The following is a 52,775-nucleotide window of genomic DNA, read 5'->3' as shown; positions in this document are numbered from 1 at the left end:
CAGAAGACGATGAGTTGCTTCGTGCCGTCAGCGACCGTGTGACGTTCATGCACATTCCCTCACAGTGCAGAGATATGCAAATCGATGACGTGTGGGGCATCGACTGCGAGTTCCTGATGTTTGCAATGCCGCATCCGCAAGAAGAGGGGGCAACGGCTTGGCTGCTCATCCCGGGACCAGACAACCGAGCCATCTCTTCCAGGCAGACGGTGCAGGACTACCAGTTCGCAGAATTAAAGAGAGCGGCGGAAGACTTGGGCCTGCAAGACGAATAAGAGCCAAAGCCGCACTGATTCATGTGGTTGAGGTCCTTCATAATCCAGCCCCTACTGTTCGAGACATCTACCTTTCATCATGGATAAATTGTTGCTGCAGCAGCAGGTGCTGGAACGGCTTGCCGAGGACCTTCTGCAAGCCGATCAAGCAGCGCGGGCGGCTCATGAAACAGCGACTCACGAAGAAAACATCGCCGAAAACAAATACGACACCTTGGGTCTAGAAGCCGCCTACCTGGCCACTGGCCAAGCGCGTCGCGCCGAAGCCATCCGCCAGGCGATAGCCCATTGGCAACAGTTTCGTCCACGCCCCTACAACGCCAGTGAAGGTATACAGCTCGGCGCGCTGGTCTGTTTGGTGGATGCCGGCAACAAGCCACAACAGCTCTTTCTCGGCCCGGATGGAGGAAGCATGAAGCTGGTCTGCGGCTCTGAGCTCGTTCAGGTCATCAGCAGCAAAGCCCCCTTGGGCAGAGCCATGCTGGGCAAGTGCGAGGGTGATGAGGTATCGATACCGGTCCAGCAGTTTGAGGTGCTGTGGGTTCATTAAACCGCAAGCCCGTTCATGCGGAAGTGAGCAGAAACTGTTTCTCCCAACCTCTTGAGAGGACTCGCGGCCGATACAGAGTCATAGCAGGGCGGTCTGCGCTGAAGATCTCAGCAGGCAGGGCGGCAAGTCCGGCCAAGCCGCAGCATCCTGCTGTGCCAATGCCCGCAGAGCCTTGTGAATTTTCATTCGATGCGGGGCTTAGACTGCTGCTTCATGTTGACGCTCACGCAATTTCACTCCCAGTTAGCCGAGGGATCGCTGGCCGGTGCCCGCCATATCCGCATCAGCGACGCACTGACGGAGTTTCCGCAGGCGCTGTATGCCCTGGCCGACTCGCTGGAGATTCTGGACCTGTCGGGCAACCAGCTCAGCCAGCTCCCCACCGACCTGCCCCGTTTCAAAAAGCTGCGCATTCTGTTCGCCTCGAACAATCCGTTCACCGAGCTGCCCGCCGTGCTGGGCCAGATGCCCGAGCTGGAGATGGTGGGCTTCAAGGCCTGCCAGATTGCCCATGTGCCCGGGCAAAGCCTGCCGCTACGCCTGCGCTGGCTGATCCTGACGGACAACCGATTGCAGGAACTGCCCGAATCCATAGGCCAGTGCGCGCGCTTGCAAAAGCTCATGCTGTCTTGCAACCCGTTGCAGCAACTGCCCAAGGGTCTGGTGCGATGCCAAAAGCTCGAGCTGCTGCGCATTGCCAGCAACCGTTTTGAGCAACTTTCAGAGCTGATCTTTGCACTGCCGCAACTGGCCTGGTTGGCCATGGCAGGCAACCCTATCACTCAAAAAAGTGAGCTACTAGCGCTTGATGAACATGGGGCAGAGGCCATTTCTTATCAAAACTTGCAGTTGGGTGAAAAACTAGGCGAAGGCGCCAGCGGCCACATCTACCGCGCCAGCCATGCAGGCCACGATCTGGCACTGAAGGTTTTCAAAGCCGCCCACACCAGCGACGGCACGCCGCAATCTGAACTGGCAGCGGGGCTTGCGGCAGGCAGCCACCCCAATCTGCTGACGCCACTAGGCCCGGTCAGCGACCTGCCCGAGCAGCAACTGGCCATGGCTATGCCGCTGTTGCCAGCCGCCATGCAGGCACTGGCGCAGCCCCCCAGTTTTGATAGCTGCACACGTGATGTCTACGCCGCTGACCAGCGTTTTTCGCCGCAGGCTGCCCAGCACCTGCTGCAAGGCGTGCAAAGCGCTGTCGCCCACCTGCATGCGCGCGGCGTGCTGCATGGCGATCTGTATGCGCACAACATCCTCTGGAATGCGGCAACGGGCGAAGCCATGCTCAGCGACTTTGGTGCCGCCGCCCTGCTGCAATCACTGCCCCCAAAGCAAATAGCGCAGCTGCAGCAGATAGAACTGCGTGCACTGCGCCATTTGACAGCGGAAGTTCAGGCCCGTATGGCCTGATCCAGCGCCTTATTGCAGAAAACCGGGCTTGGCGTAGCCGGCAAACTTGCTGTCCACCACGGCCTTGAACTCGGCAGACTTGTAGGCCTCGGCCAGATCCTTGGCCCAAGTTGCGTTCTTGTCCTTGGTCTTGACGGCCACGATGTTCAAATACTGCTCGGGCGTCTTCTCCAGCAGCACGGAATCCGAGAGTTTCAGGCCCGAGGAGATCGCAAAATTACCGTTGATGATGGCGTACTGCGCATCGTCGAGGGCACGCGGCAGATGGGCGGCGTCCAGCGGCACCAGCTTGATCTTCTTGGGGTTGGCAGCCAGATCCAGCTCCGAGACGCGCAAAGGGTTCACGCCCTCCTTGAGTTTGACCAGGCCAGCCTGCTGCAACAACAAAATGCCGCGCGCCAGATTGCTGGCGTCATTGGGCAAGGCCACGCGGTCGCCTTCCCTGAGATCGACCAGGCTTTTGCGCTGCTTGCTGTAGACGCCCATGGGGGCAATCGGGCCCTGCACCAGAGCCGTCAAGTCCAGTTTGCGGTCGCCTTTGAACTGGTTGAAATACACCTCGTGCTGGAAGAAGTTGGCATCCAGCGAACCATCAGCCAGCGCCAGATTGGGCTGCACATAATCGTTGAATTCCACCAGTTTGACCTTGTAGCCCTTCTTTTGCAGGATGGGGACGATGCCCGCCTGCAGCTGGTCGATGTTCGAGCCCGCCGTGCCGCCAATCACCAGCTGCTTTTTGCTGGCATCCTGGGCCGCCGCCGGCAGAGCCGTCACAAGCGCTGCGCTGCCGGCCACGGCCAGTGCCGCAACTGCCAGAAAACCACGACGTGCCCGCACAGCGGAGAAGGGAAAGTTCATGAAATGCTCCTGTTGTTTCTTGACTGAAATCTCTTGAGGCCTGGGCCTTGAAAACGACGGCGAAAAGCACCGGCTCAGTACAGTATCAAGACAATAGAAACAATCTCAAAACAATAAGAATCTATCTCTTTATCTTCAAAAGAATATAAAGACTAAGCTTCAGCATTGCACCTGGACTTTCTGAGCGAGCGCACATCCTTCATGCCGCGAAGTTCGGTCTTGGATTCCTAATTGAGGGCCCTTCCCGCTCCATCAGCAGGTCCACAAAAGCCTTCACCTTAGCCGGTCGAAACCGTGCTGCCGGAAACACCGCATGAATGCCGCCCGACGGCAAGCTCCACGGAGCCAGTACCCGAAGCAACCGTCCAGCCTCCAGATCTTCGGCAATCGCATAGTCGGGCAAGACCGACAGCCCCGCACCTTGGCGCACCGCTTCTCGAACAGCAAGCGTTGCATCCAGCGAGATCACAGGATGGACGAGCACACTCTGGGCACCCTGAGTCTGATGGGAAAAATGCCAATGCACGGGATCACGCAGCGCGGTATTGGCAACGAAAGGCAGCGTCGCTATCTCACCGGGTTGCTTCAGGCTCTGAACCTCAGCGCCCCAGGAAGGCGCAGCCACCAGCAATTGATGGAAGCTGCCGATTTGCCTGGCCTGCAGATTCAGCTCCGTCAGCCACCCCACGCGAATTGCCAACTCCACCTGCCCAGACAGCAGATCCAGTGACTGATCGCTGAACACCGCATCCACCTTGCATTGCGGATAGCGACGGGTGAACTCCGCGATGGCAGGAACCACCGCCGTGATGCCATAGTCCAGCGCCGCCGTCAGCCGCAGCGTGCCCGAAGGCTCGGCCGCCACTTCAGCCAATTCGTCGAAGGCCTCGCCCGCCTCTTTGAGGATCAGCGCACAGCGCTGGTAAAACGCCCGACCAGCGTCTGTGGGCGCGACCTTGCGCGTCGTCCGTGTGAGCAGGGTCGCCCTGAACTCACGCTCCAGCCGCGCCACCTGCTGGCTGACCACGGCCTTGGTGATGCCCAGGCGATCGGCTGCAGCCGTAAAGCTGCCCGTCTCCACCACGGCCGCGAAATACGCCAGCCGCTTGAGGTTGGCGAAGTTGCCCGAGCTGGCCTCCTTGGTATTGTTTGCTATTTGCATACAGACTATCTATTTCATCGCTATTTATTTGTCAATGACTTGTTCCTACCATCACTGCATCGCCTGAAACCAAGCCTGGCATCTGCAAAACCTGCATGGCCGGCTCTGGAATCAGTCCTCTTCTGAGCTTTGACAGGAAACCGCCATGCTGACTCGTCGCCACTTCGTTCTCTCCGCCACCGCCGCTGGCGCGGCCACCGCTCTGGCGGGCTGCGCCACCCCATCGAGCAAGGCCGATGCGCCCTTGCAATGGATGCATCTACCGGCCGGTGAAAAAGGCTTCTTCCGCGCTCCGGTGCTTCTGAGCGGCGAGCGGGAAGCCATGCTGATCGACGGGGGCTTCTCTCTGCCCGATGGCCGCGCCGCCGTGGAAGCCATCAAGGCTTCCGGCAAGACGTTGACCACTATCTACATTAGCCAGAGCGACCCCGACTATTACTTCAGCCTGGGGCCCGTCAAGGCAGCGTTTCCCCAGGCCAGAGTGATTGCCGCATCTGACACGCTGGCCGCCATACGCGCCAATGTGCAAAAGAAGATTGACACCTGGGGCCCTCAGCTCAAGGAAAACGGTCCACAGAAGCTGGCCGACATTGTCTTGCCCGAGGCCTTCGATGCTCCATCGCTGACGCTGGAAGGCAAGACCATCGAGATCGTGAAAGCCCAGAACATGGACAACCGCCGCTATCTGTGGGTGCCGTCACTGAATGCCGTGTTCGGCGGGGTTCTGATCTTCTCGGGCCTGCATGTCTGGACAGCCGATACGCCGACCCCAGCGGCTCGCGCCGCATGGATCAAAAACCTGGAAGCCATCGCCGCGCGCCAGCCCGCCGTGGTGGTGCCCGGTCATATGTCCGCCCAAGCGGCGCTGGATATCTCTGCGGTCCATTACACCCGCGACTATCTTCTGGCCTTCGAGCAGGAGCTGACCCAGGCTGCCAACAGCGAGGCACTGATTGCAGCCATGCAGCGCCGCTACCCTGATGCGGGCTTGGCTGCAGCGCTGCAGATCGGCGCAAAGGTTGCCAAGGGCGAAATGAAATGGGGCTAATTCCCCCAAGGATACGAATATGACAAGCAACCTGGATCTCATCCGCGCGACCTATGAAGGCGCGCCGCAGGACAACGGCAGGAATCTACTGGCCTTGCTGACCCCGGATACCCGCTGGACGGAAGCTGCTGGCTTCCCCTACGCCGGCTGCTATATCGGCCCCGAGCAGATCCTGGGCGGAGTGTTTCAACGCCTGGCAACGGAATGGGAAAACTACCAGGCCCGGGCTCACACCTATCTAGCCGATGGAGACCAGGTGGCGGCCTTTGGCGTCTACTCGGGCATTTATCGCGCCACCGGTGTAGCCATGACCGCGAGCTTTGCCCACCTCTACCGCCTTGACAATGGAAAAATCGTGAGCATGGAGCAGGTCGTGGATAGCCATACCGTGCGGCAAGCACTGCTACCAGCCTGAACATTCGCTCTTGCCGCCCCATCTGCCATGAACCCAAACACCGACGAGCTGCGCCGCATCCTTGACCTGCTGCGGCAAGGACAGTGGAATGCCGCACATGACCGCGTGCAACAGGTCGAAGGCCTGCTTGCAGCCTGGCTTCACGGCATTCTGCATTGGCAGGAAGGTGATCTGGAGGATGCCGAAAACTGGTATGAGCGTGCAGGAAGGCGCTTTAGACAGCGCGGCACGCTGGATCAGGAGTTGACCGAATTCGAGGCTGCACTGCACAGGCCGGGCGCCTGAGTCAGGCGAAGGCCCATGAAAAAGGGACCGGTAGAGCCGGTCCCTTTTTGCAAGCCAACGGCTTGTTCCGTTTCGCTTATTTCAGGAAAGCAGGCTTGGAGTAGCCGGGGAACTGTGTATCTACCACAGCCTTGAATTCAGGCGAGCGATAGGCTGCAGCCAGATCCTGCGCCCATTGCGACTTTTCATTGCCAGTCTTCACGGCCACCACGTTCAAATACAGATCGGGGGTCTTTTCCAGCACCACGGCTTCGCTCAGCTTTAGGCCGGACGAAACGGCAAAATTACCGTTAACCACCACGTAGTCAGCATCTTCCAGCACGCGGGGCAGTTGGGCGGCTTCCAGCGCCACGAACTTCAGCTTGTGAGGGTTGGCGGCCAAGTCCAGCTCGGAGATACGGGCTGGGTTCACGCCCTCCTTGATCTTAACCAGGCCGGCCTGCTGCAGCACCAGCAGTGCACGCGCCAGATTGCTGGGGTCATTGGGCAAAGCCACCTTGGCGCCGCTCTTGATGTCAGCTAGGCCCTTGTGCTTTTTGCTGTAAACGCCCATGGGGGCCACGGGGCCCTGAGCAATCGCGGTCAGCGCCAGCTTGCGGTCGGCGGTGAACTGGTCAAAGTAAGCACGGTGCTGGAAAAAATTGGCGTCGAGCGAGCCGTCCGACAGGGCGAGATTGGGCTGCACATAGTCGTTGAACTCGATCAGCTTGATCTGGTAGCCCTTTTTATGCAGCTGAGGCAGGATGCCTTTTTGCAACAGGTCAAAGTTGGAGCCAGCGGTGGCGCCAATCAGCAGGTTTTTCTTGGCTGCGTCTTGCGCCATGGCAGGAGCGCCCAGAGTGACGGCAAAGGCCAGAGCAGCAGTCGCCAGCACGGTACGGCGGTTAGCGGCAAAAGAGAAATGGGCAGACATGAATCACTCCTTGAATTGAATGCGCTTTCGCAGCACAGTCCTCATTTATTTACCGCGCTGCAACAATGTGAGTAAGTATGAACCTTCTTAGAGCACACTCTTAAGAATAAAAAACCATCTGTTTATCTTTAAAAGCATATAAAAAATCTCCGGGAGCCTGCACATGACCTCTTTCTCTTCCGTTCAAGACCTGCTGGACCACCAAGGCCATATCGCCCGCGTCAAAGGCATTCGCGTGGGGCAGTTCACCAATGCGCGCCGCCCCACAGGCTGCACGGCAGTGCTTTGCGCTGAAGGGGCTGTCGGCGGCGTGGATGTACGTGGTTCAGCACCGGGCACGCGTGAGACGGATTTGCTGCATCCAAGCAATCTGGTCCAGGAGGTGCACGGCATCATGCTGGCAGGTGGCAGCGCCTGGGGGCTGGACGCCGCCACGGGGGCCGTGCGCTGGCTGGAAGAGCAAGGGGCAGGCCTGAACATTGGCGTGGGCCGCATTCCACTGGTGCCGGCCGCCGTGTTGTTTGATGTGATGCTGGGCGATATGCGCATACGCCCCGATGCAACCGCGGGCTTCGTCGCCTGCCAAAGCTCCCACACCAACCGCCCCGCCGAAGGCAGCGTAGGCGCAGGTGCCGGAGCTGTGGTGGGAAAAATTTTTGGCCATGAGCGCGCCATGAAGGGCGGCATTGGCACAGCCAGTTTTACCGTGGATGGCGTGACCGTAGGTGCCATCATTGCCTGCAATGCGCTGGGCGATGTGTTCAACCCCTTCAATGGCGAACTAATGGCGGGAGCACGTAGCGCTGACGGTCAACAGTTGCGCAGCACGCGCGATGCTTTGCTGGCAGGCGAAGAGCCCCGCCCCATTTTGGCTGGCAGCAACACCACGATTGGTGTAGTCGCCACCGATGCCATCATCACCAAGGCGCAGGCCCATCGATTGGCCGTCGTGGCCCATGACGGACTGGCCCGTTCCATTAACCCCGTGCACACCATGAGTGATGGCGACAGCCTGTTTGCACTAGGCACAGGTCAGAGTAGTAAAAGCCTGGGAATGATGACGCTGAGCACGCTGGCAGCAGAAGCTGTTGCCGTGGCAACGGCCCGCGCTATTTTGCTGGCTCAGTCGGTGCAGATCGCGGGACAGGCAACGCTGCCTAGCTATCAAGATTTCAATGCAAAAAACTAGGTCATTGTCTCAAGACGACGTAGCTGCCCCTGCGTCAGCAACTTGTCGCGCATCCGCCGCGTCATAGACTGGGTGCTGCCATCCTCTGCGGTAAAGAGAAACAGGCTTTGTTGCGGGCTGACCCAGGTCAGCTTGGTGCGTAGCTGCTGGCGCTCGTTGCGCAGCTCTACCCAGGTGCCCAGCGGCCATTCGGAAGGATCAGCGCCACTGGGCTGCGGGACGTGAGCTGGCGCAGGAGTAATCACCGGTGCAACCATGACAGCAGGCTCTCGCCTTACGGGCTCAGGCTTGAGCGCGAACTTCACTGCTGGCTTGAACTTGTTCACGGGCTTGGCTTCAGGCTCAGAGGCGAAATCAAACACCACATCCATCATCTCAGTCAAAACCGGTGGTGACGAGTCCAAACCCGCATGCACGGTTTGCGTCACCCCATCGAGCCCAACCAGCATGCTCGGCAACTCATCCAGCACCCCCGTCGGGAAAAAGCTCTCTGAGCGCGAAGATGCGGTTTCGGCAGCATCCAGAACACGCTGCTGCAAGCTACCCAGACGAGCTGCCAGCGCCGCAATCTCAACATCCGTACGGCCCACGCCACGCAGACCCCGCGCCAAACGTCGCTGCAGCTTGGGGGCAATGGTCACCAGCCGCTCGACATCCCGAGCAGCCTGAGGCGACACGCTCCAGAGCAAACTGGGCACCAAGGCCAGATACCCCCCAGGATCACGCTCCTGAGCAGCACCACCCTTTAGCAAAGCCTGTTGCTGCGCCTGTGCAATGACACCAGCCCAAGGGCCGGTCACAAAATCCAGAATATCTTCAGGCACGCCTTTGGCACTGGGCAGGCTACGAATCATCTGCGCCAGTTGCGCTGCATCGGGCTGCGCCTGCTCCATCGCTGCACCCACCATCTGGCGGTCTACCAGCCCCAAGGCCGAGCTCATCAACCCTTGCTGGGTAGATTGCTCGCCATCTGCCTGCGAGCCCAGTGCTGCAATACGGCTCATCCGCCCTTCCGGCGGCCACTGCTCACGCACATATTGCAGTGCCTGCGAAAACATGGCTGCATTTACCTGAGCAAGGCTAGCGAGCTTTTTCGCGGCCGTTTCGGCCACGTCGATAAAGTGCGCAAAGCCCAACGCAGATTCGCTGGAAAACCACAGGCTGCGCGCCGTCAGCTCATCGAGCAATTGCCGCGCCGGATGCATGCGATCGTCAAAAAAGCTACGGTCATGCACCACCAGGTGATGCAGCACAGGCTCCAGCTGTTGCAGCACTTTTTGCACTGCGGGCAGCAAACGTCCGTCGCTGGTCATATGGCTCATCATGCGCTGCAGCGTACGCATATGAATCAAAGAGATGGGGGCTTGGCTGGGCTGCGCCGGTCGCAACCCACCCAAAGAACTGGATACCCAGGGCTGATGCGTGGTCTGCAATGCAGAAGCGGAGTACGAAGTCCAGCCCGGCTGCAGGCCTTGCCCACGATCTGGCATCGCGATGGGCGCAGTCTCAGTCGCCGGCCAGCCCGCCAGCATGGAATCGGTCAACGACTGCGGCACGGTGTAGCGCATGTCGTCAATCCAGCGCAGATCTGATGCCATTTCCTGCAGCAAACGCAGGGTCAGCAGGCACCGAGGTTGGGCATCAACGTCTGCGCCATAGCGCGCAGGCTGCACGCCTTGCTGACGCAACAGATTAGCGGCGCGGGAATATTCGCTAACAAGTAACGCGCCCAGTTGCTGTTCCATGAACTCACGCCAGCAATCGGCCACTTCTGTAGTGGGCTGCAATGCCGTCAATGACTGGCTCAGGGCACGTACATAGTTTTCCAGTCGCAGCGGGTTGCACTCCGGCTGGGCTGATTCCAGACCCTGAGCGCCACTCATCAATGCATCCAGATCGGCCAGTGCCAGCTCGACCTGCGGGGAAACCAGTTGCACCAGCTTGTGCTCAGCCTTAAGCTGACGACTTGCTGACTCTGCCATGGAAGCCAGCGGCAAAAGAGGCCCGTTGACAGTGTCCAGGGTCTGGACACTAAAGGAAAAAGGTTGGCGCGCTGACAGAATCAATGCTTCAAGCAAATTCTGCGGGAAGCTGTTGATGATCGATGTCCGGTGCTGCTGCAGATTGTGCAACGCCGCACTGAGCACATCGCGCCTGACAGAGGAGAAATTCGTTGAGAGCGTCTGCTCCAACGCATATTCGGTGCGCTGCAATAAACGCAGCGCGAATGCATCAGCGCTACGTACTGCCTGGACTAGGCATGTACGCAGCACGGAGACAGATGCATGTGCGAGGCTCATAGCCCCTAAGAATACCCGCTCCAGCCGAGGCTGGAAGCATTTTGTCGTTACTTCAACGCTTTGTAACGCATGCGCTTGGGTGCAGCACCCTCAACGCCCAGGCGCTTCTTCTTGTCGGCTTCGTACTCTTGGTAGTTACCGTCAAAGAACACCCACTGCGAATCGCCTTCAGCGGCCAGGATGTGGGTAGCAATACGGTCCAGGAACCAGCGATCGTGAGAAATCACCATCACGGTGCCGGCGTATTCCAGCAGCGCATCTTCCAGCGCACGCAGGGTTTCCACGTCCAAGTCGTTCGACGGCTCGTCCAACATTAGCACGTTGCCGCCCTGAATCAGGGTCTTGGCCAGGTGAAGACGACCACGCTCACCACCGGAGAGGTTACCGACCTTCTTTTGCTGGTCTTGCCCATTGAAGTTGAAGCGACCGGCGTAGGCACGCGAAGCCATCTGGAACTTGCCCACGGTGATGATGTCCAGACCACCGGAGATGTCCTCCCACACGGTCTTTTCGTTGGCCAGCGCATCGCGGTGCTGGTCCACAAAGGCCATCTTCACGGTCTGACCAATGTCCACGGTACCGGAATCAGGCTGCTCGACGCCAGCGATGAGCTTGAACAGTGTCGACTTACCAGCGCCGTTAGGGCCAATGATGCCGACGATGGCGCCGGCTGGAATGTTCATCGACAAGTTATCGATCAGCATGCGGTCGCCAAACGACTTCGACACGTTGTTGAACTCGATAACCTTGGAGCCCAGACGCTCTGCCACAGGAATAAAGATTTCCTGTGTTTCGTTGCGCTGCTGGTATTCGTAATCGCTCAGTTCCTCGAAGCGTGCAATACGCGCCTTGGACTTGGCCTGACGGCCCTTGGCGTTCTGGCGCACCCACTCCAGCTCCTTCTTCAAAGCCTTGGCGCGGGCTTCTTCACCCTTTTGTTCAGCTTCCAGGCGGTTGCCCTTCTGGACCAGCCAGTCAGAATAGTTGCCCTTGTAAGGAATGCCGTGACCACGGTCCAGTTCCAGAATCCACTCAGCAGCGTTATCCAGGAAGTAGCGATCGTGGGTAATCGCCACCACAGTGCCGGTAAAGCGGTGCAGGAACTGCTCAAGCCAGTCAACAGACTCAGCGTCCAAGTGGTTGGTAGGTTCGTCAAGCAGCAGCATATCGGGCTTAGACAGCAGCAGCTTGCACAGTGCTACGCGGCGCTTTTCACCACCAGACAACTGACCCACGATGGCATCCCAAGCGGGCAGGCGCAGCGCATCAGCAGCGATTTCCAGCTGGTGCTCGGAGTCTGTACCCGCGGCAGCAATCACCGCCTCCAGCTCGCCCTGCTCTGCGGCCAGCGCATCAAAGTCAGCGTCTTCTTCAGCGTAGGCTGCGTAGACTTCTTCCAGACGAGCCTTAGCGTTGTTCACCTCGGCCATGGCTTCTTCGACGGCCTGTCGCACGGTGTGCTCGGGGTTGAGCTGAGGCTCCTGTGGCAGATAGCCGATGGACAGGCCCTGCATGGGGATAGCTTCGCCTTCGAACTCCTTATCCACGCCAGCCATAATCTTCAGCAGCGAAGACTTGCCCGAACCATTCAGGCCCAGCACGCCAATCTTGGCGCCAGGGAAGAAGCTCAGCGAAATACCTTTCAAGATCTGGCGCTTTGGCGGCACCGTCTTGGTCAGCTGATTCATCGAAAAAACGTATTGAGCCATGTTCGAATTGCTTTGAGTTGCTTGGATTTATGCAAAAAAGTGTGCCGCATTTCACGGCAAACAAACCATGATTATCGGCGCATGCGACAATACCCCTCGCAATAGGCGTCCAGTTGCCTTCTGCAGCAGCACTTCAGCTGGGGACAAAGGAAGCGTTTCCAAGCTCCCAACACGCAACTTTATCTGCCTACAACTGGCCAGGCAGCCCAACGGGCTGCCATGACAGGCTGATACCCCGCGCCCAGGATTGGCGCAATTGATCACAATGACATTTGAAGAACTGAATCTGGCTCCGGCCATTCTCAAGGCCGTACAAGAGCAGGGTTACGAAAAACCCACCCCCATTCAGGCGCAAGCCATTCCGCTGGTTCTCGCAGGTCACGACCTGCTGGCAGGTGCCCAGACAGGTACCGGCAAGACGGCAGCTTTTACGCTACCCATGCTGCAGCGCCTGGCAACTGGCACAGCGCCCAAGAATCGATTTGGCGGCAAGGGCATTCGCACGCTGGTGCTGACTCCCACCCGCGAGCTGGCCGCTCAGGTTGAAGAAAACTTGCGCAGCTACGCCAAATACATGGATATCAATTCCACAGTCATCTTCGGTGGCGTTGGCATGAAGCCACAGATTGCCCGTATCGAAAAAGGCGTGGACGTTCTGGTCGCCACTCCCGGCCGTCTGCTGGATCTGGCAGGCCAGGGTTTCATGGACCTGTCTACTGTCGAGATGCTGATTCTGGACGAAGCCGACCGCATGCTGGACATGGGCTTTATCCACGACGTCAAGAAGGTGCTGGCACTGGTGCCCAAGGACAAGCAAAGCCTGCTGTTCTCTGCCACTTTCAGCGATGAAATCCGTGATCTGGCCAACGGTCTGCTGCGCAACCCGAAGTCCATTCAGGTAACACCCAGCAACACGACAGTGCAGCGCATCAAGCAGGTGATCCACCCCGTGGGTCGCGGCAAGAAGAAGCAGGTTCTGCTGCACATCATTCAGGAAAACAACTGGAGCCAGGTGCTGGTTTTCACCCGCACCAAGTTTGGCGCCAACAACGTTGCCGAGTACCTGACCAAGAATGGCGTCTCTGCCATGGCCCTGCACGGCAACAAGAGCCAAAGCGCCCGTACTCAAGCCCTCGAAGGCTTCAAGACCGGCGAACTGCGTGCGCTGGTAGCTACTGATATTGCAGCACGTGGCATCGACATCGACGAATTGCCCAACGTGGTCAACTACGAGATTCCTAACATCTCGGAAGACTACGTGCACCGCATCGGCCGTACTGGCCGCGCCGGTCGCGAAGGCAATGCCGTGAGCCTTGTCTGCATGGACGAAGAAGGCTTCATGATGGACATCGAACGCTTTACCAAGCAAGAGATTCCAGTGGCGCTGGTTGAAGGCTTTGGCCCCGAAGAAGGCGAAGTGGCTGAACCCATCGCCATGGGTCGCCAAACTCTGTGGGGCGGTGCAGGCAAGCCGCCTAGCCGCGATGTCATGCAGGCTGCTGCCAAGGCTGCTCGCCAAGAAATGATGGATCGCATCCGCACCAACAAGGCCCCCAACGGTGGCCGTGGTGGTGCTCGCCGTCCCTCAGCGGACGGCCAGGGCGAGGCCGAAGGCGAAGCCCAGCAACGCCCTGCACGCCAGAACAAACCGCGCAGCAACAGCCGCTTCGGCAGCCCACGCCCTCAAGGCCAGCAAGGCGCAGAACGCAGCAATGGCCGCAATTCGGACCGCGGTTTTGACCGCCACTCCGAGCGTGGTGCTGAGCGCGGCTCTGATCGTAACCAGCAACAAGGCCAGCCACAATTTGGCCAAGGCGAGCGCGCACCCCGCCCTTACAACAACGACCAGCCGCGCGCACCCAAGCGCAACGACTCTCGCCAGTTTGGTGACCGCGAACGCGGCGGCCGGTATGACGACCAGCCCCCACGCGCTGATGCACACCTCGGCACTCAGCAAGGTCATGCTCGCAACAATAGCTCGCGCGGCAGCAATGGCGGCCAGCCTGATCCTATGCGCACCAGCGTAGACAGCATGGCCGACCGCGGTCGCCGTGGTGGCTTTGGCGGTGGTAACCGTGGTGGCTTCGGCGGCGGCAACGGCGGTGGCGGCAATCGCGGCGGTAACCGCGGTGGCTTTGGCGGCGGTTACGGCCGCTAACCCACCGACGCAGCTGAAGGCGTGAAGACGCCGTCAAAGCAATTCACCCCTCACCAAGGGCTGCAATAGCAAATATTGCAGCCCTTTTGTTTTTTCTGGGCTCGGCAGCGCTACGCGCTGACAGCAGATCGCAAGCCAGTCGGCCTAACATCCAATCTGGATGTGCGAAGCTTGAGGTTTCGCGCTTGGCGTGCTCTTTTTTATTGGCGTTGAACTTATGACATTTCTAACCAAGCCCGTTTTCTCCGAAGCCAAGCGACTTCAGCCTGTCTGGACTCATCGCATGCTCAAGCTTACGACCGTGGGCTCGGCAATGTTGCTGACGGCCTGCGCCAATGTGCAGTTACCTCCGTGGGCGGGCACGTCAAACAGTTCACCGACAAAAACAAGCCAGCCAAGCACCAGCGCGGCCTCAACACCTGCAGCGCAACCGGCCGTTAGTCGCCCCATCGCATCTGCTCCACAACTCGCAGCGCTCCCCTACAACCCCGCAATCGAGTCTCTCTTTCCAGATCCAACAGCCCTCTACGCCACGCCGGGCCTGGGTTCAAATCGGCAACAGTTCAGCACACATACAGAAATCGCCACTTTGCTGCAATCGCTGGGCGGCAAAGCTGGCAGCGGTTACCAACTTGGCGCGGCAGCCATCGGCACATCTCAGCGCGGACTGCCAATTCAGGCTCTGATTGCAACGCAAGGCCAAAGCACGCAAGCCATGACCATTAACAACAATGGCAAGCCCACTGTGCTACTTGTCGGAGGTCAGCGTGGAGATGAGCCTGCCAGTACTGAGGCCTTGCTCGCTATCGCAAGCGAACTAGGCCAAGGCGGCCTGCTCGCACCCTTGCTGCAGCAAATCAACATCATCATCGTGCCGCGCGCCAATCCTGATGCAGCAGACACGGCCAGCCCCGTGACAGCGGACGGCACCGATCTCACGCACGACCACCTGCTTTTAAACACCCCTGAAGCACAGGCACTCGCCCGCCTGATGCGCAACTACCGGCCAGCAGCCGTCATCGACCTACAGGAATTTGCTGCTGGCGGTGCTTTTCTGCAGAAATTTCAGGCCGTACAGCGGTATGACGTACTGCTGCAACCCGCCGCCACCGCCAATACGCACGAGTTCATCAACAAAGCTGCACGCGAGTGGTTCAGCCAGCCTGTACGCTCAGCCCTCAATCAGGCAGAGCTCAGCAATGAATGGTTCTTTCAGCCCAGTGCTCAACCGGGTGACAAATCGCTCTCCATGGCCGGCCTTGGCGCAGACACGTTAATCAACGCCAGCAGCCTCAAAAATTCGGCCGCTCTGCTTATCGCCAGCCGCGGCTCCGACTTAGGCCGCATGCATATCCAGCGTCGCGTGCACAGCCTTGTGATCGCCGCCACTGCCTCGCTGAGAGCAACTGCTGAAAAATCGCAGAACTTGAAACAGGTTGAATCCTTTGTGTCCCGCGACATATCGGCTCTGGCTTGCCGAAACACGCTCGCTATTCAGTCCATCCAAACGCCTGAGCAACACAGCATTCGCATGTTGCAAGCAGACTCGGGGCAAGAGGTCGAAGCGCGCGTGGACTGGAATTCATCCCTGCGCATCAAGCCTGAACAAACACGTCCACGCCCCTGCGGCTACTGGCTGTCCTCAGACTCAGGCAGAGCGGTAGATCGCCTTCGTCTGCAAGGCGTGCAAGTCATGCAAATTGCAGAACCTGGCCAAATGCTCGCCGACAGCTACAACGCAGCTCGCAGCGGCAGCAGCTCGCTGGTACTGACACGCGGAGCCATCGACACCCCAGTGGGCAGCTACTACATTACCCTCAACCAAGCAAAAGCCCATCTGGCCACCGCCGCACTGGAGCCAGACACACCGTTCAGCTATGTCAGCAAGAGCTTGATCACATCGCCAGCAGACATAGGCCGAGTCGTCGCGCCGCCTTCGGTCGTATTTGAAGAAGAAATGGAATAAAAACAGCAGTCAAGTCGAAGAATTTACTCGCAACAGCATCGAACTCTGCAAAACCACTGCTCCAAAACACAAAAGCCGCTCATGCAAAGCATGAGCGGCTTTTTCAGTGGTCTGCCCGACAGGGATCGAACCTGTGACCCACAGCTTAGAAGGCTGTTGCTCTATCCAACTGAGCTACGGGCAGTCTGATTGTGAAACAACCCAGCGTGCGCTGGGTTGTTTGTAGGTGGACTGGCGGGAATTGAATCTCCCTTTGAAACCCGCATAAATCAAAGACTTTGCGAATTTTTTTGCCTTTGTGTTCCCCATGTTGTTCCCCCGCTGGCCCATATTTAAGGCTGGATTGGGTTGGAACACATAGGACATGTACGTGCTGGTGGATTATTGCACATGCACAGCACAAAACGGCAAAAAAAGAGGGCGCAACACGGATTTGAAATCCATGACCGAGCCTGTGATGTCGCGGTCAAAATTTCCGGTATCAATCCAACGTTGATGCCAATGGAGCCAGATAGTAACGCCTTGGCCTTGAGGGCGTGGATTCGACGATTTAGTAACGCGCGTATTAGGCAAACCTTTCAGGTTCGGTCGCCTTTAGTCACTAATTGGAAAATTTTGCACTATCCTGTCGTGCTTTACCAATCATCCAACTGATCCCATTCCATGCCCCAAAATAGCAGCGAAAGCGGAATCCTGACGATCAAGGAAGTCGCCGAGTACTTGAAGGTCACTGAGCGGACGATCTACAGACTCGCGGCTGCCAAGAAAATACCGGCCTTCAAGGTCGGCGGGACATGGCGCTTTCGGGCAACGGACATCGACGGCTGGATAGCCGACCAGTCGAAGAAGGCGGAGGGAACCGATTGATCTCCGCCTACCACGCCAAGTACTACGCCCACGAGCTGACGCGGCGACACGCCGCCGATGGCGTTGATCGCCTCTCCCAATCGCTGTTCGATGCCAGCGTCGATTTGAACCCGCATCAAATCGAGGCGGCGCTGTTCGCCCTTCGGAACCCATTGCAGGAAGGCGTACTGCTGGCTGACGAGGTGGGGCTGGGCAAGACCATCGAAGCAGCGCTGGTGGTTTGCCAGTACTGGGCTGAGCGCCGCCGTCGGCTCTTGGTCATCTGCCCGGCGAGCCTGCGCAAGCAATGGGCGCAGGAGCTGCACGACAAGTTCGCCGTGCCCACCACCGTGGTGGATGCCGTTTCTCTGCGCAAGCAGTCCGCTGGCGACATGCTCGCCACCCTGCAGCGGCAGGTTGGCAAGGCGGTCGTCATCATGTCCTATCAGTTTGCCGCCAAGCTGGAAGCCGAGCTGCGTGCAGTTCCTTGGGATGTAGTGGTCATCGACGAAGCGCACAAGCTGCGCAACGCGCACCGCGCCAGCAACCGCACCGGGCAGGCGCTCAAGCGCGCACTGCAGGGCCGCAAGAAGCTGCTACTCACCGCCACGCCCCTGCAGAACTCGCTGATGGAGCTGTACGGACTGTCGACGCTGATTGACGAGCACATGTTCGGCGACGAAACCGCCTTCCGCAAGCAATTCATGAACAGCGGGACGGGCCTGGACGAGCTGCGTGAGCGTCTTGCCAGTTTCGCCAAACGCACACTGCGCCGCGACGTGCTGGAGTACATCAAGTACACCGAGCGCAAGGCCCTCACCCAGCCGTTCAACCCCACCGACGACGAGCAGGCGCTGTACGAGCGCATCTCGGCCTTTCTGCAAAAGGAAGACTCCTACGCCCTACCCAAGCAGCAGCGCCACCTCACAGCACTGATCTTGCGCAAGCTGCTGGCCTCCAGTTCGCACGCCGTCGCTGCCACGTTGGTCAACATCCGCGAGCGCCTGCAGCACCTGCTCACGGCAGACCAGAGCGAAAACATCGCGGAAGATGACGGCAGCCGACTAGTCGAACAGCTCATTGTCGAGGACGACCTGGAACAGGACTATCTCGAAGAGGAAGCTAGCGAGGCTGACGAAGACGTCGAAGCCCATACGCCCGCGCCAGTCGAAGAAGGTAAGCCGGGCGCTGCAAAAGATGCCCAGGCCGTCCGAGCCGCGATCACCGCCGAGATCGAGGAACTGACTGCATTCGTCGATGCCGCCCAAGCGCTGCAAACCGACACCAAAGCGCAGGCGCTACTGAAGGCGCTCGGCTTGGGCTTTGGCAAGATGGCCGAGCTACGTGCGCCACGCAAAGCCATCATCTTTACCGAATCCAAACGCACGCAGGAATACCTGCACCGCTTTCTCTCGGCCAACGGCCACGCGGGCAAGTTGGTGTTGTTCAGTGGCACCAACACCCACGAGGAATCAACCGCCATCTACCAGCGCTGGCTGGAAGAGTACAAAAGCACGGATCGCGTCACCGGCTCGCCGCAGGTGGATCGCCGCACTGCGCTGATCGACCACTTCCGCAAAGACGACGGCACCGGTGCGGAAATCATGATCGCCACCGAAGCGGCTGCCGAGGGCGTCAACCTGCAGTTCTGCGCGCTGATCATCAACTACGACTTGCCGTGGAACCCGCAGCGCGTCGAGCAACGCATTGGCCGCTGCCACCGCTACGGTCAGCGTTTCGATGTGGTGGTCATCAACTTCCTCAACACCCGCAACCAGGCCGACCAGCGCGTGCTGGAACTGCTCACCGAGAAGTTCAACCTGTTCTCGGGCGTGTTTGGCGCCAGCGACGAAGTGCTGGGCCGCATTGAAGGCGGCCTCGACTTCGAGAAACGCATCCTCCAGATCTACGACACCTGCCGCCAGCCCGAGCAAATCGAAGCCGCCTTCAATGCGCTGCAAGCGGAGCTGGAAGAAGTCATTGCCGACCGCATTAAAGACACCCAGTCCCAACTTCTGGAGAACTTTGATGAGGACGTTCACGACCGCCTCAAACTGCGTCTTCAAGACGCCGAAGCGCGGCTCGACAAGCTGGGGCGCTGGTTCTGGGGTGTCACCTGCTTTGCATTGGACGGCCGCGCGCGCTTCGACGAGCAGTCCTATGCGTTCTCTCTGAGCACGCCGCCAACTGGAATCGTTCAACTAGCACCAGTGGGCCGCTACCAGCTCATTCGTGGTGCGGCACAGCCGGACATGCTGGCGCACGCCTACCGCCTCAGCCACCCGCTGGGGGAATGGAGCATTGATGCCAGCCTGAACGCGGCTACGCCCGTCGCCACCTTGAAGCTCGACTACGGCAAACACGGCGCACGGGTCTCCGTCATCGAGAGACTGCGCGGCATGTCCGGCTGGCTGACGCTGGCCCGGCTGGAGGTCACCGCATTCGAGACTACCGAGGCGCTGCTGTTCTCCGGCCTCACTGACGATGGTCAGGTGCTGGATCAGGAAACCTGCGAAAAGCTGATGGCCATTCCAGCAGCAGGAAAAACGACTCCTTTGAGCACCACCGTGCCCGAGGCCTTGCTGGCTAACAGCCAGCGCGCGGTCGCCGCCACCGTTGCCCAGGTGCTGGAAGCCAACCAGCGCCTCTTCAATGAAGAGCGCGACAAGCTGGAACGCTGGGCCGACGATAAGCTGCTGGCCGCAGAGGAAGCCCTGAAGAACACCAAGGCGCGCATCGCACAGTTGAAGCGCGACGCCCGCAAGGCCGCCACATTGCAGGAGCAAGACGGCATCCAGCGCGAGCTGGCGGAGCTGGAGCGCAAGCAACGCCGTCTGCGGCAAGAAATTTTCGCCGTCGAGGACGAGATCATCGCCAAGCGCGACGAATTGATTGCCTCGCTCCAGCAGCGCCTGCAAGAAAAAACAAGTAACGAGACCCTGTTCAGCGTGCGTTGGCAGGTGCTCTAACCCAATCCAAGTATTCCTAGAAATTCGCAACCCATGACCAGTCAACACAATCCAAAGTTTCAAGAGCTCGTCGCCAAGCTGCGAGAGATCTTTCAAATTGATAAGCCTGAGCTGGATTTTGGTATCTACCGGATCCTTAATGCCCGCGCTGGCGAGATCAATGACTACCTGCAAAATCGGCTGACCGAAAAGGTGAAGGTTGCCCTCTCTGCAGGCAGCGCCGAAAGCAGCAAGCAACTGCAGGCCGAATTGCAGGAGGCCGAGAAGAACGCCCAAGCCTTGGGAGTGAGCCCCGATGCGGTACCCAAGGTGCAGGAACTACGCGTCAAGCTGCAAGATGCCACCGCAGGCAGCAGCGAACACGAAAACGCCGTGTTCTCACACCTGCTTGCCTTTTTCTCCCGCTACTACAAAGACGGTGACTTCATCAGCCAGCGCCGCTACAAGGGCGACACCTACGCCATCCCCTACGCGGGCGAGGAGGTGATGCTTCACTGGGCCAACAAGGATCAGTACTACACCAAGAGCGGCGAGAACTTCAGCAATTACAGCCTCAAGCTCGAAGACGGTCGCACGGTGCATTTCCGCCTCGCCGCCGCCGACACCGCCAAAGACAACCGCAAGGACAACGACAAGGAACGTCGATTTGCCCTGGTAGCTGCCAAGACCGTTACCCGCGTGGATGAAAACGGCGACGAGGTCGAAGAAGAACTGGTGCCAGTGGAGGAAGCTTCGGGCAGTGACGGCAATAAGGAGCTGATCATCCGCTTCGAGTACGCCGCCCAGCCCAAAGGCACCAAGCAGGAGGCGCTGGTCACCAAGGCCGTAGAGGCGGTACTCGCGGACCCCGCCGTCAAGGCCCGCTGGCTGGCCCTGGGCAGCCGCGCGCCGACCGAGAAGAATCCGCAGCGCACCCTGCTGGAAAAGCACCTGAGCGACTACACCACCAAGAACACGGCGGACTACTTCATCCACAAGGATCTGGGTGGGTTCCTGCGCCGTGAGCTGGACTTCTATATCAAGAACGAAGTCATGCATCTGGATGATGTGCAGAACGCGGGCGCGTTCGCGGACATCGAAAAGAACCTGCGCATGATCCAGTGCTTGCGCGGCATCGCGCTGGAGCTGATCACTTTCTTGGCCCAGTTGGAGGACTTCCAAAAGAAGCTGTGGCTGAAAAAGAAGTTCGTGGTTTCCAGCCACTACTGCATCACGTTGGATCGGGTGCCGGGAGCGCTATGGGCGGAGGTGGCGGCGAACGAGCAGCAGTGGGCGCGGTGGAAACAGCTGGGCGTTTGGGATGGCGATGGGGCTGGTACGGTGGATGACTTGAAGGGTGCGCCGTATCGAATGGTGGATACGAGTCTGTTTTTGGCTGATTTCACATCCCGTTTACTGAATCAAGTGGCCGATTTAGACGAAACAACAAATGGCATTCTCGTACACGGCGACAACTTTCAAGGGCTCTCTCTTCTTCAAACGAAATACAAGAGCGAAGTTAACTGCATTTACATCGACCCCCCATACAACACAGATGCAACCGTAATTGAATATAAAAATGGCTACAGGGACTCAAGTTGGCTTTCTTTGATTTCTTCTCGCTTGCCTGCCGGCAAGAGTCTTCTTCGAGAAGAGGGTGTTCATATATTGACAATTGATGACTACGAACACTCGGCCGTGAGGCAACTCTTGGATATTGAGTTCGGATCAGAAAATTTCCTGGCAACAGCTGTAATAAGAAACAACCCATCCGGAAGATCAACTGTTAAGGGATTTTCTGTGAACCATGAGTTCGCAATTTTTCATGGTGCCAACGCGGAAAAATCCAGTGTCGGGAGGCTAGAGCATAACGCTGAGCAAAAAGGAAGATACGACCTAATCGATGAAGTTGGACCGTACGAGTGGGAGAACTTTAGAAAAAGCAGCGCAGGATCAGATAGAGCCAGTCGGCCAAAGCAGTTTTATCCGATCTATGTCAACAAAAATACCTTGTCGCTAAGGATTCCTGAAATTAGGTGGATCGACGAAATTACTGCGTATGACGTTTTGGATCAACCTGAATCGACTGAACTTATCGTTTATCCGGTTGATGGCAGCGGTACAGAAAAGGTTTGGCGCTGGGGGCTGGAAAGAGCAAGAAAAGACTCGAATACTCTTATAGCAAAGTGGAACAAGGACGATACACGCCTTGAAGTTTACGGGCGCAAGTATCTAAATCAAGAGGGGTTGCTCCCAAGAACCTGGTGGGACAAACCTGATTACTCAGCCCGAGACAATGGGACCAGATTGCTGCGAGATATGTTCGAATCTAATGTGCCATTCGATTTTCCAAAAGCTTTAAATGCAGTTATTGACAGCATAAAAATTGGATGCACAGCACCTTACGGCATCGTACTCGACTACTTTGGTGGAAGCGGAACTACGGCTCATGCTGCTATCGAATTGCGACGAACCGCCAAAATGGCAGGCAAAGACTACGGCGTTAAATTTATTCTCATCGAACAAGGAGAGTATTTTGATTCGGTAACGAAATCGCGAGCAATCAAAGCCACTTATTCTTCGAAGTGGAAAGATGGTAAGCCGACAGAACCACAATCTGGTGTTTCCAATTGCTTCAAGGTCATCAAACTCGAAAGCTACGAAGACACCCTGAACAACCTGCAACTGCGCCGTACGTCCGCGCAGGGCGATCTGCTGAACACCCTGCCACAGCAGGCCAAGGACGACTACCTGCTCAATTACGTGCTGGACGTGGAGAGTCGTGGCTCGCTGTTGTCGGTGGAGGATTTCAAGAAACCCTTCGACTACACCCTCAACGTAGCCGTGAATTCGGCGGGCGCGTACGAAGCACGGAAAGTCGATCTGGTTGAAACCTTCAACTACCTGATCGGCCTGCGCGTGATGCATATCGACATGCAGCCCGCACGCGGCTTTGTCACCGTCAACGGCACGCTGCCCAGTGGTGAACGCTGCCTGGTGCTTTGGCGGGATTGCGATGTGTTGGATTACGAAGGCATCAGCAAACTTTGTGACAAGCTGGCCATTAACCCGGCGGACAACGAGTTCGATGTGGTCTACATCAACGGCGACCACAACATTCCAACCGTGCTGACGCAGACGGCCGAGGAAGGTGGTGCCACCCGCGTCCTAAAGCTGCGCCAGATTGAGCCGGAGTTTTTGCAGCGCATGTTTGATGTGGAGGATGTGTAATGGCTGATTTTGGAAAGCTTGGTATTCAGCAGCGGGAGCCCGAGCCGGCGCGGATCAAGTCTGTCACCATTGAGGGTTTCCGTAGCCTGCGCAGTATCCAGAATCTGGAGTTACCGCAGCTTGCCGTATTGATTGGGGCCAACGGGGCTGGAAAATCTACGTTGATCCGATTTTTCGAGATGTTGAGCTGGATGCTCAAATCGAAAAGCCTGCAGGAGTTCGTGCTGCGCCAGGGCGGGGGAGACGATCAGTTTTTCATGGGCGCGCGCAATACACCGCGTATTCATGCCAAGCTGTGCCTTGAAACTAGGTCTGGACTCAACGACTATCGTTTTGACTTGGCGCATGTATCGGGTGGGGATTCGGTCATTGTGATGAACGAAGCCTATCGCTATGCACCACGCGTGCTTCAGACGGAAGCGGGCTGGACGGAGGTTGGTGCAGTGGGTAAAGAATCGGCACTATTGGACAAAAAGGATAAAACCGCCAGAACCGTCGTCAACCTTTTGCGGCAGTGTTCTACCTATCAGTTTCATGACACATCTCCCAACTCGGCCATCCACAACCGCTGGGATATCACCGAATCTTTTCGTTTACGCTCGGACGGAGGCAATCTTGCCGCAGTCTTACTGAATTTGCGCAACACGGATGGCAAACGCTATGAACTGATCGTCAAACAGATTCGCCGTGTGCTGCCTGCCTTCAAAAATTTTGTGTTGGAGGAAGAAGCTGGCAAGGTGCTGCTGCGCTGGGTAGGCAATCAAAGCGACAAGGTATTTGGCTCACATCTGACCTCGGATGGTTCGCTACGCCTGTTTTGTCTGCTGACTTTGCTGAACATGCCGCCGGAGCGTTTGCCGGATGTGATGCTGTTCGATGAACCTGAGCTGGGCCTGCATCCCCATGCGGTTAGCTTGGTGGCTGAGATGTTCAAGCGCCTGTCCAAAAAACGGCAGATCTTCCTAGCTACACAGTCTCCGTACTTGGTAGATTGTTTCGAGCTGGAGAACATCATCATTGCCAGTGCCAACCATGGCGAAACCTTGCTGCGCAATCTGCCGCGCGAGCAGTACCAGGAATGGCTGGACGATGAGTATCAACTGTCCGACATCTGGTTGAAGCAGGTGGTGGGAGGGATGGAATGATCCGGGTCTGCATTGTTTGTGAAGGACAGACCGAAGTTGAATTTGTCAAAAACTGCCTGGCACCATACCTGTTGAGCCATGAGGTGCTGGCTTTTCCATCGCTACTTCAGTCGCCATCAGGCAACCATCGGGGTGGTCGTGTCACGGTGGAGCGCTTGGTGAAGTTCATCTCACACCAATACCACCAGACCGACCGCATCACCACGCTAGTGGATTTCTACGGTTTTCAGGACGGGAGCGGGCGCAGCCGTGCTCAACTGGAAGATGATATCCGTGCAGGCATTGCCGCCTCAACCGCTGGGTATGACGCGCGTTTTGTTTTGCCCTATGTGCAGATGTATGAATTTGAAGGGCTGCTGTTTACCGACCCTGATGCGTTTGAGTGGGTTGAGGATGGGTGGAGCGAACAAAGCCGCGCGGCACTGACGCAAGTACGGCAAGCCTTTGCATCGCCTGAAGACATCAACAACAGCCGCGAGACGGCACCGTCGAAGCGGATTTTGTCGATTTTCGAGAAGGGCTCATATTCCAAGACGGAGCATGGGCCGTTGATTGCCGAGGCAATTGGTGTTGATGCAATACGGGCGCAATGTCCGCAGTTTGATGCCTGGCTGATGCAGCTTCAGGCCTGGGGAAATTGAGATGGCGCGCGTAACGAAGACTACAAAAAACAAGAAGCGCAGCTTCCATCAAGAGTTGGTGCTCAATCGCTGGGTGCTGGGTTTCTTTCAGGGCGGTACGCTGGCGGCACTCAAGATGCGCTTGGGCGATGACCGCTTCGAGGGCATCGACGAGGACGGCCAGACCAAGTTCTTCCACGAACTGATCCGAGGCTTGTTCGATCCCAACAAGGTTCCCGAGGCTGACCTGCGGCGCTACGACTTAAACGTCGTCGCCCACTGGCAGGCCATCACCGCCCAGCGCAACAAGCTGGAAGGCCACGAGCTGCAGATGAAGTACTTCCAGTACCTCTCGCTGCTGTTCAGTGAGCTATATCTGGACTGGTACTTTAACCACCGGCAGGACTTGCTCAATGGCCTGAACGAGGAAATGACGCGCTACCGCGCCGAAACGGGCGCGGAGCCGTTCCGCGATTTCGAAGCAGACGACCTAAACAAGATCGCCTTCTGGAATGCCACCGGCAGCGGCAAGACCCTGCTGCTGCACGTCAACATCCGCCAGTACCTGCATTACTTCCAAGTGGGACGCAGCGATCACTTTCCCGACAAGATTATCCTGCTCACGCCCAACGAAGGCTTGAGCCGCCAGCACTTGGAAGAGCTGCACCTGTCCGGCTTCGGATTCTCGCAGTTCTTCAACAAGGCCCAGTCACCCGCGCGCGGCACCATTGAAATCATCGACATCAACAAGCTGGGCGATGAGATGGGCGACAAGACCGTCGCCGTGGATGCCTTCGAGGGCCACAACCTGGTGCTGGTGGACGAAGGCCACCGTGGTACGGGCACGGCGGCGGGCGCGTGGATGGCGCGGCGCGATGCGCTGGTGCGAGGCGGTTTTGCCTTCGAGTACTCGGCCACCTTCGGACAGGCAGTGGCCAAGGGCATGACCGTGGTGGCGGCGGAAGACGACATCCAAAAGAAGCGCGCCAAGATGCTGTTCAATACCACCAGCCTGCGCAGTCTGGACGACGGGCAGAAGGCGCAATTGGCTCTATCGACAGAAGACAAGCGTCGCGCGCGCATCACCGCTACGCGTGAGATTTACGCCAAATGCATCCTGTTCGACTACTCGTACAAATTCTTCTATGAGGACGGCTACGGCAAGGAGTCGCTGATCCTCAACATGAACGGCGAGGCCTACGAGCAAGCGGACAACGCGCGCAAGTATTTCACAGCCTGCCTGCTCGCCTACTACCAGCAGCTCTGGCTGTGGAGCACGCACCGCGACAAACTCACCGACTTCAACATTGAGAAGCCACTCTGGGTTTTCGTAGGCAACACAGTGTCAGGCGAGGGGTCGGACATTTTGGAAGTGGTGAACTTCCTTGCCGACTTCCTGAACAGCGAAGCGCAGATCAAAAGCTGGCTGACCGACATGATTGCGGACAAGGCGCAGATTTTGGACGCCAAGGGCAACAACATCTTCAGCGGGCGTTTCACGCCCCTGATGGGCTTCGGAGGGCGCGTGGATGATCTGTATGCCGACATCCTGCTGCGAGTGTTCAATGCCTCGGGCCGCCAGCGATTGAAACTGGTCAACATCAAGAGCAGCAAGGGTGAGCTGGCGTTGCGTGTGGGCGATGCAGAGCCCTTCGGCCTTATCAACATCGGGGACGACGCAGGCTTCTTCGGGATGGCGGAGGACGCGGAGGCCTTTGACAGCGAACGTGACGACTTCGGCGGCGCACTGTTCGGCACGCTGAACAACAAGGACAGTCGTCTCAATGTACTAATCGGCTCGCGCAAATTCACGGAAGGCTGGAGCAGTTGGCGTGTGTCCACGATGGGGCTGCTGAACATGGGCCAGGGCGAAGGCTCGCAGATCATCCAGTTGTTCGGACGCGGGGTGCGCCTCAAGGGCAAGGGCTTCTCACTCAAGCGCACCTTGCCGCAGGACCGGCCCAAGGGCGTGCATCTGGACAAGCTGGAGGCGCTGAATATCTTCGGCGTGCGCGCCAGCTACATGGCCGCGTTCAAGGACTACCTCCGCGAGGAAGGCATTACGCCCAGCGACGAAGTGCTGGAGCTGGACTTCCCGACGAGAGCCAACCTGCCCAAGGGCAAACTCAAGACGCTTGCGTTGAAGGACGGTTACAAGGATAACCAAAAGCTGGGTTTCAAGCGCACGCACTTCCCGTGGCTGTACGAAATTCCGGCGCAGTTCCAAGACAAGATCAAGTCGCCGCATGTTGTGCTCGATCTGTACCCGCGTGTCGAAGCGCTGTCCAGCAAGGACAAGGGCGCAGCCCATACGACGGAAACCCGCAACAAGGGCAAGCTGAATCAGACGCTGTTCCCTGCTTTCAATTGGGATCGCGTCTATCTGGCGCTGCAGGATTACAAGCTGCAGCGCAGCTGGAGCAATCTGCGGTTGGAACAGCAGAAGCTTATTGACTTCTGCGCGGGTGCGCAGGATTGGTACACGCTGTTCATCCCGGCGGCGGAGCTGAACGTGACGACCTTCGCCGACATCCGCAAGCAGGAAAACATCTTGCTGCGACTACTGACGGATTACACCGATCGCTTCTACAAGGCCTTGAAGACGGGCTACGAAGGCCAGTTCTACGACATCACTCACATCGATGAAAACCACGGGTCGATGCTCAAGCTGTATCAGTTCGAGATCGAGAACAGCGATGACGGTCTGGAGTATCAGGCGAAGCTGGAAGCGCTGAAGAATCTGGTGGCGGACGGCAAGATTGGAGAGGCCAGCAAGTGGAACGCGCCACACATGGTCGCCATCAGCTTTGACCGGCACTTGTTCTACCCATTGTTCAGCTTTGATCAGGATGGGGATAAAGATCTCGTTCCTTTGAAGCTAAAGCCTTTGGGCCTTGGCGCACCGAGCGAAGTGACCTTTGTCCGTGATCTCGAAGCGTTCTACAACTCCAGCGAAGGCAAGGAAGCGATTGGCCCGCGCAGTCTGTACCTGCTGCGCAATGCAGACCGTGAAGGGAAGGGGCTTGGCTTCGCATTGGCAGGCAACTTTTATCCTGACTTCTTGCTGTGGCTGGTAGACGACGTCAGCGGCAAGCAGTGGTTGACCTTTGTCGATCCCAAGGGGCTGCGCAATCTCGATCTGTCTCATCCCAAGCTAGGGCTGTACAAGGAGGTGAAGACTCTGGAGACAACGCTGGCAGCACAGACCAAAACGGGCGAAGCGCCGCTGGTCTTGAATGCCTTCGTTCTCTCGCCGACGAAGTTCACCGACTTACTTAACGTGGGCGACCCGACAAAGAAGGCCGATTTGGAAAGCCGCAATGTGCTGTTCATGGAGGATGGTGCCAGCGCCTACTTGAAGAAATTGTTCCAGGTGCTGGTCTAAGCGATCGCTAGTTCCCAGCTTTGTGCATTGAAAGATTTAGAGAAGACGAGACATGGCCCGCATCGAAAATCACAAATACAGCATCGAGGAAGCCTTTAGGGAGTGCTTCTACATCGTCCCGGATTACCAGCGCGAGTACGTCTGGACGGACAAGGAAGTGCATCAGCTGCTGGAGGACATCGGCGAGCAGATCGATGCGGGCACCGCGCGGGAATACTTCATCGGCACCGTGCTGGTGTCGCCGACCGATCAGAAGAACCACTACGAGGTCATCGACGGCCAGCAGCGCCTGACAACCTTCTTCCTGCTGCTGTGTGCGCTGCGGCACCTCCTGCAACAGGAGCCGGAAGCCCAGCACCTCAACCGGCTGATTTCCGACAGCTACACCGGCAGTACCGGGATCGTAACTCGTCTCAAGCTTGATCCCCGTTACGAAGGCGCAGCTGAGGTCATGGCTAAGGTGGTCGAGGTCAATGGCGATCCCGTGGCCGTGCGCTCCAGCGTCCAGGCATCGGGCATCACCAGCTTCGGATCGATGGAAAACCTCATCAACGCCTATTCAACCTTGTACCGTTATCTGAAAGACAACTACGACGACGCCGCCAAGCTCAAGAAATATTGGTTCTATCTCGCAACAAACGTCGTGTTTATCCAGATTTCGACGGACGTAAGTAGCGCACTGAAGATCTTCGAGACCATCAACGAGCGCGGCGTGGGCCTGAACCCGATGGACTTACTCAAGAACCTGCTGTTCACTCAGGTCAAACAAACGCAGTTCACCCAGCTCAAGGACGAGTGGAAGAAGATCACCAAGCCGCTGGAGAAGGGGAAGGAAAAACCTCTGCGCTTCCTGCGCTACTTCTTGATGGCCAACTACACAATCAAGAACGAACGCGGCGACGCGGTGGTGCGCGAGGACGAGATCTACGACTGGTTTATCGCCAAGGACAACGCGGCGCTGTGCGACTACGCAGGTAAGCCCTTTGAGTTTGTTCGTAAGGTGATTCGCAACGTCGAGCACTATTTGGCCTTCGCGAACGGGCTGGGCAACGACGGCAAACCCAGCCTGCCGATGGACAGCCTCAAGCGGCTGACCGGTGGCGCATTCAGCTTGCACTATGTACTGCTGCTGGTAGCTGCGAGCTTTCCGAAACCGTTGTTCGACCACTTCGTGGCGCAGCTGGAGAGCTTCCTTTTCTACTACATCTTCACCAAGACCCCAACCAAGGATCTGGAGCGCAGCTTCTCCCAATGGGCCGACGAGTTGCGCACGATTGCCGAGGCCACCGATCCGTTGAAGCAAAAGGCTCAGCTCAACGCCTTCGTTGTCGATCGCTTCGAGAAGAATATGGCGGGGAAGTCGCAGGAGCTGACTGACGCCCTCAAGCGCCTCACTCTGTACTCGATGCAGCAGTACCGCACGCGCTACCTGCTGGCGCGGCTAACGCAACACGTCGAGATGGCCTTCAGCGGGCTAAAGGTGCCGGGCAGCCTGGAGCCATTTACCAATCTGGAGATCGAGCACATTCTGCCCAACAAGCCAGAGGACGTTCTACGAACCAGGTGGGCCACCGAAAACCCAGGGACGGTCTACGACGACTACAAAAACCGGCTGGGTAACCTGACCTTGCTGGAGAAGCCCATCAACATCGTCGCGGGCAACGACTTCTACACGGCCAAGCAGGCCGAGTACGGCAAGAGCGGCAACTACCTGACCCGCAGTCTGGTGGCGCTGACCGATGTCGGTCAGAACACATCTATTTCCCGTATCAACACCAAGCTAGAGGCTTTTCCCGCGTGGAATGCCGCGTCCATCGAGAAGCGCCACGCGCTGCTCATCGCTCTGGCGCAAGATGTCTGGAAAACCACAGCCATCGATGTCTGATCAAGACTGAAATGCTACACATAATGTCCACGAAGCGATTAAATGGGCACGATCTTTCTCAATGACGAGATCAAATGGGTTCGCCGGACGCTTAGTGGTCATCCAACCTTTTGTCGCCAGATCAATCCCTAGGCTTCATTAACGCTGTCAAAATTAATATTAATCGCTTCTTGCTTCGCTATATATGCCACTCAACAAATACGCTGAGAAAGCACTAAAAAATAAACAAGCCCTTGTTTCTTCAGCACTCTATGTTAATGCGGGTTGGTTTGAGGGCAAGCTCAAATCTATTTGGATATTAGCTGATTTTCTGGTGATCGAAGCAGAGGCCAAACACACCAAAGAGATCAATAAAATTTGGGGTGGTTTAATACCTAAAAATGAATCGCTTTCAAATAAAGCAAAAAAAATACCTAAAAATATACAGACATCTCTCAATGAACTGGCCCAAGCTTACTTTCACCTTCTAAAAACCATCGCAGATATTTACAAAATCGATAGGCACCTGCGCATGGGTGCCGATCAGCCAGAACTGCAAACCATATCGAATGAAGTAGAGAATTTCTCCGCCTTAATTACACAGGAGAAGCTACTCTCTAAAGATTTTCTAAACGTGGTAGTCTCTGTTTTTTTTAAACTTCAGTCGCACTGCCATGATCTCGCTCTGTTGTTAGAAAACCCATCGGGGACGCCTTTAAATCCCTATGTTCGCAGGATCAGAGCCACTAAAGGTGGTAATGCAAAAGCAGTCGGAGAAGATGTTCTGAGGTCTCAATTCTTAGTTTTTTTAGAGTCCATGAAAGGCAGAACTTTTCCTTCGAAAAAGGCCTTTTGGCACCAGTGCTGGGATGAGATATTTGGCATATTGCAAATCTATCAGCAAAAACACATTGGAAAAATTGATCCTAAATCAAAGAAGAAAATAATCTATGGTCAAGATCTGAAAGTCGAGAGCTTAGAGCGAAAATTCAAACAGTGGTGCCAAAACGATCCGAACTTTGAATACAGTTGGGGAAATCTGTTTCCACCAAAAAAGCCTCCCGCAGAATCGCATAAGTAATATCTTGTTTGGGACATAACTTGATGCCAAAGACGTTTCTATGCATCACAAACCAAGAACCCGGCCGGCCGTGCTGCCGACAATATCGCCGCAATTGCTGGAGTCGTTCGTTAACATACCGATCCACTCTGCGACCCAGGCCTTCAAGAAAGCTTTAATCGAGCATACCCTGGCTGGCAAAATGAACCATCACCTGCGTCATCCAGACGGTGCACTAGGCCTGACAAGGTGAGCAACCAGTGCAACGGCAAGTGAGTCAGTCAGTGTTTACCGAGCATGGCCAGATCCGTTTGACGTGCCTTGTGTACCGGGAGGTGCCGTTTCGAGTCACTCCCAATCTCCATGCACGAACGCCGCTTCACGGGTTTCAATGACCAGATCATAACCCTGTCTGCTCGAGACATGACGGCTCGTGAGATCCAGGGCTTTACCCTGGATCTATACGCCACTATTTACCGCTATACCGCGGCGAAAAAGGCTTGTAAGCTTCGTCACCTCAATTTGATTGGACTGTGTCAATTGAGCTAACAGATTGAAACTCATTTGAACTGCAACACGTTTTCCGCCTTCTAAATGCAGAATCACCTTTTTTTGCCCCACCAACTGATCGATAGCGAAATCAAGGTTCGCAGCCTTACGCAAGCATTTAGGCCCCTTGCGCAGCAAATCAACTCTGTTGAAAAACCCTCCAGGATTAGTTGAGAGCTTACGCTGCATATACGAATACAAGGCATCGGCGAAATCGACCATACCCGTACTACGCACCAACTCCTCTGATTTTCCTAAACCCATCAATGCTTGCTGAAGGTGCCAATTGACCAGCTCAACAGCCGCCTTCATCATTGGTAAGTCAATCATAGCCTTCGGGCCATTGAACCATTGCAGCACCGCCGCGATTCTCAGCGCCTGCTCACCGGCACGCTCCAGAAATGGCTTCATCCCTCTCCACTCTTGGGCAAACAACTTTTTTTGATGCCAGTCGGCAGCTGCAGTTCTCCAGCATCCCAGAGCTGCGGGTGATAGCTGAATATGACTTCTTGGACGCGAAGAAGTAAAGGTGTCTCGGTAGACATTCATCAACTCACGAACACGGGTGTTAAAGGGTTGCGTCTTCGGGTCCGAAACACTCCTACCAGCACAACCACTGTAGACAAATGATGTTTTGGTAAAGGAGTAGAGGTTGCGGGCATGCAAGCCCGAGGGCATCATCATTTTCCCCTGTGCTCCCTCCAAAAACTCAGCATACACCGCGTCCTGGACGGCCATACAAAACGTCGTCCGCGTATTCGGTATCTGTGTGATCTGATGCTTACGAATCACGCGTAAGTCACTCCCATCAAATCGCTTGCACATGGACTGAATATCGAGATGCTTGACCATCATTCCACCTTCATCCATCACAATGGCAGCCGCCTGCGCACCATTACCAAATAAGCTGACGATGCCACTCTCAGACGTGTTCTCCCAGAGATAGGGGTGTGCACCCATTTCACAAAAATTCATCTCGCCTGTCTGGCATCCATTGAAGGCAGCCTCGAAGTCACGGAACCCGTGAAACGCATGTTTGATCACTGTGGATTTGCGCATCCCGGACTCCGCAATCACAGAGACGTACAAGCTCGCAGGCATGACCGTAAAGAAAGGCGTATGAATGTCCACAGTACCCTGTACAGCAGCGGCCATCGCTGCGAGTACCACGGGCCCCACCAAAGCCGTTTTAGCTTGCGTGGCATCTGCAATGCACTGGGCAAAATCACTGCCTAGTGACTGCAAGCAATGTAGAGGATAAGGAGACGCTTTGTTCATCATTGATTCCCTTTGCTTGCCTTCGCTACATTCAATTCACGCAATGGACGACGCACTGCCCATGGATCAACAACTTGTTCCGGCTTGCTACGCTTAGGACCCGTTTTGCGCTTGACAACTTTGGGCACCTTGGAAGATCCAAATCCGTGCATCCGCTCAGGAGTCCTTAGATGCACCACATAGTCGACCTTCGTGAGGTACTCGGCATACCCACCCACGATGGGCCATAGCGAAGGGTCGCTGTAGTCGATCACACGCAAGATGGCGTCTTCGTTCTTTTGCTGAGCATTCAGATTCCACGTGTAAGTATCAGGGTTGCCAACGGCAGCATCCCACATCTGGGCAATGGCTTTAGGCACATTGATGCGATCTTGGTGCTTGGTTCCATTGAGGCCAATCAGCCAGTGGATGTGCAGCCCTTTGATTGGCGCACATTCAATCTTCCATACGTAAAAAGCCAAGTCCTTTCTGTACTTCTTGCGAAGTGCCTTGAGTTTCTTATCCCGGTATGCACAAACGATCTTGAAACGTTGCTCAAAGTCCTGCGAAGACAAAAAGACTCCCCGCCGATCTGGGAAAGGTTTCTTGTAGCCCCAATCCAATCTGATCAGCAATATCTTTCCAAATCGCTGCCACTTGGACTCAGCCATCTTCAGGACCTGCTTATAGTTTTCAGTAGCATTTCGTTTGAAGCTGTGCACCTTTTCTCTGTGCCCTTCAGCCATCAGTCTTTGACGTATCTGTTGAGAAAGATGGTTCAATTCCTTATGCACCTCACCCCGTTGGGAAAGAGACATCAAGCGATAGGTATTAAAATCAAAGTTATTGAAAAGCTGAAATAGCTGATCATCAGCATATACCCTATTCAAATTCCAATGCTTGATCACATCCAGAATAGACGTGATTTCAATAGAAACATTGAGATGAAATGCATCCTCTGAGATATCAGATTCCAATAAATTGGGGTTCATCATCTCAGACACGCAAGTGATCAAAGAAAGCTGATAATTCTTCAACCCAATATGATTTTTGGCAGCTCCATCATGGAACGGATTCACATGGGGTATTCTCGAAGAAAACTCATAAATTACTTTACACGCTTCAATAAGCTGCCTGTCTAAGACATGAGGAAGCACCTCTTCTTCCCCATCAAAGAAACCTTCATAACGAATACACTTATTAATATATTGACTCTGATTGATATCATCATTGGTCATTGTATACACCTTATATTTAGTTACTAAATACCTAATTAACTCAAAATATCAAAACTGAGAATTAAGCATCCAACACATCGAAATTAGCGCAAGAAAATCGTACAAAACCTCCGAATTTCAATACGATTCTTTTTGAAAATTTAGTACCCCATTTCATAGGTCCGTTTCCCTGTACCGCAGCTTCTCGATATAGGAATACACATCTTCCAATTTCCACCCAACTGCCTTCATGCCGAGCTGAATGGGTTTCGGAAAACTCGGGTCGTAGTACTTGGTCTTGGGATTCAGACGCAAATACACCGTGGAACGGGAGAGCCCCACCAATTTCACGAACTGCGGTAGGCGGATGATGGTTTTCAGATCCAGAGTGGATCTCTGGTGAGCAGAAGGCTGCATGACTTGCGGCTCTTCATTCTGGCGTTCAGTACCTAGATCCGCCTGCAAGGAGGTATTCGTACCAGCCAGCTTGGCTCGAGATATAGCTACAGCCCGTGCTGCATCAGGCACAAGCGCCTTGCTTCCCACAGCCGTTGCCGAAGGGTAAAGGGTCTGATTCATGAAGTCTTCCTTTTGTTGCTTGAAGGCCTTCATTGAATCGAGAGGGGCTTCTAACTTCGAGGCAGCTGCTTCGCGGAGCCTCAACCGACAAGCAAGTCTCTTGACTTTTATTTATTTTATTGATAGGGAATCACACACCCCTCGCCTCGCATCAAAATCCTCAAAATTCGAAGTCATGCGAACGTGCGAATTCGATGAAAATTTAGTTCCATACAGAGGAAAAAAGCCACTCAGAATTGGTCTGTGCGAAAGCCTCAAATTTCGCATGCGAGATCCGCCAAAATTCCAAGCATTCGGACCCGTTCATTCAGCTTCGCAAGCCTTCTGCAGCAGAAATTCGCGCCAAAAACAACACAACTCCAGAACTAAAGAATTTTTAAATCCAGTTTTTTTGATCCACATATCACTGCTTCGAGTTGCTACTACGGCGCTTCCGTCTACACCTCAATCCTTGCTGACAAGCCTTGAGGTGCAGGCGGTATTTCAACGATTGGAGCATTTGATGAGCACCTTTCCCCCTCACCCTTGCCTTTGCCCTTTATGTGGCAGCCTTCAAGTCGTCCAACGATGTTGGGGACGTAAAACGGGCGGTTTCGTCGGATCGCTTGCCGGTGCTGCCGGTGGTTTTGCAGGTTCGCTGCGTGGAGCGCAAATCGGCGGTATTGCAGGCTCACTTCTGGGCCCAGCGGGCATTTCTATTGGAGGGCTGGCAGGTGCCGTTCTCGGCGGTTTAGTGGGCAGCTCCATTGGCTGCGAGGTTGGTTCAGCCGTTGGCGAAACCATTGACGCCCACGTCCTCAACGATTTCAAATGCCAAGAATGCGGTCATAGCTTTTCGCATTCACATCCAGGCCGCTGTAATCAGCCGAAATCCGCCTTACCGCATTAATCCTCGTTTCAGGCTTCACAAAGCTTTTGTTCCAGCTTTATTCGATTTGTCGAATATTCACCATTCATTCAACGATCTCTCAAAGCCCATTTTCAAAAATCCGAAGCCATGAAATCAACCGGTTTTGCGGAAGTTTTTGGATTTCTGTGGCGATGAGAGGTTTTCATCCATTTGGAGATTTGCATGTCCCATCTTGTAGAAACCATGGCCTATACCGGCCAAACCCCTTGGCATGAACTGGGCCATGCCCTGCCCGCCAAGCAAAGCATCGATGTCTGGGCCCAGGCCGCCGGCATGGATTGGCGTATTCAGGAAACACCGGTGCGTTATCTGGCTTCCAATGGTGATTCAGGCCTGTCAGGCCTGTACGCCGAGCCCAAAGAGTTCCCTGAGCAAAAGGTGCTGTACCGCAGTGACACCCAGACTCCGCTGTCTGTGGTGGGAAGCCGCTACCAGGTAGTCCAGCCTCGTGAGGTGCTGGAGTTCTACCGTGATCTGACGGAAGTGGCCGGCTACGAGCTGGAAACTGCGGGCGTGCTCAAGGCTGGGCGCAAGTTCTGGGCTCTGGCCCGCACCGGCAAGTCAGCAGCACTCAAGGGCAATGACGTGGTCAACGGATATTTGCTGCTGGCTACATCTTGCGATGGAACGCTGGCCACAGTGGCAATGCCAACGACTGTACGAGTGGTCTGCAACAACACGCTGACGATTGCTCTGCGCGATGGTGTGGGAGCCGTCAAGGTTCCTCACAGCACGGCTTTCGATGCCCAAGCGGTCAAGCGCCAGTTGGGTGTGGCAGTCGGTCAGTGGGATAGCTTTATGTACCGCATGAAAACGCTGGCCGAGCGCAAGATCAAAACCCATGAGGCGATGAACTATTTCCTCAAGGTAATCTGCAATACCGATGCTCATTCGGATTTATCTGTAGGTCTGACCAATGAACGGGCTCTCAAGAAGGTGCAGATGCTCTATGAGGGCCACGGCCGTGGGGCAGAGATGCATGCAGCCAAGGACACGGCTTGGGGCCTGCTGTGCTCCGTGACGGAGTTTGTCGATCATGAGAAACAGGCCCGCAGCCAGGACAACCGTCTGGACAGCGCTTGGTTTGGTCAAGGTGCGGTCATCAAGCAACGGGCTCTGGACCATGCGCTGCAACTGGTCGCCTGATGGGCTGGCAACATAGCTATGGCTAACTGCAGACCTTGTTGGTCCTCTTTGGACCATTCACACCTCTTCAACCTTCTCTGTTTTCCACCCACCCCAGCCACCTTTTGAGGTGGCTTTTTTATGCCCGTCATTGGCGGGTCAGGAGATTTCTATGTCTGTGCATATTCTCAAGAATGGCAATCTGGACGGTACATGCTCACCCTCTTCCCCACTCTCTACTGCACGGCCACTGCGCAAGGGCACAGCCTTGCGCCTGGTGTCCACCAAGGATATGGAGCGTGACGACTGGCTGGAGATTCGCCGCACTGGCATTGGCAGCTCGGATGCAGCAGCCGCCATTGGCCTCAATCCCTATCAGTCCCAGCTGGAGCTGTGGATGCAAAAGACGGGCAAGGGCCACCTCTTGCCGGCCGTTGATCCGCAGGACGACACCAGCCCGATGTTCTGGGGCACTTTGCTGGAGCCCATTGTGGCGGCCCACTACACCAAGCGCACAGGCAACAAGGTGCGCCGGGTGAATGCGGTGTTGCAGCATCCTGAGCATCCCTGGATGCTGGCCAATGTGGACCGCGAGGTCGTTGGTGCTGCAGATGTGCAGATTCTGGAGTGCAAGACGGCGGGCATCCATGGGGCTCGCCTGTGGCGTGATGGGGTTCCCGAGTATGTGCAACTACAGGTCATGCACCAGTTGGCCGTGACGGGCAAGCAGGCCGCTGATGTGGTGGTACTGGTCGGTGGGCAGGAGTTGCGAGTTTTCCGCATCGAAAGGGATGAGGCTTTGATGGCTCGCCTGATCGATCTGGAAAAGCAGTTCTGGGACATGGTGCAACTGGGCATTGCGCCAGCCGGTGATGGCTCGGACAGCAGTGAGAAGTCTTTGCGCTGCCTGTTCCCGTCCGATGTGGGTGACCAGGTGGATCTCAGCGAGGACCAGGATCTCAACACGACGTTTGAAGAGTTGCTGCAAGTCCGCACCAATCTCGATGTCGCGCAAAAGCATGAAGCCCGTTTACGCCAGCGCATTCAGATGCACATGGGTGAAGCCAGCAAGGCCTTGTTTGCCTCTGGCGGCTCCGTGACCTGGAAGCGCAGCAAGGATGGGCAGGCTTTCAACACCAGTGAGTTTGTCCAAGCACATCCCACATTGGCCCAGCGCTTCATGAGTCCCAAGCCCGGATCACGGCGCTTCTGTGTTTACGAACCCGAGCAATGAAACCGCTGGGGACGAAGCATCGTTTCAACACCCCTCCCCAGCCCTCCTTGGCTTTGCCCTGGGGGGCTTTGTTTTTTGGAGATCCTCATGATCAAAGGTTTGATGATTACGCCTCCGGTGATTGGCCGGATTGCAATTGGCAAGGTGGTGGAGCGCAATGGCAAGCGTCTGCCCGAGAAAGATGATGAATTCACCATCACCACACAAGTTCAGTCTCGTGGACAGTGGATCTTGCATCCGCTCGATGAAACGCTGCGCCTGGCTGCCGACAAGACATACGGCAGCATAAAGGAAGGCTCGCAGCCTTCCTTGTCTGATGGAGGTGAAGGCGGTCTCAGTACAGCTGATTTGGAGCAAGCCACCCAGCCTATTCCGACAGTACGGCCTATTCGCTCTGGCAAGCGTTCGCTCAAGGAGAAGATAGGAGTCGCTGCGGATGCAAATCCAGGTCAGGCGATGGAGCCTGCATCTTCCCCATCATTGCCAGCATCTTCGGTATCTGCACGACGCAAGCTGCGCAGTATTCCGGTGCGAGTGCTGTTCAATGACCCCGATCTGAATCTGCGCGCCCACTACACCTTGTTTGATCGCACGACGGCCAGGCCGGTTTGTGTGGGAGATGGGGAGAATTGCAAACGCGTGAGCAGCAAGGGGCTGGAGTCCATGCCCTGCCCTGGGCCCGATATCTGCTTGTTTGGCAAGGAGGGATGCAAGCCCTATGGGCGTTTGAATCTGATCATCGGTGACAGCGACGAGCTGGGCAGTTTTGTGTTCAGAACCACTGGCTTCAACAGCATCCGAACTTTGGCAGCGCGACTGCGGTACTTCGCGGCCGTGTCTGGGGGTCATCTAGCATCCATGCCACTAGAGCTCAAGCTGCGAGGCAAGTCCACCACACAGTCTCATCGCTCAGCCATCTACTACGCCGATCTGATTGTGCGCAGTGGCTTGTCTCTGAATGCCGCTATTGGTCAAGCCCGCGAACTTACGGTTCAGCGCAAGACGGCAGGGTTTGATCAGACGGCTTTAGATGAAGCTGCTCGACAGGGCTTTGCCAACGGCAACTTTGAAGACGCCCCCGATGAGGCGGCTGAGATTGTGGAAGAGTTTTATCCCGAAGAGTGCGAAACACCCACCGCCCCTACTACAGCTGCAGCCAATGAGCACTGGCCCCCTATCGCTCAGGCCAGTCAGCGAAATGGTACGCATAGTCCGTATCCGTAAAAGCAGTGGCTGCGACGACCGTAGCACTTAAAGCAGTGTTTCTACACACCGTGATCGCTATCACGGTGTGCTTTTGCACTGTGGCCAAGCATGCTACGAATCGTAACCATTGCGTCCCATGGCAAGCAAACCAATGACAGATGCAGACCGCTCCCCCGTGCTTAAAGCATTCGGGGAGGCCGTGCGTGAGCGTCGAAAGGCTCGGGGGTTTTCTCAAGAAGGTTTTGCGCACTACTGCGGCTTGGATCGCAGCTATATGGGCAGCGTGGAGCGTGGCGAGCGCAACGTGACGCTAGTCAACATGGAGCGCATCATCGCAGCCCTAGATATGAAACCATCCGAATTCTTCCTGACTTTGGATGAGCATTTCCGTGACCTAGCCGTGCAACGCAATGCTGCGCATTTAAACGACTTTGCGCCTTATTTCAGACCTGGAATTCCTCGACAAACGCCCTAAAGCTAAGATTTTTCTCCGACCTCTTTTCAAAGATTCAAGAGTGCGTTTGTATTCTCAATTCAATTCAATTCAATTCCAAGAGATGTCCCTATGAAAAAACGAATACTTATTTTTTCAGCATTAATCTTTGCATTGACCGGCTGCAACTCTTCCCCAAGCAATAGCGACCTAGAAGACTATCTGAATCCCATATTCGATAGCTGCAAAAACCTAAAAATCGTAGACATCAAAAAGACCAATGGCTATCAAGAAGACGGCTACTATCGAGTGGAGTTTTCTTACGGATTGGAACTTAAAGACCCGAGCCTATTAGATACTATGCGCAATCGCTGGAATGAAGAAAAAGAAGAGGAGCAAAGACGGAAAGAGGCAACGGAAAATTTCTACGCAACGAGAGATGCACTTGAAAAAGACATAGAAAAATCAGCACAGGACATCGGAATTAATGTACGATTCACATCACTTTCCAACGAAATTATTGTACGCAACCAAGGCTTCAGCGCAGAAGTCACAAATGGAACACCAGAATTCCTCCAAGAAAAAATAAATAAATGGAAAAACCTCGTAAAAAATAGAGAACACGCGATAGAAAGTCAAAAACCATTCAAAATATTTGGTTCTGAAGAAACTATTGTATACAAGAACTACTACAACGGCTGCAATCCTAGCGTGAAGCAATTCACAAAAAGTCTGTTCGAAGGGCAGCAGTTCGCGCTATTACAAAGCGATGATAAAACACCTTTATTCAACGAATACAAGGTCAAAGTGAATTTTATTTTACCGATGCGCAAGACAGAAAATGGGTGGCGGGTAATCAGCAAAAACTGATTATTTAAAATAGTGATCCACACTGACTGCTACCATCAATGCGGATCACATGCCTTTATTTTTTGTAGGATCTTTCCCCGGCACCACCATATTTTAGTGACAACAGCGCTCGCTTGAGTGGTAAAAACCTGTAGCCGCCTTCTTGGAATAATTTTTTTGTTTTTTTCTGAGCACCGGCACCTGTATTACGCCTACTAGCTTGAAATATATATATATATATATAATCCCAAAAAATTCTGTCTCAGGGCCCTAATTTCGCTGCCAATTCAGCAGTACATAGACTCGCCATGAAAATCCGTGTATGAGAAAACGACAAGTCTCTATCGCCACCTTGATCGCCTCAAAGCCTAAACGGCCAGAGGTTCTGTTTCGGGCTCTGTCCACTGCGACCTCTCAAGAGCGGACTCCGAATCAACTGGTATTGGTTTTCGATCGTGTGTGGCCTCAGCCTAGCGAGTTGACAACCATTCGGAGCCTCTTAGCCCCGTTGAACGCTGTCATCATTCGCAATCTGCGAAGCCCGGGTGCCGCTGGTACATGGAATACCGGTTTGCAGTACTTATTTCAGAGGAACTTTGATGGCTACGTGGCAATTCTCGACGACGACGATGAATGGGACACCGATCATTTACTTCAGTGTGAAATGGCTTGTCAGGGCGGCGAGGCAGAGGTGGTTCTATCAGGCCTTCGTTTGGTAAAAGATGGAGTGGAGTTGCCTCGTGAGCCACTGTCATCTGTTTGCAGAGATGATTTCTTAGCAGGTAATCCTGGCTGGCAAGGCAGCAATACGTTCGCCAAACTTCATACGCTGATGCGTGTCAATGGGTTCACAGATGGGATGCCAAGCACTAATGATCGAGATTTGGCCGTTCGTCTCCTCAGCCTTCCAGATCTAAAAGTAGCTTTTACTCATCGCATGACATCAACTTGGCACATAGATAGTCAAGAAGATGCACTGTCGAGCCCTGGTAGCTCACAAAAACGTGATGGGCTTACTCAATTTTTGAGCATGCATGGCCACCTAATGACACCCGAGATTTTGGCTAATTTCAAGAGTCGTTCCAGAAACATCTTCGGTATCGAAATGCCATGAAAAAGAGCTTAAATCATTGCATACCCTCTGTGGATTGGTCAGAGCCACGAGTGCCTAGCGTCAAGCTGACACACAGGAACATCCACTTCCTCAAAGTCCCAGATAAAGTCGCGCTGAAAGCCCAAGTAATTGTCGGTTTGACACATCGCAATCATCCTGAAGGACTTCGGGAGGCTCTGCACTCAGCTCTCCAACAGGACGTAAGTCAAGCAGTTGCCTTCTTGGTGCTTGATGACAGCTCCGATGAAGGATGGATGCGGACTCTAGAAAATCCGCTGTTATCTGATCCTCGCTTGGTCATTGCCGCAGGTCGCTTTGGTTCGCCGCCTCAGGCGAGAAACGCGCTACTTGATCTTGTGGATCAGCGATTCCCATCAGCGCGGTGGGTTGCCCGCATGGATGCAGACGATCGCTTTGCAACTACTGGTAGCTTGCAAGAGCTTGTTCGCGCAGGAGATGCTAGCAACTGCTCGTTTGTGATTGGAAGTAATCACCTCTCCGTAAATGGCACTGTTCTTCCCAGCATTAATTTTGCTCGTGCGGAGACACTACAGGATCGTCAACGCTTAGCAGGCTGCTGAAATACTCCCCAGCGTCCGAACCTGTTCAGCGGCTGTAGCCGCATTTTTCCGTATCCTGAAAGTCAAGTCATCGGTATGATGTAAGAGCCGGTTCAGAATGCCCACACACACTTGACGAAAGTCAACGCATATTGGTAAATACCCTTGCAAGAAATGCCCCATACTTTTCAGCGTCGCAAGGATTTTCTTTCCCTCACGCCCGAAGACGAGCGCGCCCTCCGAGACCTGCATGGAGCACTCGGTAAAGAGGCACCCGGCTTCGTCGATGGCTTTTACCGCCACCTACTGTCGTTCCCCGAGATGCAGACGCTCATTCCGGACGAGACAGCACTGGAGCGGCTCAAGCAGCTCCATATTCGCTATTTCAGCAACCTGACGGTCGGCACCTACAACGAAGACTACGGAGAAGACCGTCGGCACGTGGGGCTGGCGCATGCCCGCATCGGCCTGTCACCGGGCTGGTACCTGGGCGGCTACAGCCACTATCTCACCGAACTTTTACCTCGGCTCGATCGCCTGCCCGGCCTGCGCGATACGGGCTCCACCACCGCCATGCAGGCGCTCATCAAGGTGGTGTTCTTGGACATGGGCATCGCCATCGACAGCTATATTGCGCAGCGCGACGGGCTCATCTCCGACCTGCGCGAGCGCGAGCAGCTCACCCGCGATTTGCTGCGCGCCCAGGAGCGCATGGAAAAGCTGGCGTTCTTTGACGCCCTGACCGGCCTGCCCAACCGCACCCATGGCATGGATCTGGCCCAACGGCTTCTGGACGCTGCGGGCCAGCAGGGCCGGGAGGCCGCCGTGCTGTTCGTTGACCTCGACCGCTTCAAGGAGATCAACGACACGCAAGGCCATGCGGTGGGCGACCGCGTGCTCACGACGGTGGCGCACCACTGCCAGCGTCTCATCGGTGACGATGGCGTGCTGGCCCGCCTGGGGGGTGACGAGTTCATGTTCGTGCGCATGCACAGCCCCACCGAAGATGGCTGCGACGCCCTGGCCCTGGCAGAGAACATTTGCGGCACGCTGGGCCGCCCCATGACAACAGATGATCTGCGCTTCGAAGTGGGCGCGAGCGTCGGCGTGGCCTTGTACCCTCAACACGGTCAGGCCCTGGATGAGCTGCTGCGGCGCGCAGACATCGCCATGTACCGCGCCAAAATGCAAGGCGGTGGCCACCACCTGCTGTACAACGTGGACATGGGCCTCCAGCTGCAGCGACGCATTGCCGTAGCCGCACGGCTGGAGAAAGCCCTGGCCGTTGGCCGCCTGACCCAGCACTACCAGCCCAAGGTGGTTCTTGACACCGGCCAGTTGTGCGGCGTGGAGGCCCTGGCGCGCTGGCACGACGAGGAATGGGGCTGGGTCAGCCCGGCGGAGTTCATCCCCGTGGCCGAGGAGCGCGGCCTCATCATCGCGCTGGGCGACTGGAGCCTGGACACCGCAGCCCGCCAATGGCGCGCCTGGCACGACGCCGGTGTGACGCCGCCAACCACGATTGCGGTCAACGTCTCGGCCGCGCAAATGATGAGCGACGGTTTCGCCGAGCACGCCCTGGCCATTGTGCGAGCACACAACGTCAGCCCTCTGGCGATCGAGCTGGAAATCACCGAATCCGCCCTGATGCACGAACCTGCCAAGGCCCGCCGCGTGGCTGCGCGCCTAGTGGAGCGGGGGTTCACCCTGTCCATCGACGACTTCGGCACGGGCTATTCGTCGCTGGCACGGCTGCAGAACTTTCCCGTCTCGCGGCTCAAGATCGACATGTCCTTTGTGCAAGGCATGACCACCAACCCGGACAGCCTGGCCATCGTGACCGCAGTCATTGGCCTGGCCCGCGCGCTGCAGTTGCGCACCGTGGCTGAAGGCGTTGAGTCACAAGACCAGATCGACAAGCTGCGCAGCCTGCAGTGCGACGTGGCCCAAGGCTACTTTTTTGCCAAGGCCTTGCCCGCTGCCGATCTGGAACGCGACTGGCTCTCCCGGCCCTCCCGCTGACCCCTCACCGAAAGGACACGCCATGCGGATCAATCAGCCCGTCACCACCACCGAGTTCATGTTCGCCGAGCGGGACACCCTGGTGTCCGTCACCGACACCAAGGGCCGGATCACCTACTGCAACCCCGCCTTCGTCTATGTGAGCGGCTTCGTGCACGAAGAGCTGCTGGGCCAACCCCACAACCTGATCCGCCACCCGGACATGCCAGCCGAGGCTTTCCGCGACCTGTGGGACACCATTGTCGCAGGCCTGCCGTGGACGGGGCTGGTGAAAAACCGCCGCAAGAACGGCGACTTCTACTGGGTGCAGGCCAACATCACCCCGCTGCGCGACGGCACGCAGGTGACGGGTTTCCTGTCGGTGCGCACCCTGCCCACGCGCGAGCAGGTGCAGGCGGCCGACGCCCTGTACGCCCAAATGCGCGCCGAAGCGCAGACCGGGCATACCGTGCACACACTGCACCGCGGCACCGTGCAACGCCAAAACTTTGCCGGGCGCCTCGTGCGGCTGCTGCGCCCCTCCACCACGGTGCGCCTGGGGCTGGTGCAGGCGATCCCGGTGGCCCTGGCCGTGCTGCCCGCCAGCCTGGGCGCGCCCTGGTGGGTCACGGGCGGCGTGGCGCTGCTGGCCATCGCGGCATCGGCCCTGGCGGCACGCGCCCTGGCCATTGCACCGCTGAAAGAGCTGGTGCACGACGCCAACCAGCTCGCGTCGGGCGACCTCACGCACGTCGTGCACACCGGTGCCAGCGGCAGCGTGGGCGAGTTGCAGCGCGCGCTGTTTCAGCTCAGCGTGAACCTGCGCACGGTGGTGGGCGACGTGCGCCAAGAAATCGAGCACCTGGAGACGGCGGTGCAGGAGATCGCCAGCGGCAACAACGATCTTTCCGCCCGCACCGAAACGCAGGCCAGCAGCCTGGAGCAGACGGCGGCATCCATGGAGCAGATCAACAGCACGGTGCAAAACAGTGCCGCATCCGCCAGCCGGGGCGCACGCTTTGCGCAAGAAACCTCCGACATCACCCAGCGCAGCAACGACGCCGTGCTGGCCGTGGGCGAGACCATGCAGGGCATTGCCGAATCGTCGCGGCACATCGAAGACATCGTGCAGCTCATCGAAGGCGTGGCCTTTCAGACCAACATCCTCGCGCTCAATGCGGCCGTGGAGGCCGCACGCGCAGGCGAGGCCGGGCGCGGCTTTGCCGTGGTGGCCGCCGAGGTGCGCACCCTGGCCGCACGCACCGCGCAGTCGGCGCGCGACATCAAACGCCTGATTGGCGAGTCCGCCGAGCGGGTGGCCACTGGCGCCACCGTGGCCAGCCAAGCGGGGGACCGCATGGCCGAGGCGCTGCAGGCGGTGCAGCGGGTCAGCGCCGTGCTGGGCGAGATCAGCACCGCCGCCACCGAGCAGCAAATGGGCATCTCCCAGGTGAACGAGGCCGTGGCCCACATGGACTCCATCACCCAGCAGAACGCCGCCATGGTCGAAGAGCTGGCCGCCGCCGCGCAATCGCTGCACGGCCAAGTGCACGGCGTGAGCGACACCATGCGCCTGTTCCGGCTGCAGCGCGGTGACGTATCGCTCTCGCAAATTGACGCCGTAGCACTGCGCCGCGCTGCGCACCCTCAGCAGTTGCTGGACGCCTGAACCCTTGACACCCACCTGAATGCAAGACACCTCACCCGCCTTTTCCTCACCGTGCCTGGTTTCTGATGGTTTTGGCGTTGCCTTTGGGCAGCGCGTCATTCTGGCGGAGCTGGATTTCTCCTTGCCACCCCAGGGAGTCACTGCGCTGCTGGGGCCGGTGGGCTCGGGCAAATCCACGCTGCTGCGCACGCTGGCCGGCCTGAACGACGCGCACCCGCGTTTTCAGCACTGGGGCCAGGTTCTCTACCAAGGCCAGCCCCTGGGGGCCGCGCCCCGCCCGCGGCTGGTGCAACAACATGCGCGGCTCATGATGGCATCCACCCTGGATGCGCTGGCCGAGCATGTGCGCACGCGCCTGGGCCTGGCCCCTGGCGAACTGCGGGCCTGGTGCGCTGCGTATGTCGAGCGCATGGGTTTCCCAGAGCTCACCCCATTGCTGGGGCAGCCCACCATGGAGCTCTCGCCCCTGCACCAGCGCGCCGTGGCCATCCTGCGCGAGGCAGCCGCAGCCCCCGCGCTGCTGCTGGTGGACGAGCCCACCGCCGACCTCAGCGACTACGAGGCCTATCTGCTGCTGGAGCTATTGCGCAAGGTGGGCGAAGCAACCGCCGTGCTGCTGGTGCTGCACAACCAAAAGCACGCCCACCAGGCCGCCCAGCACATGCTGCTGCTGGCCGGTGGCCGCGTGCAAGAGGCCCGCGCGATGGAGGACTTCCTGCTGGCCCCGCAGTCCGCCGCAGGCCAGCAGTTTGTGGCCACGGGCAGCTGCGCCCTGCCCGCCCCCGATGCCGACCCCGCCATGCTGGCCGACGACGCACCCCTGCCGCCGCCGCTGCCGCCCGCAGCCCTTGCGGCGGTGTCGGCCACGGCCCTGAACACCGCAGACGATGCGGCAGATGCCCCGCCCTGCGCCCCGGCCAGCCGTGGCCCCAACGGCTTCGCCTGGCTGGTGCCGGGGCGCTTGGCAGGCACCCCCATGCCGGGGGTGGTCAACGCCATCGGCCACGACCTGGCCTTGCTGCGCCGCTGCGGCATCACCACGCTGATCACCCTGACCGAAAACGATCTGCCCCAGGAGCCACTGGCCCAGCACGGCCTGAAAAACCTGCACCTGCCCATCCGCGACCGTGAGCCGCCCACGGTGGCGCAAATCCAGATGCTGCTCAAGCGCATGGAAATGCTGCTGAACAAGGGCGAAGTGCTGGCCGTGCACTGCCTGGCCGGGATTGGCCGCACCGGCACGGTGCTGGCCGCATGGCTGGTGCGCGAGGGCCTGACCGCCAGCGAGGCACTGCGCCGCGTGCGCCTGATCGACCACCAATATGTGCAAAGCACAGAGCAGGAGTCCTTCCTGCAGGCGTACGAAGACGCCATTTTGCGCAAACTGATTTAACCCCCCAACCCTTTTTGAAAGACAAGAAACCATGTCCCTCGATGCTGCACTCAACAAAGCCGCCTCCCTCGTTCCTGAATGCCTGGCCGCAGGTTATGTGGATACTGAATCCGGAATGCTGCTGGCCATCAAAACGGTGGATTCGCACCCACGTGAAGTCATCGACCTAGTGGCTGCCGCCACAGCCGACCTGTTCAACGGCCCCAACGTGTCGATGATCGAACGCATGTTCAAAAAGTCGCGCGGGGTGGCCGACGACGGGCACCACTACTTCCAGGAAATCATCGTCAACAGCGACAACCTGATCCACGTCTTTCTGCGCGGCAAGATCAACCCCGAGTACGTGGCCGTTTTCGTGTGCCGCCGCACGGCCAACCTGGGCATGGCCCTGACCAAAGCCCGTATCGCCATGCCGGACCTGGAAGCTGCGCTTTGATTTTGCTATCTATTTAATAGCTCCTAGCGCTTATTACATAAGCGCTAGCAGGCTGCTGAAATACTCCCCACCGTCGTTTCCCGGTTGACGTCTTGCCAGGACAATTGAGGCAACCCAACCGACCAGACAGACAAGCCAGACATGCGCGGAGCCGACACCTTCACCGAGAGCCTGTTCACCATGCGCCACCTCGATGACTTCGTGCCCGCCGATCACCCCTTGCGCGTGATCCGTGTGATGGTCAATAAAGCCCTGGCCAACATGGACGAGCTGTTTGCCCGGATGTATGCGGCCGACATCAAAGGCGGGCGCCCCAGCATTGCTCCCGAGAAGCTGCTGCGCGCCATGCTCATCCAGGTGCTCTACAGCGTGCGCTCGGAGCGCCAGCTCATGGAGCAGACCCAGTACAACCTTCTGTTTCGCTGGTTCATTGGCCTGGCCATGGACGATGCCGTTTGGGTGCCCACCGTCTTCAGCAAAAACCGCGAACGCCTGATCGAGCACGATGCGGTCATCGAGTTCTTCAATCAGATCGTGCAACAAGCCCAGGAACAGGAACTGCTCTCGGGCGAGCACTTCAGCGTGGATGGCACCCTGATCCAGGCCTGGGCGGGCCACAAGAGCTTTGTGCGCAAAGACCGCCAAGGCGACGACGATACCGACGCGGGGAACTTCAAAGACCAAAAGCGCAGCAACGACACCCACGAGTCCACAACGGACGCGGATGCAAGGCTGTACCGCAAGGGCAAGACGGCTAGTGAGTTGCGCTTCATGGGCCACACACTCACCGACAACCGCCACGGGCTGGTGGTCAGCGCCGTGGTCACCAAGGCCGACGGACATGCAGAGCGCGAAGCGGCCAAGGCCATGATCAACGATGCGCGACAGGCACTGCCCGGCGATGACCCCATCACGATCACGCTGGGCGCAGACAAGGGTTACGACGCCAAGGAGTTCATCGACGCGCTGCAAGAGATGAACGTGCTGCCCCATGTGGCGCAGAACAAATCAGGTCGTCAATCGGCGGTGCCTGACAGGATCGCGGGCAGCGAAGGCTACGCCATCTCCCAGCAAAAGAGAAAGCTGATCGAACAAGGCTTTGGCTGGGCCAAGACGGTGGGGCACATGCGTCAGGTGGTGGTGCGCGGGATCAAGAAGGTTGATCAGATGTTTGTGCTGACGATGGCGGGCTACAACCTCACGCGACTGCGCAGCTTGGGGCAAATCCGTCTGCAGGGGCAGATGTGAAGGCAAAAGGGGCAAAAAAACCGTGCTTTGCGACTGAAAGCAGGCGATTTTGAGGGGTTGACTATCAGGATACGGAAAAATGCGGCTACAGCCGCTGAACAGGTTCGGACGCTGGGGAGTATTTCAGCAGCCTGTTAAACACCTTTATCCAGAGCTTCTGTCGTCAAGAAATCCCCAACGAGCTGCCTTCTTGCAATTTGCTGCTCAGGACACAATCAGGTATTCGCTATCCGAATGCAAGCAGTGCGGAGGACCATTGGCTCGTAGCCGCCTTGCTCATGCATCGCCCACAGGACGGCTGCGTAGTGACGGAACCTGTATATGCCATCTACTCTTTGGGAGGAGAGGCCACGCGAGCTAACCAAAAGCTGGAAAGCTGGAAAGCCTCGAGATTGGCGTTGGCACAAGCCGCAGAGACATGGTATCGCGCACATCAGATTTCCAAATCGACAGTGCTAGGTTGGGGACAAGAAGGTGTGGTCTGGCGGGACTCGGTTGGCACTTATAAGCGCTTCTATCCCGATTCATTGACTAAAGATGATCTTTTGCGATGCAAGCGTTTGGTTGAGGCTGCCGGAAATGCAATCATTTCCTTTTCCGTGTGTGACGGCGATGGTCAAGGATCATTGATCCAGCTTGCCCAATCTCCGCTGAAAGAACTAGGACAGCATTGGCTCCTAGAGAAAACACAGCGTTTTCTGAAAAAGCTCTATCAGTCCAATGTAGTGACCAGCAATGTCAAGCGCGACAACCTCCGGTTTACGTCCGCAGGTGAACTTCAGTACATCGACATTGGACACGATATCGTGCCACTGACGACTTCTCGGTTCCTGGATTGTGCTGCTCGGTTGTATGCCATCGGCGAATTAGGATGGTCAGATCATGAGTTGGCACGTCGTAGAACTGTCCAACGCCCGGCCGAGGCGCTCGAAGCCATTCCTGGCTTTAGCTCCTTCTATCGTGGCTTGGTTCATGCATTGCATCCAGGTTATGTGCCGAATGCCTCCATTGATTTGCCAGTGACAGCGCCACCCGAGCATACCGACGTGACACTACTGATCAAGTGCTGCCCTCAAGATGCCAACTCTCTTGATGTTCAAGTGCACCATATAGTTGGCGAACTCAGGCTTCGGGCGCGCTTTAGCAAGACGGTTCTCAACGTAGATCCATTTGAGGGTCCTTATCTGCGACAGCACTCCAAGGGCAGCCTGTCTCAGTTGAAGCTAATTGCAGATCGGCTACTGAGGGCCGGCCTAATCGACGAAGTCTGGTTTGCACCAACTGATCACGACTCTATTGCCAACGTCCATCGTCATTGGTTTGACCTCCCGGGAATAACCGCGTCTCACACTGCACAAGGAGCCCCCGTCTTCTCTCAATTGTGGGCGTTTGATCGAATCAGAACTCCATTTGTCCTGCAGTTGGATGTGGACGTTTTGATCGGCGGAAATGACATTCGGCACGATGTTGTTGGAGACATGAAACGAGCATGTCTAGAAACAGGTGTGTGGTGCGTAGGCTTCAATATTCCGCAAGCCAACAATGGCTTCAAGCCATACATGGGTGAACCGGATCAGTTTGCACCAGAAGTCCGTTTTGGGCTATTGAACCTCGAAAGAGTCAAAGCACATGCGCCGTTTAAGAACCCTGTTATTGAAGGTCGCTTGACCTGGATGTGGCATCGATTCTTAAAGCATGCGCAGCATAGGACAGGCATGTGTAGTGTTAGAGGAGGCGATAGCCGAACTTTTTACATACACCCCAAAAATGAAGACAAGGGACTGAATTTCATTGACATAGCACGAGATTTGATCGCTCAAGGTCGTCTGCCAGAGGCTCAGCGAGGAGCCTGGGACCTAGTTCCTTCCGCCAATTGGAAGCGCATCCATCGACATGAAAGCATCGTCTTTTTGTTGTTTGGGCGCGAGACTCAAACCTGCAAACTGGAACGCTGCCTAGCATCCCTGAAAAACCAATCCAACCAAGATTTCGGGATCGTCTTTATTGATGACGGAGGCAGCCCGCTCCAAGCAGCAGAGTTACCACATCGAATGTCTTGGCTGGGCGATCGGGTAACTCTTATTAGACGCCCTCAACGCGCTGGCTATATGGAAAATTTTCGCGAATCCATTGCGCAAGTTTGCACGAACCCAGACACCCTGCTCGTCGTTCTGGATCAGGACGATGCGCTAATGCACCGCGAAGCGGTCAACATGCTTAGGACCGCTTGGCAGGCCGGTGCTGACTTGATCAATGCTCCAATGTTTAGGCCCGAGAAGCCATTGACTTTGTACGAAGTCAACTACGAACGACCACGAAAGCATGGTGGTGGGAATGTGTGGAGCCACCTTCGTGCTTTCCGGAAGTCTCTGTTTGAACAGGTGCCAAATATTATTTGGGATCAGGCACCAGATCCCGATTGCCTGAGCGATTTCTTGACGATGGTTCCAATGACTGAACTAGCCCAGCATCCCGTATTTTTGGATGGACCCTATCTTTACTGGCACGAACGCCCTGCTTACTCTGCGGAGCGAAAAGAGCGCGAGAAAAAGGTGAAAACTTGGCTTTTTAGCCAACCCTCACTCGCTGACTGACGTGCTGCACGAAAGCTTGTTCTTGAGCTAAGCGCAAGTTTTCTGCAATGCGCTCAACAATTACAGAGACATCCGTGTCGTAAAGCCACCAATTGGGCGTATCACTACGGAGACGACATAGATGAAACTGTTGCTCTAGGTCTCGAATTCTTTTCGTTTCATGCAGCAACTCGACTGCAGGCAGAACTGGTGACTGAGCCACATCTTTAAGCTCGCTAAATGATCCTGACCTCGAAGCAGCCTTAAATGCTTCCAGAACCTCAATATGGGTAACGAATTTAGAGCCAGTCTCCCGGTTAATGCCGCTTATACCTTGGAAAAGTGACCAAGACCAACTTGTGCGAGGCTCAGCCAGCCAGCGTTGAAATGTGGTACGACGCTCGCCAAGCCAATTATGGAAGGCTTGTGGTTGCGGTTTTCTTGGGGGAAGACATTTGGGCCTAGCCAAACTGGGGTTGAAGCCAACCCCATCAATAGCAACATTGTCTACGCATTGCCAGAGGCCGTGTACCAGTGCGTAGCCCGTTGAGGGAAGACAGCCAAGAATTGCCATTTGCAACTCGAGAGATTGATTGAGTTGATCCTCTACGCTTGTCCAAAGCACTTTATTCTGTGTGCCCGAAAGCTTTAGCCGATACTCCCCAAATGAGTCGCGACTCATCCAAACGTCAATGCTTGAAATCGGCTCCATGAATGAACCTTTTCCATTGAACGTGAATGTCACCTCACTTGATTCTTGAGTTATCGCAGTTGAGGTGCCATTTCCCAGAATCAAAATTTTCAGCTTTCGCGAAAGTGGGTTGACGGTGCCGAAATCATGCATTTCAATTTTCACTGAACACCTCTACTGGGCCTGAAGTTGGCGGCTATATGCTTTGTGAAATTACTTGACTTCCAAGTGTTGGACATAGCGTATTGGCGAAATAGTGCTGAGCCAACAAAGTACGAGTCTCCTGTCGGGTCAAGGCTCAACTCTTGTCTCTTTGGGCTGAGGGATTCACAAGTCGGCATTGCAGCGGTTGCAGCGGTTGCAGCGGTTGCAGCGGTTGCAGCGGTTG

The 52,775-nt window shown here is 56.4% G+C and carries 40 protein-coding genes and 1 tRNA gene; 31 read left to right on the top strand and 10 right to left on the bottom strand.

All coding sequences use genetic code 11. The features are described from left to right. The 3 genes from HF327_RS19705 to HF327_RS19695 form a co-directional block, all read left to right on the top strand. On the top strand, window positions 1–275 hold a 275-nt coding region (locus HF327_RS19705; protein ID WP_206764486.1), incomplete at its 5' end, for a hypothetical protein. 79 nt (window positions 276–354) lie between these two features. Beyond that, window positions 355–825: a GreA/GreB family elongation factor gene (locus HF327_RS19700; RefSeq protein WP_198462077.1), complete on the top strand. Its 471-nt coding sequence runs from the start codon at window positions 355–357 to the stop codon at window positions 823–825. 213 nt (window positions 826–1,038) lie between these two features. Next, window positions 1,039–2,241, top strand: coding sequence for a leucine-rich repeat-containing protein kinase family protein (locus tag HF327_RS19695; RefSeq protein WP_198462076.1), 1,203 nt, complete (start codon window positions 1,039–1,041; stop codon window positions 2,239–2,241). 9 nt (window positions 2,242–2,250) lie between these two features. Here the strand turns inward: HF327_RS19695 and HF327_RS19690 are convergent, their stop codons facing one another. Both HF327_RS19690 and HF327_RS19685 read right to left on the bottom strand, forming a co-directional pair. Further along, window positions 2,251–3,099 (bottom strand): MetQ/NlpA family ABC transporter substrate-binding protein, encoded by an 849-nt coding sequence (locus HF327_RS19690; protein ID WP_198462075.1) that lies wholly within the window; start codon window positions 3,097–3,099, stop codon window positions 2,251–2,253. Window positions 3,100–3,298: 199 nt separating this feature from the next. Further along, window positions 3,299–4,261 carry a LysR family transcriptional regulator gene (locus HF327_RS19685; protein ID WP_198462074.1) on the bottom strand — a complete coding sequence of 321 codons (963 nt, stop codon included), beginning with the start codon at window positions 4,259–4,261 and terminating at the stop codon, window positions 3,299–3,301. Window positions 4,262–4,406: 145 nt separating this feature from the next. Between HF327_RS19685 and HF327_RS19680 the strand changes: the two genes are divergently transcribed. Genes HF327_RS19680 through HF327_RS19670 form a run of 3 tightly spaced genes read left to right on the top strand, consistent with a single transcriptional unit; the run spans window position 4,407 to window position 6,009 of the window. Then, window positions 4,407–5,309 carry an MBL fold metallo-hydrolase gene (locus HF327_RS19680; protein ID WP_198462073.1) on the top strand — a complete coding sequence of 301 codons (903 nt, stop codon included), beginning with the start codon at window positions 4,407–4,409 and terminating at the stop codon, window positions 5,307–5,309. Between the two features lie 19 nt (window positions 5,310–5,328). After that, the gene (locus HF327_RS19675; RefSeq protein WP_198462072.1) at window positions 5,329–5,724 is read left to right on the top strand and encodes a nuclear transport factor 2 family protein; all 396 of its coding nucleotides are present in this window, start codon (window positions 5,329–5,331) and stop codon (window positions 5,722–5,724) included. Window positions 5,725–5,751: 27 nt separating this feature from the next. Next, entirely contained in the window at window positions 5,752–6,009 is a 258-nt protein-coding gene (locus HF327_RS19670) for a hypothetical protein (RefSeq protein WP_198462071.1), read from the top strand. A 76-nt stretch (window positions 6,010–6,085) separates the two neighbouring features. On the opposite strand, the gene HF327_RS19665 is transcribed toward HF327_RS19670, so the two are convergent. Next, complete coding sequence (locus HF327_RS19665; protein WP_198462070.1) at window positions 6,086–6,922, bottom strand: MetQ/NlpA family ABC transporter substrate-binding protein; 837 nt, start codon at window positions 6,920–6,922, stop codon at window positions 6,086–6,088. A 163-nt stretch (window positions 6,923–7,085) separates the two neighbouring features. On the opposite strand from HF327_RS19665, the gene HF327_RS19660 reads away from it, so the two are divergent. Beyond that, on the top strand, window positions 7,086–8,111 hold the full coding sequence (locus tag HF327_RS19660) for a P1 family peptidase (protein ID WP_198462069.1): 1,026 nt from the start codon (window positions 7,086–7,088) through the stop codon (window positions 8,109–8,111). On the opposite strand, the gene HF327_RS19655 is transcribed toward HF327_RS19660, so the two are convergent. Together HF327_RS19655 and ettA are read right to left on the bottom strand one after the other, a co-directional pair. Further along, the gene (locus tag HF327_RS19655) at window positions 8,108–10,411 is read right to left on the bottom strand and encodes a DUF1631 family protein (RefSeq protein ID WP_198462068.1); all 2,304 of its coding nucleotides are present in this window, start codon (window positions 10,409–10,411) and stop codon (window positions 8,108–8,110) included. The genes HF327_RS19660 and HF327_RS19655 overlap by 4 nt on opposite strands. A 47-nt stretch (window positions 10,412–10,458) precedes the next feature. After that, entirely contained in the window at window positions 10,459–12,120 is a 1,662-nt protein-coding gene (ettA, locus tag HF327_RS19650) for an energy-dependent translational throttle protein EttA (protein ID WP_198462067.1), read from the bottom strand. A 265-nt stretch (window positions 12,121–12,385) separates the two neighbouring features. Here ettA and HF327_RS19645 point away from each other — a divergent pair, with 265 nt between their 5' ends. After that, window positions 12,386–14,278 carry a DEAD/DEAH box helicase gene (locus tag HF327_RS19645; RefSeq protein ID WP_198462066.1) on the top strand — a complete coding sequence of 631 codons (1,893 nt, stop codon included), beginning with the start codon at window positions 12,386–12,388 and terminating at the stop codon, window positions 14,276–14,278. A 217-nt stretch (window positions 14,279–14,495) separates the two neighbouring features. Then, window positions 14,496–16,244, top strand: coding sequence for a M14 family zinc carboxypeptidase (locus HF327_RS19640; RefSeq protein WP_198462065.1), 1,749 nt, complete (start codon window positions 14,496–14,498; stop codon window positions 16,242–16,244). Window positions 16,245–16,351: 107 nt separating this feature from the next. On the opposite strand, the gene HF327_RS19635 is transcribed toward HF327_RS19640, so the two are convergent. Next, window positions 16,352–16,428, bottom strand: a tRNA-Arg gene (locus tag HF327_RS19635). Window positions 16,429–16,907: 479 nt separating this feature from the next. Between HF327_RS19635 and mads1 the strand changes: the two genes are divergently transcribed. The 8 genes from mads1 to HF327_RS19595 all read left to right on the top strand — a co-directional run bounded on the left by mads1 (window position 16,908) and on the right by HF327_RS19595 (window position 31,364). After that, on the top strand, window positions 16,908–17,111 hold the full coding sequence (mads1, locus tag HF327_RS19630; RefSeq protein WP_198462064.1) for a methylation-associated defense system helix-turn-helix domain-containing protein MAD1: 204 nt from the start codon (window positions 16,908–16,910) through the stop codon (window positions 17,109–17,111). Then, entirely contained in the window at window positions 17,108–20,059 is a 2,952-nt protein-coding gene (locus HF327_RS19625) for an SNF2-related protein (protein ID WP_198462063.1), read from the top strand. Before mads1 ends, HF327_RS19625 begins: the two co-directional genes overlap by 4 nt. Before the next feature lie 33 nt (window positions 20,060–20,092). Then, window positions 20,093–23,269 carry a site-specific DNA-methyltransferase gene (locus HF327_RS19620; RefSeq protein WP_198462062.1) on the top strand — a complete coding sequence of 1,059 codons (3,177 nt, stop codon included), beginning with the start codon at window positions 20,093–20,095 and terminating at the stop codon, window positions 23,267–23,269. Further along, window positions 23,269–24,414, top strand: coding sequence for an AAA family ATPase (locus HF327_RS19615; protein WP_198462061.1), 1,146 nt, complete (start codon window positions 23,269–23,271; stop codon window positions 24,412–24,414). Before HF327_RS19620 ends, HF327_RS19615 begins: the two co-directional genes overlap by 1 nt. Next, on the top strand, window positions 24,411–25,055 hold the full coding sequence (locus HF327_RS19610; protein ID WP_198462060.1) for a DUF4276 family protein: 645 nt from the start codon (window positions 24,411–24,413) through the stop codon (window positions 25,053–25,055). The genes HF327_RS19615 and HF327_RS19610 overlap by 4 nt, the downstream gene beginning before the upstream one ends. Window position 25,056: 1 nt before the next feature. Further along, a complete protein-coding gene (locus HF327_RS19605) occupies window positions 25,057–28,419 on the top strand; it encodes a DEAD/DEAH box helicase family protein (protein ID WP_236024302.1) in 3,363 nt (1,120 codons plus the stop codon). Between the two features lie 52 nt (window positions 28,420–28,471). Then, complete coding sequence (locus HF327_RS19600) at window positions 28,472–30,304, top strand: DUF262 domain-containing protein (RefSeq protein ID WP_198462059.1); 1,833 nt, start codon at window positions 28,472–28,474, stop codon at window positions 30,302–30,304. 184 nt (window positions 30,305–30,488) lie between these two features. Then, complete coding sequence (locus tag HF327_RS19595) at window positions 30,489–31,364, top strand: hypothetical protein (protein ID WP_198462058.1); 876 nt, start codon at window positions 30,489–30,491, stop codon at window positions 31,362–31,364. A gap of 438 nt (window positions 31,365–31,802) precedes the next feature. Here the strand turns inward: HF327_RS19595 and HF327_RS19590 are convergent, their stop codons facing one another. The 3 genes from HF327_RS19590 to HF327_RS22205 form a co-directional block, all read right to left on the bottom strand. Further along, window positions 31,803–33,170, bottom strand: a complete 1,368-nt coding sequence (locus HF327_RS19590) for a DUF3987 domain-containing protein (protein WP_236024301.1) — start codon at window positions 33,168–33,170, stop codon at window positions 31,803–31,805. After that, window positions 33,170–34,387, bottom strand: a complete 1,218-nt coding sequence (locus tag HF327_RS19585; RefSeq protein WP_236024300.1) for a YagK/YfjJ domain-containing protein — start codon at window positions 34,385–34,387, stop codon at window positions 33,170–33,172. Before HF327_RS19585 ends, HF327_RS19590 begins: the two co-directional genes overlap by 1 nt. 153 nt (window positions 34,388–34,540) lie before the next feature. Next, on the bottom strand, window positions 34,541–34,945 hold the full coding sequence (locus tag HF327_RS22205; protein WP_230630455.1) for a helix-turn-helix transcriptional regulator: 405 nt from the start codon (window positions 34,943–34,945) through the stop codon (window positions 34,541–34,543). On the opposite strand from HF327_RS22205, the gene HF327_RS22200 reads away from it, so the two are divergent. The 14 genes from HF327_RS22200 to HF327_RS19510 all read left to right on the top strand — a co-directional run bounded on the left by HF327_RS22200 (window position 34,944) and on the right by HF327_RS19510 (window position 51,717). Next, window positions 34,944–35,834 carry a hypothetical protein gene (locus HF327_RS22200; protein WP_236024299.1) on the top strand — a complete coding sequence of 297 codons (891 nt, stop codon included), beginning with the start codon at window positions 34,944–34,946 and terminating at the stop codon, window positions 35,832–35,834. The two genes, HF327_RS22205 and HF327_RS22200, sit on opposite strands and share 2 nt — an antisense overlap. A 183-nt stretch (window positions 35,835–36,017) precedes the next feature. Continuing rightward, window positions 36,018–37,001, top strand: coding sequence for a DUF932 domain-containing protein (locus HF327_RS19570; protein ID WP_198462056.1), 984 nt, complete (start codon window positions 36,018–36,020; stop codon window positions 36,999–37,001). Between the two features lie 151 nt (window positions 37,002–37,152). After that, window positions 37,153–38,214, top strand: coding sequence for a YqaJ viral recombinase family nuclease (locus tag HF327_RS19565; protein ID WP_198462055.1), 1,062 nt, complete (start codon window positions 37,153–37,155; stop codon window positions 38,212–38,214). Window positions 38,215–38,301: 87 nt separating this feature from the next. Continuing rightward, window positions 38,302–39,438 (top strand): recombination directionality factor, encoded by a 1,137-nt coding sequence (locus tag HF327_RS19560; protein WP_198462054.1) that lies wholly within the window; start codon window positions 38,302–38,304, stop codon window positions 39,436–39,438. 133 nt (window positions 39,439–39,571) lie between these two features. Further along, complete coding sequence (locus HF327_RS22380; protein WP_197577719.1) at window positions 39,572–39,895, top strand: helix-turn-helix domain-containing protein; 324 nt, start codon at window positions 39,572–39,574, stop codon at window positions 39,893–39,895. Between the two features lie 90 nt (window positions 39,896–39,985). Continuing rightward, the gene (locus tag HF327_RS19550) at window positions 39,986–40,723 is read left to right on the top strand and encodes a hypothetical protein (protein WP_198462053.1); all 738 of its coding nucleotides are present in this window, start codon (window positions 39,986–39,988) and stop codon (window positions 40,721–40,723) included. 301 nt (window positions 40,724–41,024) lie between these two features. After that, complete coding sequence (locus HF327_RS19545; RefSeq protein WP_197577636.1) at window positions 41,025–41,816, top strand: glycosyltransferase; 792 nt, start codon at window positions 41,025–41,027, stop codon at window positions 41,814–41,816. After that, on the top strand, window positions 41,813–42,397 hold the full coding sequence (locus HF327_RS19540) for a glycosyltransferase family A protein (RefSeq protein WP_198462051.1): 585 nt from the start codon (window positions 41,813–41,815) through the stop codon (window positions 42,395–42,397). Before HF327_RS19545 ends, HF327_RS19540 begins: the two co-directional genes overlap by 4 nt. A gap of 153 nt (window positions 42,398–42,550) precedes the next feature. After that, the gene (locus HF327_RS19535) at window positions 42,551–44,398 is read left to right on the top strand and encodes a putative bifunctional diguanylate cyclase/phosphodiesterase (RefSeq protein WP_198462050.1); all 1,848 of its coding nucleotides are present in this window, start codon (window positions 42,551–42,553) and stop codon (window positions 44,396–44,398) included. A 22-nt stretch (window positions 44,399–44,420) separates the two neighbouring features. After that, window positions 44,421–46,046 carry a methyl-accepting chemotaxis protein gene (locus HF327_RS19530; protein ID WP_198462079.1) on the top strand — a complete coding sequence of 542 codons (1,626 nt, stop codon included), beginning with the start codon at window positions 44,421–44,423 and terminating at the stop codon, window positions 46,044–46,046. Between the two features lie 19 nt (window positions 46,047–46,065). Then, window positions 46,066–47,439 carry a phosphatase domain-containing putative toxin gene (locus HF327_RS19525; RefSeq protein ID WP_198462049.1) on the top strand — a complete coding sequence of 458 codons (1,374 nt, stop codon included), beginning with the start codon at window positions 46,066–46,068 and terminating at the stop codon, window positions 47,437–47,439. 31 nt (window positions 47,440–47,470) lie between these two features. Then, entirely contained in the window at window positions 47,471–47,875 is a 405-nt protein-coding gene (locus HF327_RS19520; protein WP_054258053.1) for a hypothetical protein, read from the top strand. Window positions 47,876–48,016: 141 nt separating this feature from the next. Then, entirely contained in the window at window positions 48,017–49,123 is a 1,107-nt protein-coding gene (locus HF327_RS19515) for an IS5 family transposase (protein ID WP_128201768.1), read from the top strand. A gap of 278 nt (window positions 49,124–49,401) precedes the next feature. Further along, window positions 49,402–51,717, top strand: a complete 2,316-nt coding sequence (locus tag HF327_RS19510) for a glycosyltransferase family 2 protein (protein WP_198462048.1) — start codon at window positions 49,402–49,404, stop codon at window positions 51,715–51,717. Here the strand turns inward: HF327_RS19510 and HF327_RS19505 are convergent. Further along, complete coding sequence (locus tag HF327_RS19505; RefSeq protein ID WP_198462047.1) at window positions 51,692–52,552, bottom strand: hypothetical protein; 861 nt, start codon at window positions 52,550–52,552, stop codon at window positions 51,692–51,694. The two genes, HF327_RS19510 and HF327_RS19505, sit on opposite strands and share 26 nt — an antisense overlap. Between the last annotated feature and the right edge of the window lie 223 nt (window positions 52,553–52,775).

The organism is Comamonas suwonensis (assembly GCF_012844455.2).
GTDB classification, from domain to species: Bacteria; Pseudomonadota; Gammaproteobacteria; order Burkholderiales; family Burkholderiaceae_C; genus Comamonas; species Comamonas suwonensis.
This window is presented reverse-complemented; position numbering and strand designations above follow the sequence as displayed.

Excerpts from the sequence above, each read along its gene's own strand:
- HF327_RS19590 (WP_236024301.1), bottom strand. The coding sequence starts at position 33,170 with ATGAACAAAGCGTCTCCTTATCCTCTACATTGCTTGCAGTCACTAGGC.
- HF327_RS19525 (WP_198462049.1), top strand. The coding sequence starts at position 46,066 with ATGCAAGACACCTCACCCGCCTTTTCCTCACCGTGCCTGGTTTCTGAT.
- HF327_RS19615 (WP_198462061.1), top strand. The coding sequence starts at position 23,269 with ATGGCTGATTTTGGAAAGCTTGGTATTCAGCAGCGGGAGCCCGAGCCG.
- HF327_RS22200 (WP_236024299.1), top strand. The coding sequence starts at position 34,944 with ATGAAGTCTTCCTTTTGTTGCTTGAAGGCCTTCATTGAATCGAGAGGG.
- HF327_RS19695 (WP_198462076.1), top strand. The coding sequence starts at position 1,039 with ATGTTGACGCTCACGCAATTTCACTCCCAGTTAGCCGAGGGATCGCTG.
- ettA (WP_198462067.1), bottom strand. The coding sequence starts at position 12,120 with ATGGCTCAATACGTTTTTTCGATGAATCAGCTGACCAAGACGGTGCCG.
- HF327_RS19600 (WP_198462059.1), top strand. The coding sequence starts at position 28,472 with ATGGCCCGCATCGAAAATCACAAATACAGCATCGAGGAAGCCTTTAGG.
- HF327_RS19670 (WP_198462071.1), top strand. The coding sequence starts at position 5,752 with ATGAACCCAAACACCGACGAGCTGCGCCGCATCCTTGACCTGCTGCGG.
- HF327_RS22380 (WP_197577719.1), top strand. The coding sequence starts at position 39,572 with ATGACAGATGCAGACCGCTCCCCCGTGCTTAAAGCATTCGGGGAGGCC.
- HF327_RS19565 (WP_198462055.1), top strand. The coding sequence starts at position 37,153 with ATGTCTGTGCATATTCTCAAGAATGGCAATCTGGACGGTACATGCTCA.
- HF327_RS19605 (WP_236024302.1), top strand. The coding sequence starts at position 25,057 with ATGGCGCGCGTAACGAAGACTACAAAAAACAAGAAGCGCAGCTTCCAT.
- HF327_RS19660 (WP_198462069.1), top strand. The coding sequence starts at position 7,086 with ATGACCTCTTTCTCTTCCGTTCAAGACCTGCTGGACCACCAAGGCCAT.
- HF327_RS19675 (WP_198462072.1), top strand. The coding sequence starts at position 5,329 with ATGACAAGCAACCTGGATCTCATCCGCGCGACCTATGAAGGCGCGCCG.
- HF327_RS19620 (WP_198462062.1), top strand. The coding sequence starts at position 20,093 with ATGACCAGTCAACACAATCCAAAGTTTCAAGAGCTCGTCGCCAAGCTG.
- HF327_RS19530 (WP_198462079.1), top strand. The coding sequence starts at position 44,421 with ATGCGGATCAATCAGCCCGTCACCACCACCGAGTTCATGTTCGCCGAG.
- HF327_RS19700 (WP_198462077.1), top strand. The coding sequence starts at position 355 with ATGGATAAATTGTTGCTGCAGCAGCAGGTGCTGGAACGGCTTGCCGAG.
- HF327_RS22205 (WP_230630455.1), bottom strand. The coding sequence starts at position 34,945 with ATGAATCAGACCCTTTACCCTTCGGCAACGGCTGTGGGAAGCAAGGCG.
- HF327_RS19535 (WP_198462050.1), top strand. The coding sequence starts at position 42,551 with ATGCCCCATACTTTTCAGCGTCGCAAGGATTTTCTTTCCCTCACGCCC.
- HF327_RS19685 (WP_198462074.1), bottom strand. The coding sequence starts at position 4,261 with ATGCAAATAGCAAACAATACCAAGGAGGCCAGCTCGGGCAACTTCGCC.
- HF327_RS19585 (WP_236024300.1), bottom strand. The coding sequence starts at position 34,387 with ATGACCAATGATGATATCAATCAGAGTCAATATATTAATAAGTGTATT.
- HF327_RS19595 (WP_198462058.1), top strand. The coding sequence starts at position 30,489 with ATGCCACTCAACAAATACGCTGAGAAAGCACTAAAAAATAAACAAGCC.
- HF327_RS19640 (WP_198462065.1), top strand. The coding sequence starts at position 14,496 with ATGACATTTCTAACCAAGCCCGTTTTCTCCGAAGCCAAGCGACTTCAG.
- HF327_RS19520 (WP_054258053.1), top strand. The coding sequence starts at position 47,471 with ATGTCCCTCGATGCTGCACTCAACAAAGCCGCCTCCCTCGTTCCTGAA.
- HF327_RS19665 (WP_198462070.1), bottom strand. The coding sequence starts at position 6,922 with ATGTCTGCCCATTTCTCTTTTGCCGCTAACCGCCGTACCGTGCTGGCG.
- HF327_RS19610 (WP_198462060.1), top strand. The coding sequence starts at position 24,411 with ATGATCCGGGTCTGCATTGTTTGTGAAGGACAGACCGAAGTTGAATTT.
- HF327_RS19540 (WP_198462051.1), top strand. The coding sequence starts at position 41,813 with ATGAAAAAGAGCTTAAATCATTGCATACCCTCTGTGGATTGGTCAGAG.
- HF327_RS19570 (WP_198462056.1), top strand. The coding sequence starts at position 36,018 with ATGTCCCATCTTGTAGAAACCATGGCCTATACCGGCCAAACCCCTTGG.
- HF327_RS19550 (WP_198462053.1), top strand. The coding sequence starts at position 39,986 with ATGAAAAAACGAATACTTATTTTTTCAGCATTAATCTTTGCATTGACC.
- mads1 (WP_198462064.1), top strand. The coding sequence starts at position 16,908 with ATGCCCCAAAATAGCAGCGAAAGCGGAATCCTGACGATCAAGGAAGTC.
- HF327_RS19690 (WP_198462075.1), bottom strand. The coding sequence starts at position 3,099 with ATGAACTTTCCCTTCTCCGCTGTGCGGGCACGTCGTGGTTTTCTGGCA.
- HF327_RS19545 (WP_197577636.1), top strand. The coding sequence starts at position 41,025 with ATGAGAAAACGACAAGTCTCTATCGCCACCTTGATCGCCTCAAAGCCT.
- HF327_RS19645 (WP_198462066.1), top strand. The coding sequence starts at position 12,386 with ATGACATTTGAAGAACTGAATCTGGCTCCGGCCATTCTCAAGGCCGTA.
- HF327_RS19515 (WP_128201768.1), top strand. The coding sequence starts at position 48,017 with ATGCGCGGAGCCGACACCTTCACCGAGAGCCTGTTCACCATGCGCCAC.
- HF327_RS19655 (WP_198462068.1), bottom strand. The coding sequence starts at position 10,411 with ATGAGCCTCGCACATGCATCTGTCTCCGTGCTGCGTACATGCCTAGTC.
- HF327_RS19560 (WP_198462054.1), top strand. The coding sequence starts at position 38,302 with ATGATCAAAGGTTTGATGATTACGCCTCCGGTGATTGGCCGGATTGCA.
- HF327_RS19510 (WP_198462048.1), top strand. The coding sequence starts at position 49,402 with ATGCATCGCCCACAGGACGGCTGCGTAGTGACGGAACCTGTATATGCC.
- HF327_RS19680 (WP_198462073.1), top strand. The coding sequence starts at position 4,407 with ATGCTGACTCGTCGCCACTTCGTTCTCTCCGCCACCGCCGCTGGCGCG.